This window comes from Microcoleus sp. N9_A1 (assembly GCF_036701795.1).
Taxonomy (GTDB): domain Bacteria; phylum Cyanobacteriota; class Cyanobacteriia; order Cyanobacteriales; family Microcoleaceae; genus Microcoleus.
Map to the genome: position 1 here is coordinate 57,067 of NZ_JAUBRI010000019.1, position 50,530 is coordinate 107,596.

At 47.1% G+C, this 50,530-nt stretch carries 29 protein-coding genes and 1 pseudogene; 15 read left to right on the forward strand and 15 right to left on the reverse strand.

The annotated features are described in order from the left end of the window. Both QUA58_RS11725 and QUA58_RS11730 read left to right on the forward strand, forming a co-directional pair. Positions 1–461: tetratricopeptide repeat protein (locus tag QUA58_RS11725; RefSeq protein ID WP_333394172.1), on the forward strand; the 461-nt coding region annotated here is incomplete at its 5' end. Further along, positions 397–1,632, forward strand: coding sequence for a CHAT domain-containing protein (locus QUA58_RS11730; protein WP_333394174.1), 1,236 nt, complete (start codon positions 397–399; stop codon positions 1,630–1,632). The genes QUA58_RS11725 and QUA58_RS11730, both read left to right, overlap by 65 nt. A 48-nt stretch (positions 1,633–1,680) precedes the next feature. Here QUA58_RS11730 and QUA58_RS11735 read toward each other — a convergent pair whose 3' ends face one another. Together QUA58_RS11735 and QUA58_RS11740 are read right to left on the reverse strand one after the other, a co-directional pair. Beyond that, positions 1,681–3,642: a cation:proton antiporter domain-containing protein gene (locus tag QUA58_RS11735; protein WP_333394175.1), complete on the reverse strand. Its 1,962-nt coding sequence runs from the start codon at positions 3,640–3,642 to the stop codon at positions 1,681–1,683. A gap of 640 nt (positions 3,643–4,282) precedes the next feature. Then, a complete protein-coding gene (locus QUA58_RS11740) occupies positions 4,283–5,563 on the reverse strand; it encodes a GH25 family lysozyme (protein ID WP_333249653.1) in 1,281 nt (426 codons plus the stop codon). A 112-nt stretch (positions 5,564–5,675) separates the two neighbouring features. Here QUA58_RS11740 and QUA58_RS11745 point away from each other — a divergent pair, with 112 nt between their 5' ends. After that, the gene (locus tag QUA58_RS11745; RefSeq protein ID WP_333249651.1) at positions 5,676–6,170 is read left to right on the forward strand and encodes a DUF427 domain-containing protein; all 495 of its coding nucleotides are present in this window, start codon (positions 5,676–5,678) and stop codon (positions 6,168–6,170) included. 245 nt (positions 6,171–6,415) lie between these two features. Further along, positions 6,416–6,673 (forward strand): annotated as a pseudogene (locus tag QUA58_RS11750) (diguanylate cyclase domain-containing protein); the annotation flags it as partial. A 52-nt stretch (positions 6,674–6,725) separates the two neighbouring features. Here the strand turns inward: QUA58_RS11750 and QUA58_RS11755 are convergent. Both QUA58_RS11755 and QUA58_RS11760 read right to left on the reverse strand, forming a co-directional pair. Then, a complete protein-coding gene (locus QUA58_RS11755; protein WP_333249647.1) occupies positions 6,726–6,965 on the reverse strand; it encodes a helix-turn-helix transcriptional regulator in 240 nt (79 codons plus the stop codon). Positions 6,966–7,225: 260 nt separating this feature from the next. After that, complete coding sequence (locus tag QUA58_RS11760) at positions 7,226–8,242, reverse strand: methyltransferase domain-containing protein (protein WP_333394177.1); 1,017 nt, start codon at positions 8,240–8,242, stop codon at positions 7,226–7,228. A 586-nt stretch (positions 8,243–8,828) separates the two neighbouring features. Here QUA58_RS11760 and trxB point away from each other — a divergent pair. The 6 genes from trxB to rpoD all read left to right on the forward strand — a co-directional run bounded on the left by trxB (position 8,829) and on the right by rpoD (position 16,213). Then, the gene (gene trxB / locus QUA58_RS11765; RefSeq protein ID WP_333394178.1) at positions 8,829–10,199 is read left to right on the forward strand and encodes a thioredoxin-disulfide reductase; all 1,371 of its coding nucleotides are present in this window, start codon (positions 8,829–8,831) and stop codon (positions 10,197–10,199) included. 177 nt (positions 10,200–10,376) lie between these two features. After that, entirely contained in the window at positions 10,377–11,258 is an 882-nt protein-coding gene (locus QUA58_RS11770; protein ID WP_333249864.1) for an ABC transporter permease, read from the forward strand. 150 nt (positions 11,259–11,408) lie between these two features. Next, entirely contained in the window at positions 11,409–12,440 is a 1,032-nt protein-coding gene (locus QUA58_RS11775) for an AAA family ATPase (protein WP_333394179.1), read from the forward strand. Positions 12,441–12,632: 192 nt separating this feature from the next. Next, on the forward strand, positions 12,633–12,821 hold the full coding sequence (locus QUA58_RS11780) for a hypothetical protein (RefSeq protein WP_333394181.1): 189 nt from the start codon (positions 12,633–12,635) through the stop codon (positions 12,819–12,821). A 147-nt stretch (positions 12,822–12,968) separates the two neighbouring features. Further along, entirely contained in the window at positions 12,969–13,352 is a 384-nt protein-coding gene (locus tag QUA58_RS11785; RefSeq protein ID WP_333394182.1) for a DUF4276 family protein, read from the forward strand. A 1,691-nt stretch (positions 13,353–15,043) separates the two neighbouring features. Continuing rightward, on the forward strand, positions 15,044–16,213 hold the full coding sequence (rpoD, locus tag QUA58_RS11790) for an RNA polymerase sigma factor RpoD (RefSeq protein WP_333249634.1): 1,170 nt from the start codon (positions 15,044–15,046) through the stop codon (positions 16,211–16,213). A gap of 215 nt (positions 16,214–16,428) precedes the next feature. Here rpoD and QUA58_RS11795 read toward each other — a convergent pair whose 3' ends face one another. The 3 genes from QUA58_RS11795 to gyrA form a co-directional block, all read right to left on the reverse strand. Further along, on the reverse strand, positions 16,429–16,581 hold the full coding sequence (locus QUA58_RS11795; protein WP_172186457.1) for a chlorophyll A-B binding protein: 153 nt from the start codon (positions 16,579–16,581) through the stop codon (positions 16,429–16,431). A 125-nt stretch (positions 16,582–16,706) separates the two neighbouring features. Continuing rightward, the gene (locus QUA58_RS11800; protein WP_333394183.1) at positions 16,707–18,143 is read right to left on the reverse strand and encodes an ATP-binding cassette domain-containing protein; all 1,437 of its coding nucleotides are present in this window, start codon (positions 18,141–18,143) and stop codon (positions 16,707–16,709) included. 261 nt (positions 18,144–18,404) lie between these two features. Then, a complete protein-coding gene (gyrA, locus tag QUA58_RS11805) occupies positions 18,405–20,957 on the reverse strand; it encodes a DNA topoisomerase (ATP-hydrolyzing) subunit A (protein WP_333394184.1) in 2,553 nt (850 codons plus the stop codon). A 1,478-nt stretch (positions 20,958–22,435) separates the two neighbouring features. On the opposite strand from gyrA, the gene QUA58_RS11810 reads away from it, so the two are divergent. Then, positions 22,436–22,831, forward strand: a complete 396-nt coding sequence (locus QUA58_RS11810) for a response regulator (RefSeq protein WP_006632892.1) — start codon at positions 22,436–22,438, stop codon at positions 22,829–22,831. Between the two features lie 311 nt (positions 22,832–23,142). On the opposite strand, the gene QUA58_RS11815 is transcribed toward QUA58_RS11810, so the two are convergent. The 7 genes from QUA58_RS11815 to rpsT all read right to left on the reverse strand — a co-directional run bounded on the left by QUA58_RS11815 (position 23,143) and on the right by rpsT (position 36,164). Further along, positions 23,143–27,279, reverse strand: a complete 4,137-nt coding sequence (locus tag QUA58_RS11815) for a DNA-directed RNA polymerase subunit beta'' (RefSeq protein WP_333394195.1) — start codon at positions 27,277–27,279, stop codon at positions 23,143–23,145. Between the two features lie 446 nt (positions 27,280–27,725). Beyond that, the gene (locus QUA58_RS11820) at positions 27,726–29,600 is read right to left on the reverse strand and encodes a DNA-directed RNA polymerase subunit gamma (protein ID WP_333249627.1); all 1,875 of its coding nucleotides are present in this window, start codon (positions 29,598–29,600) and stop codon (positions 27,726–27,728) included. 84 nt (positions 29,601–29,684) lie between these two features. Continuing rightward, a complete protein-coding gene (locus QUA58_RS11825) occupies positions 29,685–30,776 on the reverse strand; it encodes an HNH endonuclease (protein WP_333394186.1) in 1,092 nt (363 codons plus the stop codon). A 148-nt stretch (positions 30,777–30,924) separates the two neighbouring features. After that, the gene (gene rpoB / locus QUA58_RS11830; RefSeq protein ID WP_333394187.1) at positions 30,925–34,308 is read right to left on the reverse strand and encodes a DNA-directed RNA polymerase subunit beta; all 3,384 of its coding nucleotides are present in this window, start codon (positions 34,306–34,308) and stop codon (positions 30,925–30,927) included. A 241-nt stretch (positions 34,309–34,549) separates the two neighbouring features. Beyond that, positions 34,550–34,684, reverse strand: coding sequence for a hypothetical protein (locus QUA58_RS11835; protein ID WP_333394188.1), 135 nt, complete (start codon positions 34,682–34,684; stop codon positions 34,550–34,552). 213 nt (positions 34,685–34,897) lie between these two features. Next, positions 34,898–35,677: a TatD family hydrolase gene (locus tag QUA58_RS11840; protein ID WP_333394189.1), complete on the reverse strand. Its 780-nt coding sequence runs from the start codon at positions 35,675–35,677 to the stop codon at positions 34,898–34,900. Positions 35,678–35,864: 187 nt separating this feature from the next. Beyond that, entirely contained in the window at positions 35,865–36,164 is a 300-nt protein-coding gene (rpsT, locus tag QUA58_RS11845; RefSeq protein WP_333249618.1) for a 30S ribosomal protein S20, read from the reverse strand. Between the two features lie 892 nt (positions 36,165–37,056). Between rpsT and hisD the strand changes: the two genes are divergently transcribed. The 3 genes from hisD (at position 37,057) to QUA58_RS11860 (ending at position 41,416) form a co-directional block, all read left to right on the forward strand. Next, positions 37,057–38,370 (forward strand): histidinol dehydrogenase, encoded by a 1,314-nt coding sequence (hisD, locus tag QUA58_RS11850; RefSeq protein ID WP_333249617.1) that lies wholly within the window; start codon positions 37,057–37,059, stop codon positions 38,368–38,370. A 212-nt stretch (positions 38,371–38,582) separates the two neighbouring features. Further along, positions 38,583–39,008, forward strand: a complete 426-nt coding sequence (locus tag QUA58_RS11855) for a universal stress protein (protein WP_333249860.1) — start codon at positions 38,583–38,585, stop codon at positions 39,006–39,008. A gap of 284 nt (positions 39,009–39,292) precedes the next feature. Continuing rightward, the gene (locus tag QUA58_RS11860) at positions 39,293–41,416 is read left to right on the forward strand and encodes an ATP-binding protein (protein ID WP_333394191.1); all 2,124 of its coding nucleotides are present in this window, start codon (positions 39,293–39,295) and stop codon (positions 41,414–41,416) included. Positions 41,417–41,558: 142 nt separating this feature from the next. Here the strand turns inward: QUA58_RS11860 and QUA58_RS11865 are convergent, their stop codons facing one another. Then, positions 41,559–47,693, reverse strand: coding sequence for an AAA family ATPase (locus QUA58_RS11865; protein ID WP_333394192.1), 6,135 nt, complete (start codon positions 47,691–47,693; stop codon positions 41,559–41,561). 561 nt (positions 47,694–48,254) lie between these two features. Here QUA58_RS11865 and QUA58_RS11870 point away from each other — a divergent pair. After that, a partial coding sequence (locus tag QUA58_RS11870; RefSeq protein ID WP_445301873.1) for a two-partner secretion domain-containing protein occupies positions 48,255–50,530 on the forward strand: 2,276 nt, incomplete at its 3' end.

Below are 50,530 nucleotides of genomic sequence, written 5' to 3' on the forward strand. Positions count from 1 at the left end.
ATACACAGCTCAGTTTAGCCATCGCCCGCGAAATTCAAGACCGTCTTGGGGAAGGTGCAGCACTGGGCAATTTGGGAATCGCTTATGGCGCTCTGGGCGAATATACCAAAGCCATTGAGTATGCACAGCTCAGTTTAGCCATCGCCCGCGAAATTCAAGACCGCAGTGGAGAGGGTCGCGCTCTCAACAACCTCGGATTGGCCCTCTTGAAAGCTGGCAACCCAACAGAAGCTGAAAAAATGCTGATTGATGGGATTCAAGTTTGGGAATCGATGCGGCAAATGCTCGGCTCCAACGACGCGAATCAAGTCTCCATCTTTGAAGGACAAGCTAGCACTTATCGGACTTTACAACAAGTCCGAGTGGCTCAGAATAACCCGATCGCCGCCTTAGAAATTGCCGAACGGGGGACGTGCTCGTGCCTTTGTCGATCTCCTGACACAGCGCTTATCAACTGGTGATGCCAATCCGGTTATAGCCACTCCTCCCAGCCAGGAGCAAATCCGCCAAATCGCCAAAGCACAGAACGCCACTTTGGTGCAGTATTCCATCATCTACGATGACTTCCAGATTCAGGGAAAAAGAGAATGGCGTGAATCCGCGCTCTACATTTGGGTGATTCAACCCACGGGCGAAATCGCGTTTCGCCAAGTTGACCTCAAACCCCTTTGGCAAAAACACAACGCCTCTCTAGCCAGCTCGATCGTTGGCAATCAAGAATTCCTGGCTGTCCGCAGTCGCAGCAGTTTTGGCTCCACCCAACCCCAACCCAACTTACCGACGCTGCATCAACTACTGATCGAGCCCATTGCCAGCCTCTTACCCAAAGATCCCGATGCCCGCGTCATTTTCATTCCCCAACGTTCCCTGTTCCAGGTACCCTTCCCCGCCCTGCAAGATGCCAACGGCACTTACTTAATCCAGAAACACACGATTCTCACCGCCCCCTCGATTCAAGTATTGGATTTGACTCGACAGCAACGGCAGAAGTTAGTACAGAAGCCAACCAACGGTCGCGGCAGCGATCTAGTCTTGGGCAATCCCACCATGCCGAGCGTGTCTCTGTCTCCGGGAGAGCCCAAACAGCAATTGTCTCCTCTACCTGGGGCCGAAGCCGAAGCTATAGCGATCGCGCCTCTGCTCAATACCCAAGCCATTACGGGCGCACAAGGGACAAAAGCTGCGATCGTTCAAAAAATGCCCCAGGCATCGATTATTCACTTAGCAACGCATGGATTGCTGGATGATGTGCGCGGATTGAGAAGTGCGATCGCTATGGCTCCTTCTGGTAGCGATGACGGCTTATTGACCGCAGAAGAGATTTTCGACATGAAACTGCAAGCAAACTTAGTCGTTTTGAGTGCTTGCAACACCGGAGAAGGCAGGATTACCGGGGATGGCGTGATTGGTTTGTCGCGCGCTTTGATTTCGGCAGGAGTGCCGAGTGTGATTGTTTCTTTATGGGCGGTTCCCGATGCGCCGACATCCGAATTGATGCAGTCGTTTTATCAAAACTTGCAAAATAATCCCGACAAAGCACAGGCATTGCGGCAAGCAATGTTAACTACGATGAAAACCCATCCTGGGCCGCGAAATTGGGCGGCATTTATTTTAATTGGGGAATCAGAGTAAGGACGATCGCGACAAGCAGATTACAGAGTACGATCGGGGATACTGCCCCTAACGCGAAACTGGCGGCGGTGGCAAAATTTCAGCCTCTTTTACTATTTCTGCTTCTTTCAAAACAGGCTCTAAAACCGGATCGGGAATCGGCACTTCCTCTACTACCTGATGCTTTTCTAAAGTTAAGCGAGACTGCGACCCACCAGATAATCTTTTTAGCAATTTCGGTGTTGGATCGTGCAGCAAATAAATAATTCGATCGCCCGCTTCCCAAATTTGGGCCGCAGACACTACTTGCAAGTATCCCTGTCTTTCCACTAGCAACGGCGCTAATTCCCCGCCTTGCACCAAAGCTTCCAAGTGAGCAATCTGAAACTTCAATCCCTCACTTCTTAACTCGGTTTCTCCCAATTTTACTTCGCTGTTGTTCAAATATTCATTCCAATCCTTCAGCGGCAAATCGGAGACAAAAGCTTGATTGATTTTATTCTGATTTGCGGGCATATTTGCCTGCGGATCTTTGGGAAACATTGCCAAAACCCTCGGCGGTGCAAATTCCTCGGCTGCTCGTTGAGCTAACACTAAGTTTACTTCACCGTTGTTAGTCATTGCCAAAAAAGTTCCCATCGAATCAAGTCCAGCTTCTTCTAAAATGCTGTGATCCAGAGCACTGCTTAAAAACACTCGCAAACCTGCTTTTTCTGCTTGTTCGCAAGCTTCCGGGTCAGTGTCGATAATGGCGACAGATTCTCCGCGTTCTTGAAACAAGCGAGCAATTAATCTGCTCAAAGGATTTGACCCCACAATCACGGCACCGGTAGCTGATTTTAAGGTGATGTCCAAAATTTTAGCGATCGGGCCTGCAGTCAATCCCTGTAAAAAAACTGTGATAATGATTGTGAGGAAAACTAAGGCTTTAATTGAGTCGCCGCCGGTGACTCCTCGCTGGGTGAGCACAATTGCAAATAAAGAGGCGATTGAAGCTGAAATAATTCCCCTCGGCGCTACCCAACAAGCAAATAATTTTTGCCTCCAGTTTAGCCCGCTGTTGATCGTGCAAACCCAAATATTAATCGGCCTCACTATCCACATTAAAGCTAAAACTGTAAACACACTCCCCCAACCGAGGGCGACCACACTAGCGAGGGATAAATCAGCCGCCAGCAGCACGAACAGTACGGATATAGAGAGGACTGTTAGCTGACCTTTAAACCTCCTCAGTAGCCGTTCTTCGGGGACTGAAGCGGCTCTGAGCACTATGCCCGAGAGTACCGCTGCCATTAGTCCCGATTCGCTGCGGAGTTCTTCTGCTAAGCCGAATAATCCCCACAAACCGGCTAAAACTACTAAATTTTTGAGGTCTTCTGACAGGAATTTCGCTCGCTTGAGAATGAGTCCCAGCAGCCAACCTCCGGTAACTCCGATGACTGTGCCAATACCCAGCCGCACGATTAAATCTCTGAACAAAATCAGCAAGTCGGTATTGCCGTTTAAAACCACGTTCAATACCAATACTGCCAGAATTGCCCCAACGGGATCGACTAAAACACCTTCGCCTTCTAGCAAGGCGGCGACTTTTTTGTCAACGGATACTTGTTTGAGCAAAGGGCCGATGACTGTCGGGCCTGTGACGACTACTAGAGAAGCATACAGAAAGGCGATCGGCCAGGGAAATTCTCCCAGCCAGTGCGCGGCCATTCCGCCGCCAATTAGCGTAATCAAAGTGCCGAAAGTAACTAAATTGCGGATGCTTCCAGAAACTTTGCCTAAGTCTCGCAATTCTAAATTCAAGCCGCCTTCAAACAGAATTAAGGCTACGCAAAGGGATACCATAACTTCCAAGCCGTTGCCCAACAGACTGGGATGCAGGATTCCCAAGCAATCGGGGCCTGCTAAAATGCCGAACAGCAGCAAAAATACGATCGCCGGAACTTTCAGATAAGCGGCTAGAACTTGAGCGCTGATGCCACAGGTGACGGTCATGACCATCAACAGGGTGATGTTAAAGGGGGTTTCCATAGATATGATTTTTACAGGCTGCCCGCTTAGTTTTAAATGTTCGATCGCGGGTAATTGGAGTGCAGGCGCTATTTTCGGCGCAGCTTACAAACTCGGCACGGCCCTGGATTTTTCCCAATAAGATTAAAAAACCTTGATAGTCGCTATAACTTTATCAGATAATTCTCTTGGCGTCAAAGATGGGAGTAAGCTGTAGCTAAGCGAGAGATTGTCTGTTATGTTCGAGAGTCAGATGGGGATGCGGGCACAGAGGGAGACGATTTGACGAATTTTGATGGGGAGTCAATCTCAAATCTCAAATAGCAAGATTTGCCAGCTTTTCCATTATAGAGCCTTTCAACCCCAGATTCATGTGTGGAGTCAATCTCCAATTAAAAAGCTCACATCTCAAATCGATCGCCCCCAGACTCATCTTTAGAGGTAGCATCTCACTTTTTCAGCCAAGCTAGAAATTGGAGGCAGGAGGCAGGAGGCAGAAGGAAAGAGGCAGAAGGAAGGAGGAAGAAGGAAGGAGGAAGAAGAAGAAGAAGAAGTGTTTTTCCAAATATGAGATGCTCCCTCTTTAGAGTAGATTTGCCATCTAAAATCAATCTCAAATCGCAAGATTCATCTGTAGAGTCAATCTAAGATCTAAAATCTATTATAATCGATTGGCATTCTGCCACCTGCGAAAAAAATCCGATAGAATGGTCGGCGAAATTCGCCCTTCCAGCCAATCTAAAGCCTGGTTTTGCTGGGGTGCGGCTCGATAAAATTTGCACGCATCTATCAGTCGAATCGGAGAATTGGTGACAGTAGATTGAGAGCGCCACTTTTGGGCAAACTCGGCAATAATAGCCGGAGAAATTTGTTTTTGCAGCCAATCTAAAGCTTGGTCTTGTTGTGCTAAACCGCGATAAAATTTGCCCACATCTATCAATCGCAAATTACTATCTTGAGGTAAAGCAGTTGCCCGCCATTTTTGAGCAAATTCCCCTAAAACAGAGGTAGAAACCTGACTTTGCAGCCAAATTAAGGCTGTATCTTGGCTAGCGCTAGCTTGATAAGACGAGAATACCTGAGTCAGTCGCACGTCTGATATGGGAGTGGGAGTCGGAGTGGGAGTCGGCTGCGGGACTGGTGTCGGGGTTGGAGGGGGGACAACTACTTTGGGAGATTTTCGCATCAAAGCGGCCCAGGTTTTGAGGCTGCCAATGCCGTCTGGATTGAGACCTTGAGATTTCTGAAACGAGATGAGCGCCGCTGTGGTATTGGCTCCAAATTTACCATCCATCGCGCCTTGATAGAAACCTTTAATTCTTAATTCCCTCTGGATGTCTGCAACTTTATAACTTACGGCGCCTTCTCGGACGCTTTCAAAAATATTGGTGTCTACATTGCCCGAGACGCCGGAAACTTTGCCGGTGTCGCTGTACTGCCAAAAACTCCAAGTTTTCCAGCCGCCGGGAACCCAAGGTTCCTCAGCACTGGTATAGTGAGCAATCCACAGTGGGTAATCGGCAAACCGTTTTGTCCCCAAGTTGTCCCAGAAACCGGGGTAAGTGTAGATAATCGGCCGCATTAAGGTGGCTTTTTCGACTGCTTCTAGCCAAATTGCGGCTCGATCGCAAAATTGATCCACAGTCAAACCGCCTGTAGTTTCCAAATCCAAGACTGGCGGCAAATCCCCCGGTTCGAGTTTTACAGTTTTCAAGAACAAATCTATTTGTCCTTGAACGCTGCTTGCAGGTTGAAAAAAGTGGTAAGCACCGCGTTGAATCCCCGCCGCTTTCATCGCCGCCCAATTGCGAGCGAAAGTTTGGGCAACGAACGTTGCACCCTCGGTCGATTTGACAAAAGCAAAGGCAATACCATCCCGGGCAACTGCTGGCCAATTGACATTGGGCTGGTAGTCGGAAACATCTATACCGCGAATGCTCATATTACGAAGAGTTGAGAAAAGCTGGTTTGGTCTGAAGCAGCGACTCGATTAAGGGTACATTAAATTGTAATGCTAAGTCGCTAATTGTTTTTTTTCAGGGAAGATTGTGCAAATGAACTTCGATCGAATAGATCCCGGCCCAGGTGAAGAGTCTGTTTGGGATTACCCACGTCCCCCTCGCCTTGAGGAATCGACCAAACACCTACAGATAATTTTTAATGGAGTGACGATCGCCGACACGCGCCGCCCTCAGCGGGTATTGGAGACCAGTCACCCTCCTGCCTACTATATCTGCCCCGATGACATCAAAATGGAATATTTGCACAAAACTTTACGGGGTTCTTGGTGCGAGTGGAAGGGACAAGCCGGTTATTACACTGTGATGGTAGAGTCCAAAGAAGTAGTAAATGCGGCTTGGTTTTATCCCAATCCTAATCAGGTTTTTGCAGCTATTAAAGATTATGTGGCTTTTTATCCGAGCAAGATGGATGCCTGTTATGTGGACGGGGAATTAGTGCAATCTCAACCAGGGGATTTTTACGGCGGCTGGATTACCAAAGATATTGTCGGCCCGTTTAAGGGAGGGCCAGAAACTTGGGGTTGGTGAGAGAATTGTGAAATTGCTTCGTTTTTCACAACGATTCGCGGTTTTGGCTTTTGAGTTGAGGACTGGCACAGAAACCGCGTTTTTTACTCCAAAGAATTGGTTGAAAGCCGGAACCCTGGTAGGGATAAATTAAAATCAGACTATTCATTACTCCAATCCTCTTCCTTCTTTTGTCAAGTGCTGTCAACTGTCAACTGTCAACTGAATGAAGCACAACTTTATTATAGCCTTAGGGAGGCGAAGAGTTTGTGGTAATTTTGCCCCGGATTTCACCTGAAAGAGCTTTGTGGATTGCCGAAAAAATTCGAGTCTGGGTGAAAAAACTAAAAGTCGAACATATTAATTCGGCGGTGTCTTCTTATGTTACACTGAGTTTGGGAGTAGCGAGTACGGTTCCTCGACAGCAGACTTCAAAAAAAGATTTGATTGCCGCAGCAGACCGTGCGCTTTATCAAGCTAAAGACCGAGGGCGCGATCGAGTAATTTTAGATTTTAGATTTTAGATTGGAAAAAGTGATCCACGGATTTATCCGTGGGCTTGTTTAATCGTTTCGATCACAGATTGTCTGGCAAGTCGCCGATCGACCTGCCGATGCTAGCCAGCAATTTCTCCAAAGCTTTCATCTGCTTGACGGTGAACGTGGGTACGTTCTTCCCCAACTCCCAACGACTGATGGTTTGCGACGAAACGCCAAGCTCTCGCGCCAAATCTTCCTGACTCATGCCCAGTTCTTCCCTGAGCTTCTTCAAATGCGACTCTTCATCTTCAGGTCGCGGAACGGGCTTTTTCGGCATATCCTCGATCGCACATTTTTCCTATAAAATGCTTAAACATCTTGACTAAACAATAAATTGATTAGACAATTTTGGAAAGGAGCATGAATCGATTATGCCTTACCACCAGCGTCTAAATTCCTAGGTTATTGTTCGCCTGCTTCCCAATTGACAATAAAAGCGTCGTGGGTCGGTTCCGCAGTTGGTCGGATTTGGACAAGTATTTAGCTTGAAGGTTTGCAATACGGCGTATAAAATTTTATCGGGCGATCGTCCCCTTTCTACAAAGACTCGCACCAAGCACGTTCTGCCGTCCAATGTCTGTCTGAAGATTCATAAATCCTCAACCCATCCAAGCCGGCATTTTGGATCATCTCCTCAACTTCATCCAGCGTAAATGCTGCTTGCAACGAATCGCTGAATAACTGTTTTTGATGCGAGTTGCAATCTCCCGCATACAGCTTGACTAAATTATCCCTGATTTCCGCTTTTTCCGGCCGCAGTAAATCCCGCAAAAAAATTGCTCCCTGCGGCTTCAACACCCGCTTGACTTCCTGCAAAAACGGCAGCGGATCGGGCAAATGGTGGATAATGCTGTTGGAAATCACCATGTCAAAATAACTGTCTGGATACGGCATGGCTTTAGCATCGATCAGTTCAAGCTTAATTTGCGATCGCACGCCCGCCTTTTCCACATTTTCTGCCCCGACTTTCAGCATATTTGCCGACAAATCAATGCAAGTCAATTTCCATGCTGGCCGGAGTTGACAAAGGGCGATCGGAATTCTCGCCGTACCCGTCCCCGCATCCAAAACGTTTCCAAAAACCGGCCCCAACACCGCAGCACTCTGAGCAAAAGCAGCATTAACCTCAGCAAAATCCATCGAATCGTATTCGATCGCCTCTGCCAAGGAATCCATCACTTCCGGTTCCAAAACTCGCTGCATAAAATTTATCTCGTTCTCTGGCATTTCCAGATGCAGGCTGAGTTTCGCCTGCAAAAGCTCGACTAACTCCGGTTCCATATACTCGTAATTGTCCGGTATTTGCAGACAAATAACTTTCTTGCCTTCGAGACTTTCGGGAAATTTGCTGCGAAGTCGATCGCCATGCCTCTTCTCCATCACAAATATCAAATCCGCCCAGCCCAGCAAACCTTCGCTGACTCTAATTCTTGCACCTTTTTCCGTTCCAGCCGATCGCACGCTGTAGCCGCTAACTTTCTCGCATATCTTCTCGGCAGTCAAACTCCTCCATTTATTCTGGCTGCACACAAACAATATTTTGGTTTTATCCATCAGACACAAGTACAAAATTCTATGTTAATTGTGGCACGGGCGTCCCGCCTGTGCTTCCGAAGCGGTTAAAATTTTCCTTCTAAATTTCCCCCCGATCGCACCTTACATACCACAAATACTGTACTTTGTCAAATTTGGCAAAATTTGCGTTACAATTCTTAAACCAGAAAATGCGGACTTTGCATAAATAATTGTACTTATTACATTTGAAGAGTTTGCTAATTTTATGAATTAAGTAGGTTTCAGCGTCAAAAAGTGAAATTAGTCATAATGCCCCTGGATTGTGAAAATCGTACCACAAGCCTCAAAGCAAGTAAATAGGTAAAATAATTGAGAATGAAGTCAATAATTTTGGTCGTCTTTAGATTTTCTTAACAATTGAGGGGTCACAATAGATCGAACATTTAAAACTAAATCGACTTTTAGATTGTTTTTGCTTATAAAACAAGCTGGAGTTGCCCCGAAGACCGATCGACCCTCAAGATATAGATACAGATGCTTGATCGCACAATGGTATCCAACCAAACTCGATCGAACTCTGCTAGAATCAGTAAAACGAAGTCGTTATGAGTTTAAGTAAATAGCTATGACCAACGAAACCGTAGAAAACCTAGTAATTATCGGCTCAGGCCCTGCAGGCTACACAGCAGCAATCTACGCAGGTCGGGCAAATCTGAAACCCATAGTCTTTGAAGGCTACCAAGCGGGAGGCGTCCCCGGCGGTCAACTGATGACCACCACAGAAGTCGAAAACTTTCCCGGTTTTCCTGAAGGCATCACCGGGCCACAGCTCATGGATCGGATGAAAGCTCAATCAGTGCGCTGGGGTGCCGAATTATACACAGAAGATGTAATTTCGGTGGATTTGAGCCAGCGGCCGTTTACCGTGCGATCGGAAGACAGAGAAATCAAAACCCACACGATAGTAATTGCTACAGGCGCGACCGCAAAAAGGCTGGGGCTGCCTAGCGAACACGTATTTTGGAGTCACGGCATTTCTGCCTGTGCGATTTGCGACGGCGCTACCCCAATTTTTAAAGGAGTAGATTTAGCTGTCATCGGCGCGGGCGACACCGCAGCGGAAGAATCTATTTATTTGACAAAATACGGCTCTCACGTACATATGCTGGTGCGGCGCGATCAAATGCGCGCCAGCAAAGCCATGCAAGACCGAGTGCTGAGCAATCCCAAAATTACCGTGCACTGGAACACCGAAGCAGTGGATATCTTGGGCGAACCGGGCGGGAAAATGGACGGGGTGAGAATTAGAAATATTGAGACCGGCGCCGAGAGCGATTTGTTGGTGAAAGGATTGTTTTACGCGATCGGTCACACTCCCAACACTCAACTTTTCCAAGGTCAGTTAGAACTCGACGAAGTAGGCTATATCGTTACCAAACACGGTTCGGTAGAAACCAGCGTTGAGGGAGTTTACGCCGTCGGCGACGTGCAAGACCACGAGTTTCGCCAAGCTATCACCGCGGCCGGTAGCGGCTGTATGGGGGCGATGCTGGCAGAACGTTGGCTGTCAGTCAACGGTTTAGCTCAGGAATTCCATCAAACCGAGGAATCCGAGCAACCCACAGCAGCGCCGGAAGCTCAAAAAGTTCGCAAAACCAGTGAGAACTTTGATATCACAGACACGCGCCACGAAGGAGGTTATGCTTTGCGGAAGTTGTTCCACGATAGCGATCGACTGATTGTGGTCAAATATGCCTCTCCGAGTTGTGGGCCTTGCCACAGCCTCAAGCCGATTTTGAGCAAAGTAGTAGATGAGTTCGAGGGCAAAATCCACTACGTGGAAATTGACATCGAAGAAGATCCAGAAATTGCTGAAAATGCGGGCGTTATTGGTACGCCGACGATTCAGTATTTCAAAGACAAAGATTTGGTAGCTGATCTCAAAGGAGTTAAGCCGAAAAGCCAGTACCGCGAGTTAATTGCCAGTAATTTGTAGGAATGCAAATTAGCGAAGACTTTTTAACCGCAGATATCAGTGGATGAACACGGATGAACGCTGATGTAATCTGATCTGCGTGTATCTGCGTTCATCTGCGGTTAAAAAGTCTTCCTATGGTTTTCGGTAAATATTGATATGCTGATGAAAACGAATCTGACGCAACAACTATCAATTATGGCTCAAAGCCGCCTCCGACTGCCGCGATTTCTCAACAGTGCCTCACCCTCAAGCCTGTCCATGAAAATGATGTGGGCAGGTTTGACAATAACTGCCGTGTTTATATTGGTAGCCACCTTGTCTCCAGCTATGCAAGCTTGGGGATGGCTGCAAAATCCTACCGAGGCTTTGATTAACCCCATCCACGAACCGCCGTCGGCGAATTATTGGTTTGGTACTAGCCGCAGCGGCTACGATGTGTTTTCCCGCACGCTGTTTGCTTCTCGGGCTGCTTGGCAAGTGGTAATTTTAGCCACTGCTTTGAGTTTGTTTATCGGTGTGCCGCTGGGTTTGGTTAGCGGTTATTTGGGCGGTAAGCTCGATCGAGTGTTGTTATTTTTAATGGATACAATTTATACTTTGCCGGGGCTGCTACTTTCTTTGACGCTAGCGTTTGTAGTGGGAAAAGGAGTTTTGAATGCTGCGATCGCCCTGAGCATTTCCTACATCCCTCAATACTACCGCGTAGTCAGGAATCACACCGTCAGCGTCAAAACCGAATTGTTTGTCGAAGCCGCCCGAGCAATGGGTGCTAACACTTGGACAGTGCTTTCGCGCTACCTGTTTCTGAATGTGATTCAGAGCGTACCGGTGCTGTTTGCGCTCAACGCGGCCGATGCAATTTTAACATTAGGAGGTTTGGGATTTCTCGGATTAGGACTTCCCGAAGCAACTCCCGAATGGGGACACGACTTGCGTTTAGCTTTAGATGCGCTACCTACTGGTATTTGGTGGACGGCTTTGTTTCCCGGTTTGGCGATGACTTTAATGGTGGTGGGACTGTCTTTGGTGGGAGAAGGATTGAATGAGTTTGTTAATCCTAAACTGCGGAATCAGTAATCATTTTTCTGTAGCACAATCTCAAAAAACCAAACACCCAGATTCCGGACTTCTTTGAGAAGTCGGGAATCTAACGAAAAAGCGTTTTAGGTTTAATGAAAACGACCTAGTTATCCAAGAAATACCCAGTATAGTTAAGGAGGTGAAATTATGAAAAATGTTCCACGTATAGAATATCTCAAAGTTCAAAATTACCGAGCTTTATATAATCTAAAACTTAAAAACATTACCCCTTTAACTGTCCTTTTAGGGCCTAATGGTAGCGGAAAATCAACTATTTTTGATGTTTTCGCTTTCCTGTCCGAATGTTTCACAGAAAGCCTCAGAAAAGCATGGGATAGACGAGGCAGATTTCGAGAATTACGCACCAGAGATAGTACAGGCTGTATCATCATTGAATTAAAATATCGAGAGACATCAAAATCACCGTTAATCACCTATCATCTTGCCATAGATGAAGAAAATAATCGTCCTTTTATCGCTGAAGAATGGTTAAAGTGGAGACGAGGAGGTCAAGGTAAACCTTTTCGCTTTTTAGATTTCAAAAAAGGCGAAGGACAAGTCATTAGTGGCGCAACTCCTGATGAAGAAGGCGAAAGGATCACCGAACAACTAGCATCATCTGAATTATTAGCCGTAAATACATTAGGACAATTTGCCAAACATCCTCGCGTCAGCGCATTAAGACGCTTTATTACAGGTTGGTATTTATCCTATTTAACCGCAGATAATACCCGCAGCCTTCCCGAAGCAGGTGCACAGGAAAGATTGTCCCCCACTGGTGACAATTTACCTAATGTTATCCAATACCTCAAAGAACAACATCCCCAACGGTTAGAAGAAATACTAAAAACTCTTTCTGCTCGTATTCCACGCCTCGAAAAAGTCGAGGCTCTTGTCATGCAGGATGGCCGACTTTTGTTGGAAATTAAAGATGCTCCTTTTTTTTATCCCATTTTGGCAAAATATGCCTCCGATGGTACGTTAAAACTCTTAGCTTATTTGACAGTTTTATTCGATCCAAATCCCCCGCAATTAGTGGGAATAGAAGAACAAAAAAATCATTTGCATCCGCAATTATTACCTCAGCTTGCCGAAGAATGTCGTTCGGCTTCTGCTAATACTCAATTAATGATAACAACCCATTCTCCCTTTTTTGTAGATAGTTTAAAACCCGAGTAATTATGGGTATTATATAGAGATGAAAAAGGTTTTACTCAAGCCAAAAGAACCGCAGATATGCAGGGAATTAAACAATTTATAGAAAACGGTTCCTTACTCGGTTCGCTGTGGATGGAAGATTTCTTTGATGTTGGAAATCCCCTCAAAAATGCGGGTGCACCGCAATGATTTTAACTGGAAAATTAAGAGTAGGTGAGCATTTTGCATCTTGAGTTTTTAGTGGAAGAAGCCTCCCTAGAATCAGCTTTGAGCCAGCTTTTGCCCAAAATTTTGCCATCGGCTGTTACCTTTAAAATTCATGCTTTTCGAGGAAAAACAGATTTACTGGCTAAATTGCCTAACCGTTTGAAAGGTTATCAAGCATGGCTTCCGCCTGATTAGAAAATTGTTATTTTAATAGATGAAGATCGAGAAGATTGTCTCAAATTAAAACAACAACTAGAAATAATGGCAATAAGCTGTTCCACATTTAAACTGCATTATTTGTGGTCTATACCATACTGTAAGGGGTTCAGGCAAGAAATTTAAATGACTAACAGCTTATCATCAGGATTAATTACTAAATCTTCCTGTCAAAAAGATAAATCATTCCAAGTCTTAAATCGAATTGTGGTAGAAGAATTAGAAGCATGGTTTTTTGGAGACGTTCAAGCAATTCGCCAAGCTTATCCTAAAGTCTCTGCCAATTTAGCTAATCAACAACCGTATCGCGACCCCGATGCTATTAAAGGGGGTACATGGGAGGCTTTGGAAAGAGTCCTGAAAAAAGCTGGATATCATCCGGGAGGACTAGAAAAATATAAAGCCTCTAGCGAAATTTCTAAATATATGAATCCTCAATTAAATCGCTCTACAAGTTTCCAAGTTTTTTATCGAGGTTTATTAGACTGCATCAATAATAAACAGGTCTAATAAACCTTCTCTGGGTTGTCCATACAGACAAGGAGCGGCAATTTATCCTGATAACGACATCCCTAACGGTCAAGCCAGATGATTTAAACTACAGTAGGGATCAAGCCCGGATATGGGCTTTCCGAGGACGCTCTGTAAATAATAACAAAACTTTCACCGATCGCATCAGCGTCCTACCCCTCCACATCTTTAAGTACCCGGGAGTTTATGCCTTCTCTAACCATAGCAAGCACATCGCTAACTGGGCAAATTTTTCTTCCCTGGCGCAGTTATCATCTGCCGGCAGTTACATCAACATCCGCTGGGGATTTTTTTGCGTCTGCTTGAAATTATCAAGACAATTCGGGAATGCTACCTAAAATTGATTGAGGGGCTTTATGGAATCTTCACACTGTCACGATATATTTAAAGGAATCGTGAAGTTATACTTCCGAGAGATGGCGAATTGTATTGTTTGTGAGAAAAAAGTGCGATCGCGCAAGTGCGAACCGAAAGCCAAAAAATTTTAGAGAAGTTGGCAGCCGAGAGTTGCGCGGCGGGTTAACTCTCAGTAGAATTTATCCTGGTGGTTTTTGCCACTGACGCGACAAACTCGTGTCGAACTGCTTAAATAAGAATGTGACGTTAAGAACTTAATGTGATTTAACGTGAAAATTAAACCCAATTTCTGAGATTTGAGCTAACTTAACAATGAAAGCCCCTGTTGCACTACTCAACCCGCAACGCTTCATTGGGGGTCAGAGTCGGTCTCTAATCCAGAGTTGCCGACTTCAAACTAAAGCTACGAGCTTTATTCAATCGCAGATTGCGTATGATTCAATTCAGGGAAACAGGGTAATGATGGGTGTATCTACACGGATTGTATTGGTCCCAATTTGGGCAAATCAAAAATTGTCTGCTAACTGTCTGGCCAACTACGCCGCAGCCGTTCACCCAGATATACGCAGAAAACAGCGCCGTTCGATCGTGCCAAAGTTTTTGCGGGCCGTTCTCAGGATTTAGCAGAGTCAGACATGAGTTAGTATTGTCAAGCTAAGCTGACAGAGTTTTCCTAGTTCTTGACAAACAATGGAAAACAACTTCCATTTTTTGTGAGAAAGGCTACAATCGGAAAGGTCTTTGCAAGATCCGATTCTCCCGGTTTGGTGCTTCAACCCTCTGCTGTTGCATTTGAGACAGCAGACTAGCATCCAAGGTGGCGAAAATTTGCCGTGCAACTGTCATGTCTGACAACCAGAGTGAAAGCAAGGCGAATCAAAAGTTCGACACCTCCAATACAAAAGTTAGAGGGTTCCGTGCCGGAAAACTTGTACGGGTAAAAGCTCGAAGTACCGAGTAAAAAAGCCAGTATTTTTGGAAGTGCGATCGCTCGCACTTCATGGTTTGCTTCTGTGGGCAAGGTATTGCAGATGATGTGGTAACTCGCTCCGAAAGAAAAAGCCGCCAGCTCAATTTAAGGTCGCGATCTTAAAATTTGCGATCAATGGAATGCGCTGCCTGCTTCAAACCAGAACTCGAACCGTGACTCATAAAACAGGTGCAGTTTCGGTAGCAAATTCAGCTAGCAGACCGAAAATCCCACTATTTTTTCATGCGGGAATGTCAATACTGGCTAACTTGTCTAAACTACAAACAGACGACACTATTCCACTGTTATTTATTCTTTAATTCAGGAGCATGAGGAAGACGGCATGATCCAGGCTAACACCGTACTCGAAACCACAATTACACCGGAAATGGAAACAATCGAGTTGCTTCGCAGCGCCGAAAGCGTTCTACCTGAGAGCGAGTTAGAACTCTTTATCGACGAAGAAGACGATAATCGAGAAGAATTCTTAGACTCTCAATCTGAGGAAGACCCTAAATCTGCCAAAGGCGCCAAAGCCCGCCGTCGGGCACAGGCAAAGAAAAAGCATTATACTGAAGACTCTATTCGTCTTTACCTGCAAGAAATCGGTCGGATTCGACTGCTGCGAGCTGACGAAGAGATTGAACTAGCGCGCAAGATAGCAGATTTGCTGGAATTAGAGCGAGTTCGAGAACAACTGCTCGAAGAGTATAACCGCGAACCCAAAGACAGCGAATGGGCTAATGCTTTAGATATGGCACTTCCTGCATTCCGTCACCGACTCCACGTCGGCCGTCGGGCCAAGGAAAAAATGGTGCAATCAAACCTGCGTTTGGTGGTGTCGATCGCCAAAAAATACATGAATCGCGGTTTGTCTTTCCAAGATTTGATTCAGGAAGGCTCTTTGGGTCTGATCCGAGCCGCCGAAAAATTCGATCACGAAAAAGGCTACAAGTTTTCTACCTACGCAACTTGGTGGATACGTCAAGCCATCACCCGGGCAATCGCCGACCAATCCCGCACTATCCGCCTGCCTGTTCACCTTTACGAAACCATTTCGCGGATCAAGAAAACTACCAAACTCCTGTCTCAGGAAATGGGTCGCAAGCCTACGGAAGAAGAAATTGCTACCCGCATGGAGATGACGATCGAGAAGTTGCGTTTCATTGCTAAGTCCGCACAGTTGCCCATCTCTCTAGAAACTCCGATCGGCAAAGAGGAAGACTCACGTCTGGGAGATTTTATTGAATCAGACGGGGAAACACCAGAAGATCAAGTCTCGAAAAACTTGCTCAGGGAAGACTTGGAAAGCGTTTTGGATACTCTCAGCCCCCGAGAACGGGATGTACTGCGGCTGCGTTACGGCTTAGATGACGGACGGATGAAGACCTTGGAGGAAATTGGTCAAATCTTTAACGTCACTCGTGAGCGGATTCGCCAAATCGAGGCTAAAGCCCTGCGGAAGTTGCGCCATCCCAACCGCAACAGCATCTTAAAAGAATATATCCGCTAGAGTAATTTGCTAGCATCACCCAAAAGAGTGATTCGCACTCTTTTTTTTGGGGGGGGAGACCCCCCGCCCCGGTTTGGGCTATAGCTGTTAAATTTTGTGCTGCTAACTGCCCGGAGCAAGTGGCTATTTGCTGCCCAAATCGCGCTGGCAAAATTTAGGGAGTCCGTTACGGAACTCCCAAGCTTTGCAGTGTCACAAAATTCTTAACTAGAAAATTACATCAGGCCCCAAAAGTGAAGCAGGCCTTGACCGGAAACCAATTCGATGATGACAGCCGCAGAGAAACCAATCATCGCCAAACGACCGTTCCAATTTTCCGCTCCTTCGCTGAAGCCCCAGTTCCAAGCGTTGCGTTTTTGTTCTTGCATAGTGCGAACTCCTTTCGTTAACTTGTGTAAGGCTTATGTAAATAAATATAACATTCCTTGATAAAAATGCAAGCTTGTGATTAGTGATATCGGTCACAACGGTCGATCCAACTTGATGATTTTGCCTAACGAGGAAAAATAGCCAACTCGGTATCAGGGTCGAACAAGTGAATTTTGTCATGGGCGATGGCCAGCCAAAGCTCATCGCCAACACGGATCGATCGCTCAGGAGGAACCCGCACCTGCATCCGCACCGCCGGAGCATCCGTCAAACAAACCCCCAAATAAGTTTCGTGTCCCACAGCCTCTACAATTTCTACTTGTACCGAAAGATTTTTGGTAGCCGGAGGGTTAATGCTCAGATGTTCCGGCCGAATGCCCAAAATTAGCCCTCGCCCATCATATTGTTGTAGACTTTTTGCCCAAATATCCGGTAAAGTAAAGCGAAATTGCGGGTGAGAAATCAACAACGGGGCGCTAAATTCCACCAACAGGAAATTCATCGGCGGAGAACCGATAAACTCAGCAACAAACAGATTAGCCGGCTTGTTGTAAAGCTCTAGAGGTTGAGCTACTTGCTGAAGCTGTCCTGCATTCATAATCGCAATGCGATCGCCCATAGTCATCGCCTCAGTCTGGTCGTGAGTCACATAAATAGTCGTAGTTCTCAACTGTCGCTGCAACTGCACAATTTGCGATCGAGTTTCCGCCCTCAATTTCGCATCCAGATTCGATAACGGTTCGTCCATCAAAAAAACTTCAGGATTCCTAGCCATCGCCCTACCCAAAGCTACCCGCTGCTTTTGCCCTCCCGAAAGTTGTTTCGGCAAGCGATTTAAAAGAGATGCTATTTGCAATAATTCAGCTACCTCTCGCACTCGTTTTCCTACAGCCTTTTCCCGTTCCGACAAATAGCGTAAACCCGGAGGTAACTTGCGAGTCGCTCCTCCTAAAAAGTCTTCAAACAAAGGATAAATTAGATGATTTTTAAAAGAATTAGAAGCTAAATAATTAATAACCTCTTCTAGCTTCTTCCTGATTTTTTCTCCGTTCTGGATTTGTCCTTCTTCTTCTTCTTGTATCTTCCCCCTTATCCCTTCTATTTTATCCCTTCTTCCTTCTTCCTTCTTCCTTCTTCCTTCTTCCTTCTTCCTTCTTCCTTCTTCTTTCTCCCTTTCCGACCGGCGCAATCCAAAGGCGAGATTATCGTAAACTGTTAAGTGAGGATAGAGAGCATAATTTTGAAATACCATAGCGATATCTCGGTCTTTAGGAGGCAAATCGTTAACCAGCCGATCGCCAACCCAAATATTGCCGGCTGTCAAAACTTCCAAACCGGCGATCGATCGCAGCAAAGTGCTTTTTCCGCAGCCAGAAGGCCCCACCAACACCATGAATTCCCCGTCTTCGACCGTTAGGTTAATGCGCCGCAAAACGCTGTTAGACGAAGGGCGATCGGCTAGAGGCGAGACACTTTCTGCGACGGTGTTTGCTTCTTTTTCCTGTTCTCCTTGGCGGAGCGGAAAACTTTTGTAGATATTTTCTAATACAACTTGCGCCATTAAACAATTTTAGATTTTAGATTTTAGATTGGGCATGGGGTATGGGGCATGGGGCATTGGTAATTGGGGTATTCAAGGAAGGAGGAAGTTCGGCAACGAGCAGTATACGGGATTTAAATGATTTAACGGATGGATGTTGAATTCAGAAGTCAGAGGTCAGAAATCAGATTAATGCCCTGTTTGGTCAATGCCCAATGCCCAATGCCCAATGCCCAATGCCCAATGCCCAATGCCCAATGCCCAATGCCCAATGCCCAATGACTATTGACTGCTGATAACTTTGATGATTTTTTCACCTGGATTGAGGTCAAAAACTCGATCGCCCGCAGCATCTTTCCCCCAAAAAGCTATAGCATCAATAGCCGATCGCAGCAGGCGGCCAGAATTAGTAAAAAGTTTGACATCCGTACCCGGAACAGCCTGCAGCAAGGCAACCAAAGCATCTTTAGGCTCTGCGAAGCGAAAAGCTTGAGTGCCAATTTCGCCGCGATTAGTAAGTCTGACAGAACCTGCAGGCATTCGTTTTGCCCAACCCAACTCAGAAATTAGCACCAGACTGTCTTCCGGGTCGAGAGTGATGCAACCCACCAACTGTTCTTGCTTCCGCAACCTGGTTACTTGAGATCCCTGGGCGCTGCGGCCCATTGGCGGCAGTTGTTCGTCATCGATCTCAAACCGGAGGACTCGGCCTCCTGAAGTCGCGATTACCACTTGCTCGCCGACTTTGCTCAGACTGGCGCTGCGGAGCCGATCGTCCTCCTTGAGTTTAACAACAGTAACGCCGCGATTAGTCAAATCAGCAAATTCCTGCATCGGCAAACGTTTAATTTTTCCTTGCTGAGTCAGAGTTACTAAATCCACTCCCTCCGAATTTTCCGGCAAAATAAAGTGTGCGATAGTGATTTCCGACAAAGCGCGATCCGTACTGTCTTTAGTTGCACTCGGGGATAACAAACCGACAATCGGCTTTCCTCGGTCTTTTGGATTGCTGCTAGGAATATCAGCCACTTTCAGCGGGTAAGCTTTGCCGTTAGGAGTTAAGACAACCAAAGTGCGATCGGTTTTAGTCAGCTCTGCAGTCACAATAAAATCTTCATTTTTTTCTAAAGCTGAAACCGATTTTTCGCGACTTTTCGAGCGCGGGCGATCGTTAGCCGGCAAGCGCCGCACGTACTGCTTGTGCGAAAATTCAACAATTGTTTCTTCAGGCTCTAGAACCGGCAATAAGTTAGGCTGAATCGTTGCCGGCGACAACTGCTTGAGTCCAGAATTTTTCTTACCAGAAAATTGTGTGTCGGTCTTTGCTGCGCGTCCTGTTTCCCTAGCAAATTTAGTGCGGCGGGGGTCAGCGTACTTGCGTTTGAGCGATCGCAATTCCTTCTTCAAAGCCTTCAAAAGTTCGCGCCTGTCGCTCAACAACCGCTGCAATTCTTGAATATTCCCTGTCAACTCATCCAGCTCAGCTTGCAAATGTTGCCTTTCCAAACCAGTCAGCCGGCGCATCGGCATCGCCAAAATCGCATCAGATTGACTTTCGCTCAAATTGAGGCGAACTTGCAAAGTTTGCTTAGCAGTAGTACCGTCAGGAGAATTTCTGAGAATGTCGATCGTAGTATCGAGATTTGTCAAAGCCAACATTAAGCCTTGGACAATATGACAGCGGCGTTCTGCAGCTTGCAACTCGTAATTGTAGCGGCGGGTAAGAGTCACTTCCCGGAAATCCAGAAATTCCTGCAACAATTGTCTGAGCGTCAACTGTCGGGGTTGACCGTTGACAATTGCCAGCAAAATCGCGCCAAAATTTGTTTGCAGGTCAGTTTGTTGGTAAAGGCGAGCCAGAACCGCTTCTGGGGTAAATTCCCGCTTGAGTTCAATCACAACTCGAATGCCATCGCGATCGCTCTCATCACGCAAATCAGAAATACCGTCGAGGCGGCCAGCATTGACCAACTCCGCCACCTTTTCAATCCAAGCCGCCTTATTTACCTGAAACGGAAACTCCGTCACCACGATCGCCGTTTTAGTCCGCACCTTGCGATTACCTGGCACCTCTTCCACCCCAGCCACACCCCTGACCGCAATGCTGCCTCGACCCTTAGTGTAGGCATCAACAATGCCCTCTGTAGCGACGATTTCCCCTCCGGTTGGAAAATCCGGGCCCGGAATCAGTTCTATCAACTTCTCGTCGGATACTTCCGGGTTTTCAATCAAAGCAATTAAACCGTCTACCACCTCCCCCAAATTGTGCGGCGGGATATTAGTTGCCATCCCCACAGCAATGCCAGTACAGCCGTTGAGTAACAGAAACGGCAACTGAGCAGGCAGCGCAGTCGGTTCCTGCTGCGAACTGTCAAAGTTATCAGTAAAATCAACAGTTGCATCGCCGACTTGGGTTAGCATGGCTTCGTGGGCGATCGGTGCCAGCCTAGTTTCCGTGTAGCGCATCGCAGCAGCCGGGTCATTGTCCACCGAACCGAAATTGCCGTGACCAGCCAGCAAAGGATAGCGGCTCGAAAACTCCTGAACCATCCGCACCAGAGCGTCGTAAACCGATTGGTCGCCGTGGGGGTGATATTTTCCCAAAACATCTCCAACTACCCGGGCGCACTTACGGTAAGGTCGGTCTGGCGTCAGACCGAGTTCGTGCATCGCATATAAAATTCGACGGTGAACTGGTTTTAAACCGTCGCGGACATCAGGCAAAGCTCGCCCGACGATCACACTCATGGCATATTCGAGGTACGATTGCTGCATCTCGGCGTGCAGAGGCGTAGAAATTACTTGCCCGGAAAGTAGGTTGAGTTGTTTAGCCATGAGTCCTTGTGTCCGTTAATTCCTGAGTGAAAACAGCCTCTGTCAATAATGCCGAGGTTCCCTGTCTCGATTGAAAAGCCTTTGCCGCAGGCGAACCGAAAGTTCGACCCAACCGCCCATTTGAAGAATAAAAATAAACTTAACTTGTGAAAGCAGAATCAGAGTCCCGAAGACGGGCAACACTTGCCTCTTACTCTCCACTCTTACCCTAACCTCTATGTTGCCGACCTTTGCGCCTACCTGTCTATTTACCTTCTGCCGTGAGAAGGTTGATTCACAGGAGAACACGGAATGCCAGAAACTCAGAACGTAGTGAGGCTGTAGCTCTTCCTAGGAAAGCGTCACGAGGGACTTGAGCCCCCGTCAATCTATGATAGAATTTAATTGCAATTAGGAATAACCATCTACACGAAGAAATATTTTATTCAGGAGAAACCCCGGATTGATCTAGTCTCAGTACAGCCTTAGCGTGGATCAAGCAGCAATGGTTGACGATCGAGCTTACCGTATTTTGGCAAGCGTGATGGACTCCGAAAGTATTAAAAAAGAAAAGTAAGCCCAATTGGAATACCTCTGCTACTGGTACTTGTTCTAATCGTGTAGAGGCGACTGGACTATGAGTGAAGTCCAAGTTTTGGGCTTATTCAACCATAGAGCGTAGCCGTGACTCGCTGAGAGTGTCAAAAATGCCGATATTGATGAATTGCATCGGTCAAAAGCTCTCCTGGCGATATCTCCGAGTCTGGCCTCCGCTTGATGAAAGAAAGCGTCGATATTTTAAGCCGTTTTGATGGGTTAAAACTGAGAATTAGGAATCTCCAACAATCCCCGCTGGATTCGCTACTCCGAATGCTGTGGCGACGGGAGTATGTGAATAAACATGGCTTGATTCTAATGAGGAGGAAGGAAAATAATTATCACACATTCCCGATTCTAATACCATTTCAAAAAATAATGTAACTGTAGGCCCGTGCTCGAAACTGATATTCAGTCAATCAGTTCCGATCTAAAATCTAAAATCTAAAATCTAAAATGGTAGAAGCCGGAGGCTTGACCGAAAGAGAGGATACTATAAGTCCAGGACGCACGGGTAGTCAGAAACCGGGTGTTTTTCATAGCAATAGTTCATTATAGCCCGCCTAAACGAGCAAAAACCCGGTTGCGAGGCGTCGTCCATGCGTCCTGGATTGTACTAGAAACCTGCTACCTGAGAATCTTGAGACTCTCACCAGTGCCAGGTCTAGTTATAAAAAAGAACTAAACTGTCTGTGTGTAGTAGTCTAAATGATGGTACTGGATGCTTCTAGGCATCTGTAAACCCTCTCACAGCTAGTGGCTCAAGGATATACATACGGGTTTTGCAGGGTTCCCGGCTGATGGCGCTAAAAACTCTGCATTTTTGACGGGGAATGTAGTCCCCGTGTCATGTTCCTCTTTGGACTAAAGTCACAAAGTTTCTATACTTCCCATATTTATTTATGAAAACCGTTCTGATTGTAGAGGACGATTTGGTTAATGCTCGGGTTTTTTCCAAAATTCTGACTAAGCGGGGGGGCTTAGCCGTGAAGCACACGGAAAATGTTGAAGAGGTGATGCAGATTGCTGCCAACGGCGAAGCTGATTTGATTTTAATGGATGTGTCTCTTTCGCGCAGCGTGTACCAGGGCAAATCTGTTGACGGCATTAAGATTACTCAACTGCTCAAAGCTGACCCGCAAACGGCATCGCTGCCGATTATTTTGGTGACTGCTCACGCGATGGCTGGTGATAAAGAAACATTTCTGGATCAAAGCGGTGCCGACGGTTACATCTCTAAACCTGTGGTAGACCATCAAGAGTTTGTTAATCAAATCAAGGCATTGCTGCCTGATTGAGTGAACCATATATGCAGAAGGAATAAGAAGGAAGAAGGAAAAAGGAAGCAGGAAGAAAGAATTGTTTGTTTGAACCAACAAACAATTAAAACTCTAGAATTACAAAGTTTGCTTAAACTCTGAATCTTCCTTCTTCCTTCTTCCTTTGAATGTCCCGATTACACAATGCTATGAGTTCAGACTTTGAATTAGTGAGGGAAAATTTGAGATTTTTTAACTCATGAAATCGAAGTGTGCGTTGCGGCGAGGAACCAAATTATCCTCAGCGAGCGCAACGCTGTTCACTCATTCATGCAATCTCGAAACTATTATTACTCTTCGTCCTCATCGAAGTCAAAACCGATATCATCATCATCATCATCGTCAACATCTGGTCCCAAGGTATCATCCTCAGTCTCAGCGACAAAATCGTCCTCATCAACCTCAACTTCCTCAAAATCCTCATCAGGCTCAAGATCAGACGGGCGCCCGATTTCAAAACCGCTCTCGATAGTATAAGCGCGGCGCGCAGTACGGTCATCAAGTACCACATCCTCTTGCAAATCGTGGATGTCGTCATCAAACACAGCACCATCAAAACCCGCATCCTGGACCCCAGCATCCTCATAGGCATTGAACCCAGTACCCGCAGGAATCAGGCGACCGATAATCACATTTTCCTTGAGCCCGCGCAGCCAGTCAGACTTACCTTCGATCGCAGCCTCAGTCAACACCCGCGTAGTCTCCTGGAACGAAGCAGCAGAAATAAAGCTGTCGGTATTCAGCGAAGCCTTAGTAATCCCCAGCAACACCGGAGTATAATCCGCCGGCGCTCCACCAGTAATTGACATCGCCTCATTCACCTGCTCAACCTGCCGCAATTCCACCAACTCGCCGGGGAGCATAGTAGTATCGCCGCCATCTTCCATCCTGACTTTGTTGGTCATCTGGCGGACGATGACCTCGATGTGCTTATCAGAAATATCCACGCCCTGAGACTGATAAACCGATTGCACCTCATTCACCAAAAACGTCTGTACCTGTTGGAAACTCTCCAAAGCAGCCTCAAAAGTAGACTGCCGCTCCTTGAGCACGTGGAAGAACACCTCCAGAATTTCGTGAGGGTTAGCAGGCCCGTCGGTCAAAGCTTCGGCGACGCCTACGCGCTGTCCGTCGGAGACGATCGGGTTTTGACCAGGCAACAAAGGATACTCCTCAATCCGGCCATCATCCTCAATCACCGCAAGTTCCACAACATCGTCATCCGTAACCACACGAGCCGTCCCCGGCCGCTTGGCTAAAATACAGGCCTCCTTCGGCTTCCGCCCTTCCAGAAGTTCTTCAATCCGTGGCAAACCCTGAATAATATCCCCAGTCTTTGCCCGCTCAAACACCAGAATCACCAAATTGTCACCCCTCTGCACCAAGTCGCCGTCGTCTACGTGCAGCACAGCACCAGCCGAAACCCGGTAAGGACGAGCCACCCTGAGCAAGAGTTTCGCCGGTTCTGTCTCCGACGCCGGTACAACCTTCACAACTTGGCCGGACTCTTCCAGAACAACCCCCGGAGCTATTTCGGTACCGGCTACCAGCAGTTGACCCGGACTCACATCCGGCGTACCGGCCACAGAGATCGAAATAGAATCCGCATCTCGCATCACCAACAGTCGGCGCACTGGTTCGCCCTGCCCCTCACGGATGCCCCGAACGATACCCGCTTCTTTGCAGAGAATCTCCGTGCGGGCAACTACTGCCCCGGGCGCGATCGACTGCCCATCTTCGACCAACAGCCGCGTGTGAGTGCTGCCCTGAGTCGGATCTGCAGATACGTCCCGCCGAATCACTAGCGATTCCAAAATGACTAGCTGCAAGCGGAAAGTCTTTGAAGCTTGATCGCCCCCATCGGCCAGGGGCATCGCCAACTCTTGCGAGGCAATAACGTCTTCAGGCGAACCCCAAGCCGGGCCCGAACCGTCCGCCCCAAAAGCCATAGCATCATCCTCATCCGGCAGCAGCTCGATATCCGCCGCCAGTTGCGGAGCTCCCGAACCAATTTCCAAAATAAGCTGAGTCCGCAGCAGTTCCAATCCCTCGACTGATTTGACGCGCTCCCCATCCTTATAAGGAAGTCGCTGCACCGCTTTCAAAGAGATCGACTCATTCAGCGCCGTCTGAGAAGGCACTGGTGGCTTATCCGGCACCGGAAACTCCACCACAGGCCGCAGCAGCAAAGCCGGGCCCTCGGGAGTTTCGATATACTCCGCATAGCCCAACTCTTCGGCAACCAAGCCTGGGAAAATTTCTTGACCGGCGTTGACGATTTGACCTTCCCCAAATGTTAGCGGCGGGCGGTCAACTACATGGAGTGTCCCAGGCTTAATCACAATTTCCCGGAGGATGTCATTTTTCTGAGTGATTTCCACTGCCCCGCTGGTTTGGCAGAAAATATCCTTAACGACTTCTGTACCGGCTTCAACGTACTGGCCATCTTCCACCAGCAGCAATGAAATATCTTTATTTACCTCGTGGCACTCTTCCGGTATCCAGAGCAGAGTCCCCCCCTTCACGACTTCGTAGCCAAGTTTAGCTTTGCCGCGCTTGTGGACTTCCACCCCCCCGTACTTGACAATGCCCCCTGTAGCTGTGCGGTAGCTGTCGTCGAGCAGTTCCGCCACCACTTCCCCGTTGATGACTTTGCTCCCGGGAGCCGTCTTCAGGGAAAACCGCTGCTTAGAAGATGTTTCGATCGTGTAGTGTTCGCGGCCGCCTGCACTTTCTGCCCGCACGACTGCTTGGTCAAGCAGGACTTGGGCGGTGATAATTTCGATTTCTCTGGGGTCAGCGATGCGGACTACGCCGCCGTGTTCGGAGACGAGTTTAGTTTCGGCAATCACGCTTTCGGCCGGAATGCGATCGCCATTTTTCACTGCAGGTTCCGCGCCAGGAGGCAAGTTGTAGACCTCTCCTGAGAGAATCCAAATCAGCCCGCCTTTGCTGGCTGTGCGGGTTGTGTTCCCTTGGCGGTCGGTTTTTTCTTCAGGCACCAAATCAGCAAATTTGGCTTCTCCTGCTAAGTCGGAAGCCACGTCTGTCGTCACTTTTTCCGTAGTTTTGCGGGCGGCGCGACCGACGATCGGCACTTCTGCTAAAACTTGACCGGGAATGGCGCGCTGTCCGTCTTTGACCATCAGAGTAGAACCCTGGACGATCGCCAATTCGATTTTCAGTTTTTGATTTTTAGCGCCGGATTTTCCTTCTTCAAATCCGTCGCCCTCAAATACAAGTTTGCCGTTGTTTTCTGCCACCAGTGCTTCTTCGCCGTGTCGGGTGCGGAACGAGCGAGTACGCAAGTTCTTGAATTTCACTACGCCGGGGAAGGGGGCGCGTTCTTGTTTGGCGACTTCTCCGGTGAATACGCCGCCGGTGTGGAAGGTACGCATGGTGAGCTGGGTTCCCGGTTCCCCGATCGACTGAGCTGCAATAATCCCGATCGCTTCTCCCATGTCCACCATTTTCAAGTGGGCGAGACTCCAGCCGTAGCAGTGCTGACAAACCGATCGGGTAGATTCACAAGTCAGGGGCGATCGTAAATACACCTCTGGCACCCCAGAATTACCAATTTCCCCCGCCAACTCCTCGGTAATTGGCTGATTTCGGACGGCTTTTTCACTGCCGTAAGCCACGATTTCCCCGGTTTTGGGGTGCACCACATCTCTGGCGAACACCCGCCCTAGCAGCCTGTCTTTGAGGGGGATCAGCACTGTTGCTCCGTCCGTCATCGGCCGCACTCTAATTCCCCGCTGGGTGCCGCAGTCCACTTCCCGCACAATTACGTCTTGGGAAACATCCACTAAGCGACGTGTAAGATAGCCAGAGTCTGCCGTCCGCAACGCTGTATCTACCAAGCCTTTGCGCGCGCCGTAGGAAGAGATGATGTATTCGGTGACGGTGAGTCCTTCGCGGAAGTTGGTTTTAATTGGCAAGTCGATGATTTCTCCTTGCGGGTCAGCCATCAATCCGCGCATTCCGACTAGCTGCCGCACTTGAGAAATGTTTCCCCGCGCCCCGGAGAATGCCATCATGTAGACCGAGTTTAGGGGGTCTGTGGCTCGGAAGTTTTTGACTACTTCGTCTTTGAGGTCTTCTGATGTGCTGTTCCAGGTATCGATTACTTTTTGGAAGCGTTCGACTTCGGTGATTTCACCTCTGGTGTATTTTTGTTCGGTGATGCGGATTTCTTCTTCGGCTGCATCGAGGAGCGATCGTTTTGACGGGGGAACCTGCAAATCGTCTACGCTAATCGAAACTCCCGCTCGTGTCGCAAAGCGGAAACCCAAGTCTTTGAGTTTATCGGCCATTTGCGCTGTACGGGCCGTTCCGTAGTGCATGAAAGACCAAGAGATTAATTTTTTGAGCTGACCTTTGTCAACAACTCGATTGCGAAAAACAATTTCCTTATTTTCTGTCATTTTTCTGAGTAGTGGTAATTGGTAATTGGTAACTTTTACTGCCGTTCGACTTCGCCTCCCCTGAGCGAAGCCGAAGGATTGAGGAACCGCGTAGCCGAAGTATTGGTAATTGGTAATTGGTAATTGGTAATTGATAAGTAGAGCGGCGGCAAAAAACAACAAGCATTTTGTAGGGGCTGGTTTAGCGTATAAGGAACAGAGCCAAGCTAGGAGATGAATGCACTCACCTGCCATTCCCATAATAAAGTTGATTTGCACCTACCTACTTAATTGGTAATTAGTAACTTTTACAGCCCTTCCACTTCGCTCATTAACCGCATCGCTGAAAGTATTTGTAAGTAGTAATGGGTGAATTTTTTGGTTCAAATCACTATTATTTGTTAGCGATTATTTGTCAGTTATTACCCATTACCTCTTACCCCTTACCTCTTACCCCTTACCCATTTCTAATTGTTAATTACCGATTCGATGGTTTGGTGATAGATAATCCGACCCGGAGTAGTGCGAATGAATTGATTGATCACCTTGCCGTCTCCGTCTTCCCGAACCCGGCGGAACTTGTATTCTTTCGTCACGATACCGTTGGTAGAGCGTTCCACCTTCAGCGGTTCTCCCTCGGGTTCTGTGTTTTCTATGGCGCCTTGAAACCTCACCCACACATAAGAGTGCAAGTCAACGACTCCTTGTTCGTAAGCTACAACCGCGTCGGTGAGGTTGGAGAAATAGTGACCGGCTCCTTTTTGAGCGTCAGGATTTTCGGCTGTCAAGTAATAGCAACCGAGCACCATATCTTGAGAAGGAGTAACGATCGGCCTTCCCGTTGCTGGCGACATAATGTTATTAGAAGCCAGCATCAGCAACCGCGCTTCCGCCTGAGATTCCAGAGACAAAGGAACGTGTACGGCCATTTGGTCGCCGTCAAAGTCAGCGTTAAAAGCCGGACAGACTAGCGGGTGAAGCTGAATTGCCCTCCCGTCCACCAAAATCGGCTCAAAGGCTTGAATCCCCAAACGGTGAAGCGTCGGCGCCCGGTTCAGCATTACCGGGTGTCCTTCAATCACCTCCTGAAGCACGTCCCAAACACTGGGATCGTTGCGCTGGATCAGTTTTTTGGCAGCTTTGATGTTGTTGACCAATCCTTGGCGGATCAGGCGGTGGATGACGAAAGGCTGGAAAAGTTCGATCGCCATTTCCCTCGGCAAACCGCACTGATGAATTTTCAGTTTCGGCCCCACCACAATCACCGAACGCCCGGAGTAATCAACCCGTTTCCCGAGCAAGTTTTGCCGGAAGCGGCCTTGTTTCCCTTCAATGATGTCCGACAACGACTTCAGCGGGCGGTTGTTTGCCCCCACCACCGTCCGGCCGCGGCGACCGTTGTCAATCAGTGCATCCACAGCTTCTTGCAGCATCCGCTTTTCGTTGCGGATGATAATCTCCGGCGCCAGAATTTCTTGCAGTCTCGCCAAGCGGTTATTGCGGTTGATGACTCTCCGATAGAGGTCGTTGAGGTCACTCGTTGCAAAACGCCCGCCGTCTAACTGCACCATCGGCCGCAAGTCCGGGGGAATCACCGGAATCACATTGAGTACCATCCAATCGGGATGAGAACCCGTAGCGATGAAGTTGTCAATTACTCGCAAGCGTTTAATCAACTTCGCCCGTTTTTGACCTTTAGCATTAGCAATATCTTCCCGCAGCTTTTCCGCTTCACTTTCTAGCGGAATGTTTTGCAGCAAAACTTGTAAAGCTTCAGCACCAATCCCCACTTCTACACCTGTGAGTGTGGAATCTTCGCTGTAAAGTTCGTCTTCTATTTCCAGCCAAGCATCTTCCGTGAGCAATTGCTTGTATTGCAGCTTCTCTGCATTACCTGCATTGAGGACAACGTAGGCATTGAAATAGACAATTTGTTCGACATCTCGCAGCGGCATATCTAACAGAATTGCCATGTAACTCGGGATGCCTTTGAGATACCAAACGTGAGCTACTGGAGCTGCTAATTTGATAAAGCCCATGCGATGGCGGCGGACGCGAGATTCAGTGACTTCAACACCGCATCTTTCGCAAACAATGCCTCTATGGCGAACTCGTTTGTACTTCCCACAATGACATTCCCAATCTTTTGCAGGCCCAAAAATGCGCTCGCAAAACAAGCCATCCATTTCAGGTTTTAACGTGCGATAATTTATGGTCTCCGGTTTTGTCACCTCTCCAGTTATCTGACCGTTGGGTAAAGTTCTCTCTCCCCACTGTCGAATTCTTTCTGGTGAAGCTAACCCAATCTTGACGTAATCAAAGCGTTGTTCTATTTTAGCCATTCTTGACTCCAATTAATAATTTACAGTCGATTATTGGTGGTTGTTTATCTTTTTTGGTTGCTTGTTTTACGGCTTAAATCAATGTTATACTCCTCTATATGTGACGTGGTTTTTAATATCAGAGATGACACTTGACGATACTCCAAAGTCATCAGCGATTTTAGAAATTGATTCTCTACCTCTAATTCTTTTTCGTACCTCAAGAGCTTGCTCAAAAGTCAATTTGCGATCGAGATATCCACCCATGCGAGGAACTGGAACCTCTTCGCCTGCTTCCTTCCAAGTGACGTGATACTTAATATCGTGTATGGTTTTGCGACCAACACTGTATTCCTGAGCTACATCCTTCACTCTCTCTCCTGCTGCTAGTTTTTGCCGAATTTCTCGCACCTTTTCCCAGTCTAATTTGGCATTGGAAAGGGGATGACTTTTGCCTTGAGTGCGTCCTTTCTTAGAAGCATCTAATAAATTTTGAGTGCGCGTTCCACCCCAAAGGTGTTCTGGATTAATACAACTGGGATTATCGCAGGTATGACAAGCATCCATCGAAGTGGGAACTTCACATCCTAATTTCTCTGCTAAAACAGCACGAGTAACTGATTGGGATTTCCCATTTTTAAAGTACCTGCCATAACCACCTTGACCATCCTTTGCACCTTGAAAAATTATGCAGCCGCTGTCTTGAATTTCTCCTACAAAGCCGGGGGGAACTGTAGTGAAGTTATGGGGAATTTTTGCCTGAAGTATCTTAGTAATAGTGTCATACTGTACGCCATACTCTTTTTTTAGGTGGCTTTTGGTGGTTCCAGCTAAATATTGACGCTGAATTTCCCGCAGTTGTTCGATCGAGAGTTTGCCAATACCCGGAATACTTTTGCGTCTGGGAGTTTTGCGATCGCGCCCCATCATCTGCTGCGTATTCTCAGCCGCAGTTCCAGCTACGAGATGTGCTGGGTTGATGCAGCTTGGATTGTCGCAGATGTGGCAAGCAAAATAACCGGAATCTAGAAATCCTGGTATTTTTGATTCGAGCACTAATCGGTGGACTAATACCGTTTTGCCCTCGATCCACTTGCGCCCGTAACCATTTTTCAGCTTGCTCCCTTGCCAGTTAATACAGCCAGTCTTCAGGTCAAATTCTCCTTCTATTCCTGGGACAACTGTTACAATAGTCATGTCAGCGTCTCTCCTCTTAAGAGCGTTGATTCGCCTCAACAGTGTTCGTACCACTGCTGAGGCATTTTTATTTGAGATTGTCGATTAAAGATTAAAGAATTGAATGGTGTCAAACAATCTTTAATCTTTAATCTTTAATCTTTAATGCCTAATCCTCATCTTCGTCGCGAGAAAGCGATTCGTAAGTAGGCCGGGAGGGCGATCGCTTGCCCCCAGCATCCGCCATCAAATCCACCTCAACGTGCTCGCTGCCCTCGTCGGATGTATTCACCTTGTGCACGGCAATATCCAAGCACAAAGACTGCAACTCCCGCATCAGCACCTTGAAAGATTCCGGCGTACCGGGGCGCGGAATAGCTTTGCCTTTAACAATGGCATTCAAAGCCTCGTTTCGGCCCTGCATATCGTCCGACTTCACAGTCAGCAGTTCTTGCAAGGTGTAAGCGCAGCCAAAAGCTTCCAAAGCCCAGACTTCCATTTCCCCGAACCGCTGACCCCCCTGCTGCGCTTTGCCGCCCAAAGGCTGCTGCGTTACCAGCGAGTAAGGGCCCGTGCTGCGGGCGTGGATTTTGTCATCTACCAAGTGGACGAGTTTGAGCATATAAGCGATGCCGACTGTGACTGGGCGATCGAACGGTTCCCCAGTTCGGCCATCGTAGACAATAGTCTTGCCGGGGTGCTTTTCGTTAAACACCCACGGCTTACCAGTTTTTTCCCTGGCTTCCTGCAGCTTGCCGTGTACGGTTTCCCGCGACTTTTCAGCCCCGTGCATTTCGTCGAAGGGAACCATTTTGAACCGCATCGACAGATTTTCGCCGGCCCATCCCAGCAAGCACTCAAAAATCTGACCCACATTCATCCGCGACGGTACGCCCAAGGGATTGAGCACTATGTCAACGGGAGTTCCGTCGGGCAAATAAGGCATATCCTCCATCGGCAGAATCCGGGACACAATACCCTTATTTCCGTGGCGGCCGGCCATTTTGTCGCCGACTTGAATCTTCCGCTTTTGAGCCACGTAGACGCGGACGACCATGTTTGCGCCCGGGGGCAGTTCGTCGCCCTGTTCGCGGGTAAACACCCGCACGTCCACTACGCGGCCTTTTTCGCCGTTAGGGACGCGAAGGGAATTGTCGCGCACGTCGCGGGCTTTTTCACCGAAGATTGCCCTCAGCAGTTTTTCTTCCGGCGGTTGGTCGGATTCGCCTTTGGGGGTGACTTTGCCCACCAAAATGTCGCTAGCTTCCACCCAAGCACCCTTGCGGATAATCCCCTGTTCGTCTAGCTGGCGCAGCGCGTCTTCGCCGACGTTAGGAATTTCGCGGGTGATTTCTTCGGGGCCGAGTTTGGTTTGGCGGGCTTCGATTTCATATTTTTCAATGTGGATGCTGGTGTAGACATCTTCGTAAACCAAACGCTCGCTAATTAGCATCGCGTCTTCGTAGTTGTAGCCTTCCCAAGGCATATAAGCGACGAGGATGTTGTGTCCTAGAGCGAGTTCTGCCCCTTCGGTGGAGGAACCGTCCGCGAGCACTTGACCTGCTACGACGCGATCGCCCTCATAAATCAGCGGACGCTGGTTTAAACAAGTATCTTGGTTAGAGCGCTGATATTTTTGCAGTTCGTGTTCGATGCAGCCAGCATATTTTTGCTTCCAAACCGAGGGCTGTTTGACTTTGAGATCGTCGTATTCCTTAATCAGGAAATGTTCTTCGCTGGAATTCGATTCGGCATCTACAGCCAGGGGTTTGACAATAATCCGGGTAGCGTCGATATAAATCACCTCGCCGTCGATCCGGGAAACCACAACCATCCCGGAATCTCGCGCCGCCTGAGCTTCTAAGCCCGTACCGACTAGCGGCCGTTCTGGTTTCAGTAGCGGCACAGCTTGCCGCTGCATATTCGAGCCCATCAGAGCTCGGTTGGCGTCGTCGTGTTCCAAGAAGGGAATCAGCGATGTCGCTACGGAGACGATTTGCACGGGCGAAATCGCCATGTAGTCCACCTGCATGGGTGTGGTGGTGGTAAATTCTTGGCGGTAGCGGACGGCTACGGTTTCGCCTAAGAGGTTGTTGTTTTCGTCGAGGCTGATGTCTCCGGGGGCGACGCGCAAGTCGTCTTCTTCATCGGCTGTCATGTAGACGGGGGCTTTGTCGCGCAGCACCTGTCCTTTTTCTACTGGATAAAAAGGAGTTTCGATGAAGCCGTAGGGGTTGACGCGGGCGTGGGTTGCCAAGGAACCGATCAGACCGGCGTTGGGACCTTCTGGTGTTTCGATCGGACAAATCCGGCCGTAGTGGGACGGGTGAATGTCCCGCACTGCAAACCCGGCGCGTTCCCGAGTCAGACCTCCTGGGCCCAAGGCGGAAAGCCGACGTTTGTGAGTCAGTTCTGCCAGAGGGTTGGTTTGATCCATGAACTGCGATAGCTGCGAGGAACCGAAGAATTCCTTGATTGCTGCTACCAGCGGTTTGGGGTTGACCAGAGAAGCGGGGCTGAGGGAGTCGGCATCCGAGACGGTCATTCTTTCGCGGATGATCCGTTCTAAGCGGTTAAGTCCGACGCGCACTTGGTTTTGCAGCAGTTCTCCGACACTGCGGACGCGACGGTTGCCTAAGTGGTCGATGTCGTCGGTGGAGCCGATGTCGAATTCGAGGTTAATTAAGTAGTCGATCGCCGTCAAGATATCTTGCGATGTCAGCACCCGCATGGTATCGGGGACTGTCAAGCGCAATTTTTTGTTGAGTTTGTAGCGGCCGACTCTGCCCAAATCGTAGCGTTTGGGGTCAAAAAAGCGCGAGTTGAGGAGCTGTTCGCCGCCCGCCACTGTGGGGGGTTCACCTGGACGGAGTTTGCGGTAGAGCTCCATCAAAGCTTCTTCTTCGCCGAATTGTCCTTCTTTCTCGATCGTTTTTTGGAAGTATTCCGGGTGGCGCAGGGAGTCGTAGATTTCGCCGTCTGTGAGTCCGAGGGCTTTGAGCAGCACCTGAGCCGATAGTTTGCGCGTTTTGTCGATTCTGACCCAGACTAAATCGTTTTTGTCTGTTTCAAATTTCAGCCAAGCGCCTCGGTTGGGGATCAGGGAGGCGTTGTAGGAACGGCGACCGTTTTTGTCGGTTTCCGATTTGTAGTAGACGCCTGGCGATCGCACGATTTGGTTGACAATCACCCGTTCGGCGCCGTTGATGATGAAAGTGCCGCGCTCGGTCATCAAGGGCAAATCGCCGATGAAGACTTCTTGTTCTTTGATTTCCCCTGTTTCTTTGTTAATCAGGCGGGTGGGTACGTACATTTGCACCGAGTAGGTGCTGTCCCTGCGCTTTGCTTCGTCCACATCATATTTGGGGCGCTTGAGTTTGAAGTCTTTGCCCATGAAGTGGAGTTCCAGCTTGCCCGTGTAGTCTGTAATCGGGGAGAAGCTGTCGAGTTCTTCGATCAGTCCGGCTTCTAGGAACCAGCGAAAACTTGCCCGCTGGATTTCTATCAAATCGGGCAAGGTGAAGGCGAATTCTGTGTAATCTTTAGTGGTCATGGGGGTCCTTTTTCCGCAGTGGCTCTAGCTTTTTACATGGCGCCAAGGATGGGCTTTTTTACCTTGTTGCGTTTTTTTGATGGATTGTGTGAGAGAATTTATATGATGTTTTCGATCGCCTGCCAACTGGTGCAACGGTTATTTTTGCTGGTGGCTCGCAGTATTTTTGTGCGGATTTTAGTTTCGATCGAGATGCTTTTAGCTCTGATCTCGTGGTAGCCCGGGGTAAATTCCCTACACTTTAGACTCCTAAAATTGACTTGACAGCTATTGGCAAATTGCTGAGGTTCCAAGTTTCTTCTGATGTGTAACTTTGAGTTATTTCGTGAAGTTTTGGCCGCTCCCGAAGGTTAGCGTACTCGCGTTGTGTTGGCATTTGCCGGGGCGACATCGCAGTCGTGGATAGTAAGCCAACGCCCGATCGGTCGGTTCTTTTTATTATAGGACGCAAATCCGATCGCAACAGGCAACGCCAAAAGAATCTCCAATAAAGGATGAATTCGGTTTTTTAGGCAGGATACAAATGGGATTGTCCCTATCGCTAGGCCCTAAATCGACCTTTTTTCCTCGTTTCTTTGTTCTTCTATAGCTAAACTGAAAAGCCGAATAGCTGACAGGCATTTTCGGTTGTCTGCTGGGACAAAGTTAAGAGAGAAACTCCTCTCAATTTAGCAACTTGCTCGGCTACGTAGTAGACGTAGGCTGGTTCGTTGCGTTTTCCCCGCTGGGGTACGGGGGCGAGAAAAGGGCAATCTGTCTCGACTAGGATGCGATCGCTATTTACCATACAAGCTGATTCTTGTATTTGCAAGGCTTTTTTAAAGGTGACTGTTCCGCTAAAACTGATGTAGAAACCCAAGTCTAAAAACCACTGGGTTTCTTCAGGAGTGCCTCCCCAGCAGTGCATCACGCCACGTACTGGGCCGCGTGTTTGCCAAAAGTTCCGGAGCATTTCGGCCATTGGGGCGGCGGCGTCGCGACAGTGGATAATGACTGGTTTGTCAAGTTCCTGGGCGATTTCAAGCTGTGCCTCAAACACTTTAAACTGGTGTTCGCGATCGTCAGCTTTAAAAAAGTCTAGTCCGGTTTCGCCGATCGCCACTACCCGAGAGTCCGAATTTGCTAATTCCCTAATCTGGCTCGCAGTCTCGTCTTTCCACTTGTCGGCATCTAGGGGGTGGAGTCCAACCGCAAACGAGACTTCGGCAAACTGATTGGCGATTGCTTGAATGCCGGCAAACTCTTCTGGCTCTACGCAAGAATGAACCAGCCGAACTACACCAGCTTCGCGCCAGCGTTCTCGAATGGCTTCTAACTCAGATTTGTAGGTCTCAAAGTTGATATGAACGTGAGTGTCGATGAGCTGCATGGGGGAAGCAGATTAGAGGTGATACGAGAGCGTCCGACTTGTTGACGGTTGAGGGTGAGAGGGGAAGAGTGGGATAGGGAGAGAGTGGGAAAAATCTTTCCTTTTCCTTCTTCCTGCTTCGCTGGGACTTTTTCCCTCAACATCCATTAAATCCCGTACATTGCTCGTTGCTGAGCTTCCTTGTGTCTTAGGATGCTACTTGTGTTTCGTGTGGCTTGAGGGTTCTCGCCAAGCGGGACTTTTTGCGATCGCCGTTGTTACGGTGGAGTACACCTTTTTTGACAGCTTTGTCAATTTTGCTGTATGCCTCTGACATACGTTGCTGGACTTCTTGCATTAATTCAGGTGTCGGAGCTGCGGCGTACTTGTCAACGGCTACAAAATACTTCTTCATCAAAGTTTTGACCGCTGACTTGTAAGATTTGTTGTACAAGCGGTTACGTTCGGCGATTTTGACTCGTTTGACGGCGGACTTAATATTTGCCATAGTTCAGTTGCTGGAAGTAGGTATTCATTGATACACCCTAGTCTCAAGACAGTCTCAAGACACGGGGATTTTGAAGGACAACCTTTTCGGGATCGATCCGCAAAAAGCTTGATTTTTAATGGCGGAGTGAGACAGCCACTTTCCATTAGCTCAGATTGAGCTGAGTCTGTGGCTACTTTTTGGCGACGCCCGCGCAATAATTTTTTATTGACTCATTTAACTGCCTGTTTTTTACCCCTGACAATACCCAAAGGTATGACACGGGTGTTACAGAGGCGTTTTGCGGTGTTTCCACCGTCACGAGTTAAAGTCACGGTTTCTTGCGCGCAATTTTCAAGTATACAATAATTTGGCGTTTTTTTATAAAAAAATTATCAGGTGTTGGAAAAACTAATATAGCACCTATTCTGCTTAAAATCCAATTCTCTGAAAAATCCAAGTTAAGCTATAACAAAGAATACAGGTGATTTGGGTTTCGGCAAGAAGCACTTACCGAAGGTAGAAGGTAAAAAGCTGAAGGTAGAAGGTAGAAGGTAGAAGACAGCCGGATCTGAAGGTAGAAGGTAGAAGGCAGAATCAAAATTCTTCCGCTCTAACACTCTCCCTCTCGGATATTATCGGGGTCGGACACTCTCCCCCTCTGCGTTCCCACCCTCTTCCTGGGCACCGGGTTCTCTGGCGGGCAATTTAAGAGAGAAGGTTGTGACTTGTCCTCAGTGTTGCAAAATCATCGAGAGAGATTTAAACGCTGCACTGAAGCCTTGGAAAATGCCGCGACTCTCGCGGTTTAAGCTTGTGGACTGGTGGTGGTCTACTTCTCTAGGAGAACCCCACAAAAATTCCCAATTGTCAAGCAAATGTTAGTGAATTATAGACGGCATTCCTAATCTCCATGCTGCGAATCATTACTCAGTGGGTTGAGGCACAAGCTGAACTGCGACGAATCTGCGATCGCACCCACGACGAACTTGTTATTCACAAAGAAGCCACCGTGCGCGAGGTGCTGCAAGCTGTAAGGCGCAAAGGCGATCAGGCTGTGCTGCAATATACTGCTGAATTTGACCGCATCACCCTAAATGCGGAAGAGTTGCGCGTCAGTGGCGCCGAATTGGATGCTGCTTACCAGCAAATATCGAAAGAATTATTAAATGCGATTCGGCTGGCTTGCAAACAGGTAGAGGCGTTTCACCGACAGCGCGTCCCGAAGTCTTGGGTGCAGTTTGGTGATGACGAGATTGTTTTGGGCAAGCGCTACACGCCGGTCGATCGGGCCGGGATCTACATCCCTGGCGGTCAAGCCTCCTATCCCAGCTCGGTGATCATGAATGCGGTTCCTGCCAAGGTCGCCAAGGTTCCGAAACTGGTGATGTGTACTCCCCCCGGGCAGGAGAAAAAAATGAATCCTGCCGTGCTCGTAGCGGCTCAGGAAGCGGGAGTTGATGAAATTTATCGGGTAGGTGGGGCTCAGGCGATCGCAGCTTTGGCTTACGGTACAGAAACTATTCCGAAGGTGGATTTAATTACTGGGCCGGGGAATATTTACGTCACCCTGGCGAAAAAACTGGTTTATGGGACTGTGGGGATCGATTCTCTGGCTGGCCCCTCGGAGGTGCTGATTATCGCTGATGGCAAGGCAAATCCTGTGCACGTAGCGGCCGATATGTTGGCTCAAGCTGAACATGATTCGATGGCATCGGCGATTTTGCTGACGGCGGATTCGGTGCTGGCGAGAAAAGTCGTGGCTGAGGTAGAGAAACAGTTGGCGAATCACCCGCGCCGGACTTTGACGGAAAAGGCGATCGCCAATTACGGTTTAGTCGTAGTGGTTGAGTCTCTGAAGGCGGCGGCGGAACTCTCTAACGAGTTTGCTCCCGAACATTTGGAATTGCAAGTGGCAGATCCTTGGGCTTTGCTGGAGCAAATTCGCCACGCTGGGGCGATTTTCTTGGGCTACTCGACACCGGAAGCTGTGGGAGATTATTTGGCGGGGCCGAATCATACTTTGCCGACTTCTGGAGCTCCCCGCTATGCGTCGCCACTGTGTGTCGAAACTTTCATGAAGCATTCGAGTTTGATTGATTATTCGCCGACTGCACTGAAAAAGGTGGCTAAGGCGATTAATGTTTTGGCCCAAGCTGAGGGTTTGCCTTCTCACGCTGATTCAGTGCGACTGCGGACTGAAAATCAGGGGGATGATCAATTTTAGATGGTAGGTTTGAGTTTGGTGATCGAGATTTACGCATTTCGGGCTTAAGAAACCCGGTTTCTTCCAATATCTTGCTTAAATTACGCAATAATGTTAAGAAACCGGGTTTTTGTGTAGTAATGATGCTGTTGGTGGGAAGCGCTAAATTGTGGAAAGTAGGCGACTATCAATGAGAAGTTTAAAGTCTAATATCTGAGATTTAAAGGTGCATTATATTGAATACTGTTTTGGTGGCGATCGACAATTCTGAGTTTGCAGCACAGGTTTTGCAAGCTGTAGGGCTATTTAAGCTAGAACCGACGGCAAAGGTGATTCTAGTTCATGTTGTCAGTTCTGGTATTTCGGATTTTGATACGGAGGTCGATCGACCTCACGCTCAGGGAAATGAGATTGCTTACCGAGAAGTAGAGAAGTTGTTGCAATCTTATCAGGAAATGTTGCCTTGCCAGAGTGAGTTGGAGATTGTTTCGGGGGAACCGGCGCAGGAGATTTTGCGTTTGGCGAATATTTATCAAGTGGACTTAATTGCGATCGGCTGTCGGGGTTTGACTGGTTTGAAGCGGATTTTGGAGGGTTCGGTGAGTGCTGAGGTTGTGGCTGATGCTCCTTGTTCGGTGTTGGTGGTGCGGGCGAAGTAAGTAGGCTGGTAAATGCGATCGACTATTGCATTTACATAAACCAAGATAGCTATTAATATCATTTGTTAGTTGAATGCAAAAATTAACGACCTATCAAATATATGCTATTTTGTCAATTTACCGACCAACGGACAAATAAAAAACTTCCAGTAAGCGATCGCTTTTAACCGCAGATTAACGGGGCTACAAAAAGGGCGATTCACGCTCGGGATAGCTCCGCTTCAGGCTCCTTGGATGAATTGATATTATGATAGACTCGAACCAATGGCTAAGCATTATCATCTATGCCTCCAACTGCGAATTGTCTAAAAATTCCTCTGCGCGGTGTTCTTGTTGTTCCTTTTGTTCTACAAATCTTTACAGCAGTGAGCTTAACAGGTTGGCTTTCCTTACGCAATGGACAAAAAGCGGTTAACGATGTGGCGAGTCAACTTCGTCAGGAACTAATAGCACGCATTGAAGGAGAACTCAAGCAATATATCAACAAACCTCATAATATCAATCGTGTGAATTCAGTCGCTTTTGCACAGGGCCACATGGACATGGTGAATGGCCGCAACGCTAAGCAATTTTTAACCCAAGTGCAAATCTCCTCTTTTGTTTTTTCCTCCTATTGTGGCGATGCTCAAGGATATTATCTGGGTGCGACTCGTCGAGAGTCAAAAATCGCGATGACTGCGAGTAATCAAGAAACAAACTATCATTTTTATTTTTATGAAATGGATAATTGGGGCGATCGGCAAAAATTCCTAGAACAGGTAAACTCTTCTTACGATCCTCGCCAACGCCCCTGGTATCTTTCTGCTGTGAAAGCAGGGAAGCCTACTTGGAGCAAGATTTTTGTGAATATTGTCAACAATGGTAAGCCTGCAATTACTGCCAGCGAACCTGTCTATGACTCAGAAGGTAAACTTGTGGGTGTCTGTGCCACTCTTGTTGTCCTCTCAGAAAATTTAAGGGAATTTCTGGGAAGTTTGTCTATTGGTAAAACAGGTAAGGCTTTTGTGATGGAGCGATCGGGTTCAATGATTTCTAGTTCCACAAAAGAGCCACTAATCAAAGGACAAGGTAAAGCTCAGAAGATGATTTACGCCGTGGAAAGTAGCGAACCATTTGTGCGGGAGACAGCTAAATATTTGCAGAAATATTTTGGTAACTTTGACCAAATTCATAAATCAGAACAGTTAGAATTTACCCTCAACAGTGAACGGCAGTTTGTTCAGTTGCTACCGCTGAATGATGGTAGAGGCATCGATTGGCTAATTGTAGTCGTCGTGCCTGAATCTGATTTTATGGAGCAAATAAATTATAATAGAAATACGACGATTATCCTCTGTCTGTTATCACTGGTAATCGCAACAGGATTAGCAATTATCACTTCACAATGGATAGCTAAACCTATTCGGCGATTGAGTCAAGCCAGTCAGGCGATCGCCAGTGGAAATTTCGAGCAAAATGTTCCCGACACTCTCGTAGAGGAATTGGTAACTTTATCAGTATCTTTTAATCAAATGAGTCACGAATTAAAGAACTCTTACCACAACCTCGAACAAAAAGTAGAAGAACGCACTCAAGAACTACGGGAGACTCAAGCCCAACTCATCCAAAGTGAGAAAATGTCATCTCTGGGGCAACTGGTAGCCGGGATTGCCCATGAAGTGAATAATCCCGCGAATTTTATTCACGGTAATTTATCTCATCTTAGCCAATATACCCAAGATTTACTAGAGCTAGTAGAGCTTTATCAAAAGTATTATCCCCAGCCGGTATCGGAGATTCAAGCCAAGTCGGAAGATATTGAGATCGAATTTTTGAGCGAAGACTTATCAAAAGTTCTCAAGTCTATGAAAGTAGGTTCTGAACGTATCCGCGATATTGTTAAATCTCTACGGAATTTTTCTCGATTGGACGAAGCAGATTTCAAAGCTGTCGATATCCATGAAGGCATTGAAAGCACCCTGATGATTCTGCAAAATCGTCTCAAGCCCAGACACACACATCCAGAGATTGAAGTGATCAAAGAGTACGGTAATCTGCCGCCGATCGAATGTTATGCAGGACAACTGAACCAGGTATTTATAAATATTCTGACCAATGCTCTGGATGCTTTAGATGAGCGAGATAGGGTGGAGAAAAAGACAATTTGGATTAGTACGAGTCTGTATAACTCAGAATTGGTCAGAATTTGTATTGCTGATAATGGGTGTGGCATCACAGAGGAAGTCAAAAAACGGCTATTTGACCCATTTTTTACAACCAAACCGGTAGGAAAAGGTACGGGAATGGGGATGTCTATTAGTTATCAAATTGTGATCCAAAAGCATAAAGGAAAACTGTGGTGTACATCAAAACCCGGAGAAAGAACAGAGTTTTGGATCGAAATTCCCCTAAATCAAAGTGTTATTTAGTTGAGGATATTCGCGAACGGTGAAATTATCTTGCCGAACCCCATGAATCCGAGTAAATTGCCAAAGCTTCTGTAAACAATTCCTGCGTAGCTAACTTGCCCGTTTTGATTTCTGGCGGATTGCAATCAAACACCCATCAATGTCACATAACAGCCATGCCATCAATCATAGCTGACTGAATAATTGTATAAGCCTCTACCCAAGCTTTTTCAGTTTTAGGTGTCCACTCTAAACCCATCTGCGCCTTCAGGGCTTGAATAAGTGCATTCGCAACAATAGGAAAATGTTCTACTGAAACGCCATATTTGGCATGAGTTGCACCTAATCCTTTAGCAAAAACATTAATTAACTTAGGTTTTCGTAAATTTTCAATAATTATTTCTAAGCTGTGCCAAAGCTTTTCTTTTTGCTGTCCCATATTTGTATTCATAAAAAGACTTTTAATCTGAGAAGAACTATCAAAAAGTATTTCATAAAACTTACTTACAAATTCATCAGATTTAGGCTTGATCAATGCTAAAGTTCTCTCTAACAGCTCGATGTTTAAAGTGATAGTTTTTTGTTCACACCAGTCCAAATAAATTTGGGCAACTTGATCCGAAGGGCAGAAGCTTAAACATTGAGCAAAGAATTCTGTAGCTTCGATAAATTTTTGTTGGCGGTATAAGCTCAAACCTCGATCAAATAAATTTTTTGTTGTTAATTTACCTCGCTTTGTTTCAGGAATATCTGCCTCAAAAACTTCATAAATTGTAGATAAGTTTACTTTTCCCTTAACACTAACTTGAGCAATCATCCGCATAGCATAGTTGCTAGGATTAGCTAATTTGTTAAAAGTCTGCTCTGTAATCAGTAAAGCAACACCATAATTTTTTGTTAATCCTTCCACACGAGAAGCTAAATTCACCGCATCACTAATTACCGTCGTATCCATGCGGTTTTGCCCGCCCACCGTGCCTAACATTAAATTCCCAGTATTAATGCCAATGCCAATCTTAATCGGGGCATAACCAGAATTAACTCGCTCTTGATTGTATACTTGAAGTTGATGCAGCATGGCAATACTGGCGTTTATTGCATTATCAGCATTACCGCTAAATAGCGCCATAATCGCATCACCCATATATTTATCAATAAAGCCATTATTTTCAATAATTGCTGATTCCATCCGAGATAAATAAGCATTAATAAAATGAAAGTTTTCCTCCGGAGTCATACTTTCCGAAAGCGTGGTGAAGTCGCGAATATCGGAAAATAGCACTGACATTTCTAACTGCACTTGGTCGCCCAATTCGACATCGACAATGCTTGATTTCTCTAAAAGATGGAGGAACTGATTGGGGACGAAGCGCTCGTAAGCTTTGTTGAGTTTAAAAAGTTCATTGGTGAACCTTATCTGCTCTGTTTCGGCTTTTTTGCGCTCCGTGATATCTTGAAATGCTGCTAGGCCGTAGGCAATATTGCTCTGATTATCATAGATAGGCGTTCCCCAAACTTCAATCGGTACAACCTTGTTAGGCTGGTAGATTTCTACATCATTAACAGTGGAACTTTCACCATTTAAAGCCCGCACTCCAGGCAGTTTTTCAACAGGATAGGGATCGGAAGTGTCAGCGGTATAGACTTGATAAACCTCTGCCAATTGTTCGCGCGTGGCATCAGGCGCAACTCCTTTTCCCAGAAGCTGCTGCGCCCTCTGATTAACGTAGTAAGGTGTACCACTTGGTTTGATTACTATTATCCCTACTGGCATCGCTTCTAAAAATTGAGTCAGTCTGTTCTCACTTTCGCGGACTTCTGTATAAAGCTTAGAGTTTTGAATTGAAATAGCCGCTTGTCCAGATAACACTTTTAATAGTTCCACTCTTTCTGGCGTAAAAGCTCCCGCTGTCAGATTGTTTTCTAGGTAAACAATACTGATAATTTGAGATTGGTTAATCAGCGGCACACATAAAATTGATTTGGGCTGATTTTTTCGGATGTAGGGGTCGTTAGTAAATTGTCCTTTTCGGAAAGCGTCATCCAGTACCACGCTTTCTTGAGTGCGGGCCACATAATTGACAATTGCGGAGGAAAGTTCTTGACAATTTTCAACGGGGATTGACTGCAAAACGGTGACTTGTTCAGAATTTATTGTCCCTTCAGCTTCAATTAACAGCGTTCCTTGGCTGGACAAAATCAGATAGCCTCGTTGCGCCCCCGCATTTTCCATCAAAATTTTCATCAAGCTAGACAGTAGTTTATCCAGCAGAATTTCACCGGAAATCGCCTGAGAAGCTTTCATCACCGTGGTGATATCTAGATTACTACCCGAACCAAGGGCCGTCACTGTTGCGGTAGTTTTAGTGTTTTTTATTCCCGATTGAATTGCTGACAGTAACTGGGGATATCGCGTTTCTAAATCTGTTACCTTAGCAGTGGCTCCCCATTGAACATAACAATAATACGCCTCAATCATGTACATTTGGGCAAATTTTTCTTTGCCCCATTCTAGATAAAATTTGGCGGCTAGTTCGTTGGCAAGAGCTTCTTCGTTGAGGAATTGATTTTCTTTAGCGAGGGAGATTGCGCGATCGTACATTTCAATCGCCTCGGCTTTATTACCCAAAACGCGATGTTTTTCGGCCTCAACCAAATACCATTTATGCAGATGATTCATCGGAGCATTTTGCGCCCACTGTTGCAGAATAGTTTGATGGGCTTCCGCCTGAGTAAGAACTTCAGCTTGCTCGGTTTCTGGCTGTGTGGGGAAGAGTGCCAAGTGCGTCAGAGCTGCATAAAAATGGAAAACGGGAACATGAACCAATCCCGATAATGCCATCAAATACGGCTTGACTTGGCAAATGTGGTTTAAGGCAGCCGGATAATTGCCCCATAAGTAGGCAAGCAGTAGTTGGTAAATGTAGACAAGAGCGATCGCACTGAATTCACGATCCTGATAGTGCTTAGGAATCATCACCGTTTCATCATAGGCAATTCCGATTAAGCAATCCGACAGAGTACAAACTTCCCTCAAGTTATGCAACATCTGCTGCTCCATATGCAAATAAGTCTGAGCAGAATATTGCTTAACCTGAGCCAAGGTAGCACTGTAGCCGGCAAGTTCCGGTTCCCAAGTATCCAGTTCTACCCCACCAAAAAAGTTGATGTAGCTGTAAGTAGCTATGTTGTAGCCAGCGTTAAGAAAATCGCCAGTTTCCATGCCAGCTATAAAGCCCTCTTTCAGGGTTGGTATCCCTGCCCTCATAGCATTTTGATGATGCTGAATAAATGCCCCAAACATATTATGAGTAATGCACTTAAATTCTCGTGCATTGACTTGATCGAGCAAATTCAATGCCAATTTACCAAAGCTATAGCCCGTTTTTGCCTCTCCCAAAAAGGCACTTAATACAAGCCCGTGAATCGCATAGCCCACTGTTGATGCGGGTGCATTCCCAAATTGGAGCGATAAACTTACCATCGTGGAGCTCAGTAGGGGCACTAAGCCTGGAATTCCCTGGAGAATGGGTGCAAATAACATGGCCAATATTGGCATAGCTGCCTGAGTCTGAGGATCGCTCATCACAGGCAGATCGATTAGTTCCTCAATTTTTCTGCCGCTTAGTTGGCTTGCAAGGCTCTGTAGCGCTTTACCAATCAAGGCTTCGTCAGCTTCGGTGGGGAGTTCAACCCCCAATTGCAATAGTGCATCTCTGGCTACTGCAATCGCTTCTAACGTCTTGCTCTGTGCTGTCTGTGCGACGATTTGAATTTCGTAAATTTTGATTTTGTCCAAGATTGTCTGTGCATTCTGTAACACTTGTGCTGCAATCTGCTCCATGCCATCAAAGTCAGCATTCAAATACGCGACTTCAGCAGCAGCAACATAGAGGTTCAGGGTCAACTCATACTGACTTTGCCAGCAGTTGGCCCTCAGCAGCTCAATCCCTGTTTGCAGATAGATATTTGCCGCAGCATAGGCGGTAGAACTTCTTGCCTTACCTCCCGCTTCTAAGTTGAGTAGGGCTAAGGCTTCTCGTTCGCTTAATTGATTGATTAACTCAATTCCTTGATTTAAATGCCCCACAATATCAAAGAGCTTTTCTTCTTTTTCTGTATCCGAATATTTGTGTAGGAGTAACTGTCCGATTTTGAGATGAGTGGCTTGTTTTTGGTTGTCGGGAATCAATGAATAAGCGGCTTGCTGGACGCGATCGTGCAGGAAGCGATAAGTTGGATTGGTAACAGACTCAGTATTGGATTGAGCATCTGTTGGAATGAAGCATTTATAGCCTTCTGTAATGGGTAAAATGAGTTCTTCTTGTAATGCTCTCCAAAGTGCTGATGCTGTTTGTTCGGGTAGTTCTTCGCTGACTACTGCCAAGGTATCTAAATCAAACTGCGCTCCAATGCAGGCGGCAAGTTTAATAACCTCCTGAGTTTGGGCAGGCAACTTCTGCAATTGCACCGCCATAAACTCCACCACATCCGAGGCGTGGGTAAGTCTAGCTTGAGCAATATCGCACTGCCACCCCCCTTTACTTCCCCCCTTACTAAGGGGGGACTGAGGGGGGTCAAAGATAATTTGACCATCTTCATAAAGCGACTTGAGGAATTGAGTCGAGAAAAAGGGATTACCTTTGGTTTTTTGATAAACCAATTCTGTCAAGGGCCCGGCCAAAGATAAATCGCAAATCAGCGTATCTGCTACCAACTGATTGAGATCTGCTAAACTCAACGGTTGCAGGGTAATAGTATTCACCACTGCCCCAGACTTCACAATCTCATCCACCGTCAACATAAACGGATGAGTAGGTGACACCTCATTATCCCGATAAGCACCTAACACTAACAGATGCCCCCTATCCTGCATCAACAGTTGTAATAACTTCAGGGATGCCGAATCTGCCCACTGTAAATCATCCAAAAACATCACCAAGGGATGTTCAGCGGTGGTAAATACTTGCACGAATTTCTGCATCAGCATATTGAAGCGATTTTGGGCGGCACTCCCCGACAGTTCTAGTGCAGGACTTTGAGCGCCAATAATGCGTTCTAACTCAGGAATTACCTCAATCAGCACTTGCCCGCTATCACCCACTGCTGTCAGAATATTGGTTTTCCATGTTTGTACCTGAGCATCACTTTCTGATAATAATTGTCCCATCAATTCCCGAAATGCTTGCACAAATGCACTGAAGGGAATATTTCGCTGGAATTGGTCGTATTTACCTTTAATAAAATAGCCCCGCTGTCTGGCGATCGGCTTAGGGACTTCGTTCACTACTGCGGTTTTACCAATGCCAGAGAAGCCAGCCACCAGCATCATTTCGGCGCTACCTGTACTAACTCGTTCAAAGGCCGCTAATAGATGAGAAATTTCAGTTTCCCTACCGTATAACTTTTCGGAAATTAGGAAACGGTCTGTAATATCCAGTGTTCCCAAGGTAAACTGCTCAATGTTACCCGTTGCTTGTAATTGAAACAGACAAGTTTCTAAATCCTGCTTGAGCCCGAATGCAGTTTGATAGCGGTTTTCCGCATTCTTCGCCATCAGTTTACTGACAATTGGCGAGACAATTAGGGGAATTTCTGGCTCAATTTCGTGCGGAGGAACTGGCTGTCTAGCAATGTGGCAGTGAACTAGCTCTAAAGCATCGTCTGTCTCAAAAGGCAGTTTTCCTGTCAGCAATTCGTAGAAGGTGACGCCCAGCGAGTAAAAGTCAGTGCGGTAATCGAGAGTGCGATTCATCCTGCCAGTTTGTTCCGGCGATATGTAAGCGAGGGTGCCTTCAATAACGTTGGGGTTTTTCAGTATCGGTGTTTCTCGGCTTAGCTGAGTGGAAATGCCAAAATCAATAATTTTTAATTGTTCTGTTTCCGGGTTATAAACAATATTCGAGGGGTTAATATCTTTATGAATGATATTTGCGTTGTGAATTTGACCTAATGCTTCCGTGGTGGCGATCGCAATTTGCAGAAACTCCTTGAGGCTAAACTTTCGCTGCTGCATCCATATTTTCAAGGATTCGCCGCCAAAGTCCTCTAAAAACATCATCAGGCTGTTTTGGTATTTTTGCAAGTCATAAACTCGCACGACTCCCGCCTCTTTCAACTCTTGGGTGATGCGGTATTCCGTGCGGTAGCGCACCAATTCTTGAGGTGTGGGGTAGCTCTCTTTGAGAAGTTTGAGGATAATCGGCTGGTTATCTGCTTCCCGAATAGCCCGGTAAACCAGAGAGTTAACACTTTCATAGAGAAGTGTCACGACGGCAATGCCTGGAATGGACAGCATATTGATTTTTAGGCTAAAAATTAACGCGCAGTCAAAACGCACCAGCTTTGTGTATAGAATAGCACCTGAGAAAGGCAAAAGTTTTGTTTTTGTCACAAATGTTTAGTTTTTCGGGCAGCAGCCTGCGAATACTTTTTGGTAGCCCCGATTTCGATCGCCTAATTTGTATGGTGCATCAACAGTCGATCGCACTTTTGCTTTGATTTCCAGCCCACATTACGCAGCCTGGGGTATCACACCGCATAATTACGCAAAAAACTCTATTTTTAAACTAATGCCTTAAAAAACTTTTTTCTCAGTCAATCTACTATGCAAAGGTATAATTTATAGATTTACTGCTGGATAAAAATAAGTAAAAACCGATCGTGACAGTTGAGGGTACAGAATGTGATTTTTAGGTAAAGCAACCGCCCTGATGGTGACTAAGCTCTTAATCGCTAAATCTACGCCGCAGTTGACCGCACTGAGCAGCTAATACCTTAAAGTTATAATTGTTCAGATAGGTGTTCTGCCAGCTAAAAGCTAATGAAACTAGCCTTCTTTTCTATACAGGGTGCTGCAATGGTAGCGATCGCAGCCACTATTTTGAGTACAGCGGTAGTACAAGCACAACCCATTGTTCCCGCACCCGATCGCACTGGCACTACTGTCACACCCGACGGCGATCGCTTGAATATCACAGGCGGCCAAACTTCTAGAGATGGAGCGAATCTTTTCCACAGTTTTCAACAGTTTGGGCTTACCGAAGGGCAGATTGCTAATTTTATCTCTAATCCCGCTATTCGCAACATTCTGGGTCGGGTAGTAGGCGGCAATCCTTCTATTATTAATGGTTTAATTCAAGTAAGTGGCGGCAATTCCAATCTGTTTTTAATAAATCCTTCGGGCATTATCTTTGGCCCTAATGCTAGCTTGAATCTTCCGGCTGCATTTACAGCTACTACTGCTACTAACATCGGTTTTGATTCCGGTTTATTCAATGTGGCTGGAGCGAACGATTACAGTACGCTGATAGGAACTCCGAACACTTTTTACTTTAATCTCAGCCAGCCGGGAAGCATTATTAATGCAGGTAGTTTAACTGTTGTGCCGATACAAAGTATAGCTTTGATTGGCGGCACAGTTGTCAACACTGGTTCCCTGAATGCTCCTCAAGGTAATATTATTGTCGCTGCTGTCCCTGGTGAGAATACAGTTCGGATTAGTCAACAAGGGCATTTATTAAGTTTAGAAATAGGGGTTGTTAACGGGGAATTGTTGGCACAGAGTGGGCAATTATCTCTGCCTTTGTCTCTTCCGCAATTGCTTGCGGGTGCAGGTGGGAAATCTGCTACTGGTATCTCCGTTAACGGTGCTGGAGAAGTCGTTTTGACGGCGGGTTTGAGGGTGGAAAGCGGAGATGTGGCGATCGCTAATTCTACTGTTAATAGTCAGAATGCTACACTCTCGGCAGCACGTAATCTCACTTTGGTAGAAAGCCAGCTACTTACTGAGAACAATTTGTATCTGTTGGCAGGAGATACGGTGCGGGTGCGGGATGGCAGTTATCCTTTCAGGGCGATCGCAGGCGGCAATCTTACTATACAAGGCAATCAAAATATTGATATCTTCGCCCTAAATTACCCTAACCCTGCATTCCAATCCGCAGGGGATATCACTTTATTGAGTAACGGCAATGTTTCGGGCGATGCTCACTTCGCTGCGGGTGGTAATGTAAGTGTTCTCACATTGTCTGGCAACGGCGGCAGGTTTGTGAGTTTGTTCGACCCGATTATTAGCTCCGAGGGAGATGTGAGATTTGGGGATTATACTGGAACCTCACTTAAGGTAGAAGCAAAAGGCGCGATCGCGGCGGGAGATATTACTATTACTGGGCCAGATACTACTTTGTCAGGTTCCGCCGATCCAGATGCGGCGGTGCTTTCAGGTAGTGCAGCTTTAATTCTGCGATCGGGCGTTTCGACTCTGGCGAATCCTGCGAATCTGCCGCCGAATGTCACCGCAGGGGAGACATTTTTTGCTTCACCAGGTGTTGCTTCGGGCAATAGTATCGGAGTGGGAGCGATTTCGACAGCAGGCGGGCCTGTGATTTTGGAGTCGGGAGGGGACATTGCGCTGGATGCGATCGCCACTTCTGGCGGTAATATTACTCTCAAAGCTGCCAGCGACATCGCCGTTACAGGCACTCTTCAGTCTACTGGCGGCAGTATTGACCTCACGGCTGGCAATCTTCTCACAGTCAGCGGCACTTTTACAGATAGTAACGGTGTAAATGCGAGCATTTCCAGCGCTAATGGCACAAGTGGCGGCGCGATTACTATTCGCCACGCAGGGGGCACGACTACACCTTTTATTGTCGGTGATGCGACAACGAATGGGACGGCGGGAGCCATTACATCAGGTTCCGAGACAATTTCGCCACAGTTCGCGGTGCCGGTGCCGCCTAGCACTTACACTCAGGGCAATATTGCGATCGTTACTTCCGCGCCATCTCCAACACCGGAACCAACACCGGAACCAACACCGGAACCAACACCGGAACCAACACCGGAACCAACACCATCTCCAACACCATCTCCAACACCATCTCCAACACCATCTCCAACACCATCTCCAACACCGGAACCAACACCATCTCCAACACCATCTCCAACACCGGAACCAACACCGGAACCAACACCATCTCCAACACCATCTCCAACACCGGAACCAACACCATCACCAGCGCCATCTTTAATACCAGAACCAACGCCATCACCCGCGCCATCTTTAATACCAGAACCAACGCCATCACCCGCGCCATCTTTAATACCAGAACCAACGCCATCACCCGCGCC

Coding starts and splice junctions, on each gene's coding strand:
- QUA58_RS11840 (WP_333394189.1), bottom strand. CDS start 35,677: ATGCAGCTCATCGACACTCACGTTCATATCAACTTTGAGACCTACAAA.
- QUA58_RS11810 (WP_006632892.1), top strand. CDS start 22,436: ATGAAAACCGTTCTGATTGTAGAGGACGATTTGGTTAATGCTCGGGTT.
- rpsT (WP_333249618.1), bottom strand. CDS start 36,164: ATGGCAAATATTAAGTCCGCCGTCAAACGAGTCAAAATCGCCGAACGT.
- QUA58_RS11865 (WP_333394192.1), bottom strand. CDS start 47,693: ATGCTGTCCATTCCAGGCATTGCCGTCGTGACACTTCTCTATGAAAGT.
- QUA58_RS11770 (WP_333249864.1), top strand. CDS start 10,377: ATGGCTCAAAGCCGCCTCCGACTGCCGCGATTTCTCAACAGTGCCTCA.
- QUA58_RS11785 (WP_333394182.1), top strand. CDS start 12,969: ATGACTAACAGCTTATCATCAGGATTAATTACTAAATCTTCCTGTCAA.
- QUA58_RS11800 (WP_333394183.1), bottom strand. CDS start 18,143: ATGGCGCAAGTTGTATTAGAAAATATCTACAAAAGTTTTCCGCTCCGC.
- QUA58_RS11745 (WP_333249651.1), top strand. CDS start 5,676: ATGAACTTCGATCGAATAGATCCCGGCCCAGGTGAAGAGTCTGTTTGG.
- trxB (WP_333394178.1), top strand. CDS start 8,829: ATGACCAACGAAACCGTAGAAAACCTAGTAATTATCGGCTCAGGCCCT.
- rpoD (WP_333249634.1), top strand. CDS start 15,044: ATGATCCAGGCTAACACCGTACTCGAAACCACAATTACACCGGAAATG.
- QUA58_RS11755 (WP_333249647.1), bottom strand. CDS start 6,965: ATGCCGAAAAAGCCCGTTCCGCGACCTGAAGATGAAGAGTCGCATTTG.
- QUA58_RS11835 (WP_333394188.1), bottom strand. CDS start 34,684: ATGCCAACACAACGCGAGTACGCTAACCTTCGGGAGCGGCCAAAACTT.
- QUA58_RS11735 (WP_333394175.1), bottom strand. CDS start 3,642: ATGGAAACCCCCTTTAACATCACCCTGTTGATGGTCATGACCGTCACC.
- QUA58_RS11760 (WP_333394177.1), bottom strand. CDS start 8,242: ATGGATAAAACCAAAATATTGTTTGTGTGCAGCCAGAATAAATGGAGG.
- QUA58_RS11815 (WP_333394195.1), bottom strand. CDS start 27,279: ATGACAGAAAATAAGGAAATTGTTTTTCGCAATCGAGTTGTTGACAAA.
- QUA58_RS11820 (WP_333249627.1), bottom strand. CDS start 29,600: ATGGCTAAAATAGAACAACGCTTTGATTACGTCAAGATTGGGTTAGCT.
- QUA58_RS11825 (WP_333394186.1), bottom strand. CDS start 30,776: ATGACTATTGTAACAGTTGTCCCAGGAATAGAAGGAGAATTTGACCTG.
- QUA58_RS11860 (WP_333394191.1), top strand. CDS start 39,293: ATGCCTCCAACTGCGAATTGTCTAAAAATTCCTCTGCGCGGTGTTCTT.
- QUA58_RS11795 (WP_172186457.1), bottom strand. CDS start 16,581: ATGCAAGAACAAAAACGCAACGCTTGGAACTGGGGCTTCAGCGAAGGA.
- hisD (WP_333249617.1), top strand. CDS start 37,057: ATGCTGCGAATCATTACTCAGTGGGTTGAGGCACAAGCTGAACTGCGA.
- QUA58_RS11740 (WP_333249653.1), bottom strand. CDS start 5,563: ATGAGCATTCGCGGTATAGATGTTTCCGACTACCAGCCCAATGTCAAT.
- gyrA (WP_333394184.1), bottom strand. CDS start 20,957: ATGGCTAAACAACTCAACCTACTTTCCGGGCAAGTAATTTCTACGCCT.
- rpoB (WP_333394187.1), bottom strand. CDS start 34,308: ATGACCACTAAAGATTACACAGAATTCGCCTTCACCTTGCCCGATTTG.
- QUA58_RS11775 (WP_333394179.1), top strand. CDS start 11,409: ATGAAAAATGTTCCACGTATAGAATATCTCAAAGTTCAAAATTACCGA.